This is a genomic window from Streptomyces sp. NPDC015171, assembly GCF_043079545.1.
Taxonomy (GTDB): Bacteria; Actinomycetota; Actinomycetes; order Streptomycetales; family Streptomycetaceae; genus Streptomyces.
Window position 1 is genome coordinate 1 of sequence record NZ_JBIBUO010000027.1, and the last position, 57177, is coordinate 57177.

The following is a 57177-nucleotide window of genomic DNA, read 5'->3' on the forward strand; positions in this document are numbered from 1 at the left end:
CTACCAGGTACGACAAGACCACTGAGTCTTACGAAGCAGCCGTCACCCTCGCCTCACTCCTGATGTGGGCGTGACATTTGACGACAGAACCTAGGACCCGCGGCGGGGCGGGGCCCAGGCCGGCGGTGTCCTCAGACGCCCCAGCGCAGGGCGATCGTGTCACCGACGCTCACGACCTTGCCCCGCGTCGCGGAGGCGAAGGAGGAACCGTCGACACTGACCTTCCAGGTGTTGGAGCCGCTGTTCGCCTTGCCGTTCACGGCCGTGATGACACCGGCACCGGACGACGGCGTCAGCGAGGTGACACAGCCCGACGGGGCCGCGGCGGTCTTGGCCGCGTCGAGCACGGCACCGAGCGTGGTCGTCGTACCGGTCGGGGTGAGGGTGACGGCACACACCTTCGGCGTGCCGGAGCCGTCGTCCACGGTGAGCGCCAGCTTCGTCGCCGTACCCGAGGCGAGGGAGGACTGGGCCACCCACTGCGGGGCCCCGGGCGTCGTCGGGACCGGCGGCGCGGCGGTGAAGCCGCCGCCCGCCACGGCCCGCAGCCCGTCGATCGACGCGTACGCCGACGGCGAGGTGTCGGTGGGCAGGTACTTGAAGCCGCCGCCCGGGTTGAACTGCTGCGCGATGAGGAAGTCCACCGGCGTCTTGCTGTCCGCGGTGAGGAAGTCACCGGTCTGCGGGTCGATGCCGCAGGCGTTCAGTCCGGAGACGGCCCAGCCGTTGGAGTCGGTGTTGACACCGAACATGGCGTCGAAGGCACCCGTGCCGGACACCAGCTTGCCCTTGAGGAAGTCCTTGGCCTGCACGACGTCGGTGTCGGTGTTCGGCACGCCGGACACGCAGAGCGCGGCCATCGCGGCGCCCGTCATGTCGATGTCGCTGGCCGCGCCGAGCTGGCCCGGATTGCCCTCGGCCTTGCCGTAGTTCCAGCCGCCGTCGTTGTGCTGGTTGGCGCGGATGCGGGTGATCATCGAGTTGCGCAGCGCCTGCGGGACGCGGATCTGGCCGGACTGGGTCTTGGCGCCGTTCAGGGCGAGCGCCGCGAAGACGGTGCCGTTGAAGTTGGCCGACGGGCCGAAGTAGCCCGGCTCGGCGGTCTGCCAGTAGCTGTAGATGTTGGCGATCAGGTTGCGGGAGGCGGAGACACGGGACGGGTCGATGCCCGCGGCGTAGGCGTTGAGCGTGGCCCGCTCGTAGTCGGTGACCACCGGGCTGGCGGAGGGCCAGCTGCTCGTGGACAGCAGATCGCGGTAGACGGTTCTCGCGTTCTTGCTCGTGTCACCGCCGGGCGTCACGTCCACCGCGGCGGTCCCGGCCGAGGCGAGGGCGCTGAACGCCCACTCGTTGGACAGCCCGGAACCGGCGTACGAACCGTCGGCGGCCTGGAGCGACTTGAGGTAGGCGACACCGTTCGTCTTCGACGTGGCGATCTGCGCCGGGGTGGAGGTGGCCGCGGCGGGCAGCGTGGTCAGCGCGAAGGCGCCGAGGGCGGCGGAGGCGACGAGGACGGAACGACGGGACAGATGGCGGGACATGGCCTGCTCCTGGGATGAGGGGCGTCGGCCTGGCCCATGTCCGCCGGCTCCGGGGCACGGCGAGGCGTGGCCGCCGCCCGGAACGCGTGGACCGGCTTCCAGAGTGCTGCGCCGTCTGGGCATTCGGGCTCGGTCCGGCCCCCTGCCGTCCCACACCGCTGCGCGTCAGCCCCGGACTCCCACCGGGTTCCCCCACTCGGCAGTCCGGGACGGTACCTGACGTGCGGCCGGGCCGCCAGCGCTCCCGGAGGCCGTCCGTCACGGCACGCCGGGCCCGTCTTGACGCCTCCTGTGAACCGTGCTCAAATCCCGCTGATAAGCAACGAGTTCCAGGGGAAGCCGGTCGAAGTCCGGCGCTGACCCGCAACCGTGGGCCCGGCCTTCCGCCGGGCGAGCCGGAATGCCTGGGGCGTGATCACGAGCAACAGACGCCGTCGTGGACTGCGGCGTGGTGCGACCAGCTTCCGGACACAGGGATTCCCCGTTCCCCGGAGGCCCTCTGCCACGTCCGCGCACGCGCCGGCCGGCACGAGGGGGCCGTGGTGGGGACCGAGAGACGAAGAAGCGCGGGGGCGGGCAGAGTGCCGCGGCGTCCGACGGCGCTGGTGGCGGCCTGGCTCATGGCGCTGGCGGCCGGTGTGGCGTTCCTCACGACGCCGGCGACCGCCGCCGGACCGGTCGGCGGGTGCACGGCCGCCGAGGGCGCCGTCGTCGCCGTCGACTTCGGACCGTTCGCCGGCAAGGTCGAGCGGGGCTGCGACACCACCCCGACCACGGGCTTCGATCTCCTGCACGACGCCGGCTTCACCACCGCCGGCACCGTGCACGACGGCGACGGGTTCATCTGCCGCATCGGCCTCCCCTCGTTCAAGTCGGGCAAGCAGTTCCCGACCCGGGACAAGGAGCGCTGTGACGCCACCCCCCAGGCCACCGCGTACTGGTCCTACTGGATCGCCTCGCCCGGCGACGACGACTGGACCTACAGCCCGTACGGGGCGAAGATGCGCACGCTGAAGCCCGGCGACGTGGACGCCTGGGTGTACGGCGGCACCGACCTGGGCGGCGCCGGCGGCGAGCCCCGGTTCACGCCCGACGACGTGCGGATCGGCAGGGTCTCCCTGACCGCCGCCGCGAGCTGGCTCTCCGGCCGGCTCACGGACGGTGAGCGGATCGTCCAGGACGGCTCCACCACCACCGACTACGCGCTGACCGCCGACGCGGCCTACGCGCTGGCGGCCGTCCGCGGGCAGGGCACCGCCCTGTACAAGGTCACCGACTTCCTCTCCCGCAACGCCGACGACTACGTCTACGCGGCCGGCAAGGACCAGGGACCCGACACCGGGGCCAGCGCCCGGCTCGCGCTGCTCGCCGAGATCACCAGGACCGACCCGCGCAAGTTCGGCGGCCGGGACCTCCTCGCCGACCTGACCGACAACGTCTGCCCCGCGGACTCCGACCCCGACAAGAACCCGGGCTGCACCGCGGAGGGCGACTTCAAGAACGCCGCCGTCACCGAGCAGCAGGCGCTGGCCGTGCTCGCCCTGCTGCGCGCGGGAGCGATCCCGCCGGCCGCCACCGTCGACCGGCTGGTCAAGCTCCGCTGCGAGGACGGCGGCGTCTCCAGCGTCCTCACCCCGCCCGGCGAGGAGTGCGCCGGCGAGACCGTCCCGACCGCGCTGGTCGCCCTCGTGCTGCACAAGGCTGGCGGGCATGACGACGCCGTCGCCGCGGCGCGGGCCTTCCTGACGAAGGAACAGCACAAGGACGGCTGGTTCCCCGCCGACCCCAGCGCCACCAGCGGCAGCGTCGAGGCGACCGCGTACGCCGCCCAGCTGCTGCGCGCGCTCGGCGACAAGGACCGAGCGGAGGCCGCCGTCGGATGGCTCTCCGGGCAGCAGCTGGCGGGCGGCGGCTTCGGCTACGAGGGCGGTGACACCGAGCCGGCCCTCTCGCCGGTCCCGCGGGTCGTCCTGGCCGGCGCCGGCACCAGCCTGGCCGCCCTGACCGCGAAGGACGACCGCTCCACCACACCGCCGACCGACCCCACGGACCCGACCGACCCCACGGACCCGACGGACCCGACGGACCCGACCGATCCGCCGGGCACCGGCCCCGACCTGAAGAAGGGTGTCGCCTACCTCACTAAGGCGGCCAACCTCAAGGGCGGCACGTACTACGACGACGGATTCGGCTCCGGCCGCGCCGACTTCGGCCTCACCATCGACGGCGCCTACGCCCTCGCCGCCACCGGGCTGAACGACGCCAGGCTGCGAAGCGTCGTCGACTTCCTCGACCACGCCGGCCGGGACGGCGCCGGCCGCACCGTCAACGACTGGACCGGTATCGGCACCGCCTACGCGGGCGGCGGCTCCATCGGCAAGACGGCACTGCTCGCCGAGGCCGTCGGCCGCGACCCGCGCGACTTCGCCGGACACGACCTCATCGCCGCGCTGGACAAGGCCGTCTGCGCCAAGCCCAGCACCGCACCGGACCGTTCCTGCGCCGGCAAGGGCGCCTACACCTACGCCCCGTCCGTGTTCTCCCAGGCGCTGGCCGTGATGGCTCAGCTGCGGGCGGGCGAGAAGACCTCGGCGGAGCGGCCGGTCGCCTACCTGAAGGGGCTCCAGCACTCCAACGGCGCCTGGCCGAGCCTGATCCCGCCCACGGACGACTCCGACGTCGACTCCACCGCCATCGCCGCCATGGCCCTCGACCTCGCGGGCGGCCCCGACGCGGACAAGGCCGTGGACAAGGCGCTCGCCTGGATCGCGTCCGAGCAGCTGCCCGACGGAGGGTTCCCGGGAGCGGCCGGTGACTCCGTCAACTCGGCCGCGCTCGCCGTGCAGGGCCTCTCCCTCGACGCGGGCAAGTACGCCGCCCAGATCGCCGATGCCCGCGAGTTCCTCGCCTCCCAGCAGAACACCGACGGCGGGTTCCGGGTGGCCAAGGAGGGACAGGACGGCTCCGACCTGCGCGCCTCCACCCAGGCCGTCGGCGGCGCCACCGGCATCTCCTTCGCCACGCTGGAGCGCAGTCTCACCGGCACTTCTCCGCAGCCCGCGCCCAGCCCCAGCCCCAGCTCCAGTGCCCCCGACATCATCACCACCGGCGACAGCGGCGGCGCGGGCGACGGCGGGACCACCGCGAACGGCGGCGGAGGCGGCGGCGTGCTCGCCTCCACCGGTGCCCAGGTGGGCACCCTCGCCGCGCTCGCCGCGCTGCTGGTCCTCGCCGGCTGGCGCACGGTCGCCGTCGCCCGCCGCCGTACGAACAAGGGGAGCGGACGATGATCCCCGCCCTCTCCCGCCGGATCTCCGCGCGCTCCCGCCGGACCCCCGCGGCCTCCCGCGGGGCGGCGGCAGCGCGCCTGCTGCGCGTGCCGGCCGCGCTCGGCCTGACGGTCGCCGCGGTCGCCGCGACCGGTACGCCGGCCGCCGCCGACCCCCAGCCGATGGGGCGCTGCACCACCACCTCCGGCGCGGTGCTCGCCGTCGACTTCAGCCACTGGGGCGGCCCCGTCCTGCGCTCCTGCGGCACGACCCCGACCACCGGGTACGAACTGCTCAACCAGGGCGGCTGGCGCACCACCGGCACCGGGCACGACGGCCCGGCGTTCATCTGCCGCATCGGCTACAGCGGCTACAAGGGCGGCAAGCAGTACCCCACGCCCGCCCAGGACGACTGCGTGCTCACGCCGCCCGCCACCGCCTACTGGTCGTACTGGCACGCCGACCCGGGGGCCACGGACTGGAGCTACAGCCAGCTCGGCGCGATGCTGTACAAGCCCAAGCCGGGCAGCGTCGACCTGTGGATCTTCGGCGGCACGAACATCGAGGGGACCCAGGGACGGCCCAGGATCACACCGGACCAGCTGCGCGCCCACAACACCAAGCCGCAGGGCGGCGCGGGCAAGCCGGCCTCCGGTGACAAGGCACCCCCGCTGCCGCCGGACGTGGACACCGGCCCGGCACCCGAGCGGCACACCACCGCGCCGGCCGGGCCGGCCGAGGCCGCACCGGGCAAGAAGGCGAAGGAGAAGCCGAAGAAGGAGCCGAAGCCCAGCGAGACCGCGAGCCCGGCACCGTCCCCCACCCCCAGTGCCACCGCGGGCGCCCCGGCCGCACCCTCGCCGAGCACCGGCACCCGGGTGGTCGACGCCGCCCCGGCCGCCGACGCCCAGCACGACTCCGGTTCGATCGTCCCCGTGGCCACGGGCGCCGGACTGGTCGTACTCATCGGCGGCGCGGCGGCGTTCGTCGCCCGCCGGCGCCGTCGCGCCGAGTGACCGCGGTGGCCCGTACGACCGTCGAGGCGTCCCCGGCCGCCGCGGTGCCCGACCGCGGCGGCCGGCGCCTGCCGCGCACCCTGCACCCCGTCGCCTGGTGGGTGTGGGCCCTCGCCCTCGCCACCGCCGTCAGCCGCACCGACAACCCGCTGCTGCTGTTCCTCGTGCTCGCCGTCCTCGGCTACGTCGTCACCGCACGCCGTACCGAGGCCCCCTGGGCGCGGGGCTTCAAGTACTACCTCTACCTGGCCCTCACGGTCGTCGCGATCCGGGTCGCCTTCCGTGCCGTGTTCGCCACCGGCATCACCCCGCACGACCACTTCCTCTTCTCCCTGCCGCACATCCCCACCCCCGACTGGTACGCGGGCATCAAGATCGGCGGCCCGGTGTCGCTTGAGGCACTGCTGTCCTCGGCCACGGACGGACTGCGGCTGGCCTGCATGCTGTGCTGCATCGGCGCCGCCAACACCCTCGCCAACCCCAAACGCGCCCTGCGCGTGCTGCCCGGCGCCCTGTACGAACTGGGAGTGGCCGTCACCGTCGCGATCAGCGTGGCCCCGCAGCTCGTGCAGAGCGTGCAGCGCGTCGCCCGGGCGAAGAAGCTGCGGGCCGGGCGCACCCAGGGGATGAAGGCGCTGCGCGGCATCGTGGTCCCGGTCCTCGAGGACGCCCTCGAACGGTCCCTGCGGCTGGCCGCCGCCATGGACTCGCGCGGCTACGGCCGGGCGGGCACCGCGACGCGCCGCTCCCGTCGGGTCACCGGCGCGCTGATGCTGCTGGGCATGTGCGGGCTGTGCGCCGGCGCGTACGGGCTGCTCGACGCCACGGCGCCCGCCTTCCTGGGCCTGCCGGCGATGGCCTGCGGGGCCGCGCTGTGCGTCGCGGGCCTGCGCCTCGGCGGCCGACGCGTCACCCGCACCACCTACCGCCCCGACCCCTGGCGGCTGGCCGAATGGGCCGTGGCCGGCAGCGGGGTGCTGTCCGCCGTGCTGCTCTTCGGCAACCTCGGCTACGACCCCGCCCAGCTCAACCCCACCTTCTACCCGCTGACCTGGCCCGGTCTGCCGCTGGTGCCGACCCTTGCCATCCTCCTCGCCGGCACCGCGGGTCTGCTCGCACCGCCGCCAAGCCCCGTCCGGAGAGCCGACGCCCCGTGATCACCTTCGACCAGGTCACCGTCCAGTACGACGACACGCCCGAGCCTGCCCTGCGCGACATCGACCTCACGGTGGAGGAGGGCGAACTCTGCCTCGTCGTCGGACACACGGGTGTCGGCAAGTCGACCCTGCTCGGCGCCGTGAACGGGCTGGTTCCGCACTTCACGGGCGGCACGCTGTACGGCCGCGTCATCGTCGACGGCCGCGACACCGCCGACCATCCGCCGCGCGAACTGGCCGATGTCGTCGGCGTGGTGGGCCAGGACCCGATCGACGGCTTCGTCACCGACACCGTCGAGGAGGAGCTGGCCTACGCCATGGAGCAGCTGGCGATCCCGCCGGCCACCATGCGCAAGCGTGTCGAGGAGACCCTGGACCTGCTCGGCCTCGCCGACCTGCGCCACCGCGCCCTGCACGAACTCTCCGGCGGCCAGCAGCAGCGGGTCGCCATCGGCTCCGTGCTCACCGCCCACCCCCGCGTCCTGGTCCTGGACGAACCCACTTCCGCGCTCGACCCGACCGCGGCCGAGGAGGTCCTCGCCGCCGTCACCCGGCTCGTCCACGACCTCGGCGTCACCGTCCTGATGGCCGAGCACCGCCTGGAACGGGTCGTCCAGTACGCGGACCGCGTGATCCATCTGCCCGGTGACGGCCGCGCCCGCATCGGCGAGCCCGCCGAGATCCTGCGTACGTCGACGATCGCGCCGCCCATCGTGGAACTGGGCCGGACCGCGGGCTGGTCCCCGCTGCCGCTGTCGGTCCGCGACGCGCGCCGGGCCGCCGCACCCCTGCGGGCCCGCCTCGCCGACCGGACCCCGGACCCGGTACGCCCGCGGCCCGCCGACGATCCGCCCCGCCTGCTGAGCGCACGCGGCATCACCGTCGCCTACCGGGGCGTTCCCGCCGTCCGGGAGGCGGACCTCGAACTGCGTGCGGGTGAGGTCACGGCGCTCATGGGCCGCAACGGCTCGGGGAAGTCGTCCCTGCTGTGGGCCCTGCAGGGCTCAGGACCGCGAAGGGCCGGGCGCGTCGAGGTGCGCGACGGGCACGGCGGCACCGATCCGCACGCCGTGCGGGCGGCGCAGGCCCGCCGGCTGGTCGGCCTGGTCCCGCAGACCCCCTCCGACCTGCTGTACCTGGAGAGCGTCAAGGCGGAACTCGACCAGGCGGACGCCGAGTCGGGGCAGGAGGCGGGCACCGGGCCGACGGCCCGTGCGGTCCTGGACCGGCTCGCGCCCGGCATCGGCGACGCCACCCATCCCCGGGACCTGTCGGAGGGGCAGAAACTCGCGCTGGTCCTCGCCGTCCAGCTCTCCGCAGCACCCCGGGTCGTCCTGCTGGACGAACCGACCCGTGGCCTGGACTACCGGGCCAAGACGGCCCTGACCGGCATCGTGGACGCCCTGGCGGCCGAGGGCCGTGCGGTCGTCATCTCCACCCATGACGTCGAGTTCGCCGCCCGCGCCGCCGACCGCGTGGTCGTCATGGCCGAGGGGGACATCGTCGCCGACGGACCGGCCGCCGAAGTCATCGTCTCCTCACCGGTGTTCGCCCCGCAGACCGCGAAGATCCTGGCGCCCCTGCCGTTCGTGACGGTCGCCCAGGTCGCGCGGGCGGTTGCGGAGGACGCGACATGACGGCGGCCATCCGGCTCACCCCGCGCGTCGGTGTCGTCGTCGCGCTGGCCGCCTTCCTCGGCGCGGTCGCCTTCTTCTGGCCGTTCGTGGTGGCGCCCGGCACGTTCGGCTCGAACTACGCGCCGCCGCTGATCTTCGGCGTCCTGCTGGTCCTCGTCCTGTGCGTCGTGCTGTCGGAGATCGCCGAGGGCGGCATCGACTCCAAGGCGCTCGCCATGCTGGGCGTCCTGTCCGCCGTCAACGCGGCCCTGCGACCCCTGGGCGCGGGAACGGCCGGCATCGAGACCGTCTTCTTCGTCCTGGTCCTCGCGGGGCGGGTGTACGGTCCCGGCTTCGGCTTCGTCCTCGGCTGCACCTCGCTGTTCGCCTCCGCGCTCATCACCGGCGGGGTCGGGCCGTGGATGCCGTACCAGATGTTCGGCTGCGCGTTCGTCGGGATGCTCGCCGGGTTCCTGCCCCGTGCCACGGGCCGGCGCGAGGTGCTGCTGCTCGCCGGCTACGGATCGGTCTCCGGCTATCTCTTCGGCTTCCTGCTCAACCTCTCCTTCTGGCCGTTCTCGCTGGACCCGAACAGCTCCATCGCCTACCTGCCCGGCCTGCCCTTCACCGAGCAGTGGCACCGGTACATCGCCTTCGACCTGGCGACGTCGCTGGGCTGGGACACCGGGCGCGCGGTCACCAACTTCGTCTGCGTGCTGCTGGCGGGCCCTGCGGTGCTGACGACGTTCCGCCGTGCGGCGCGCAGGGCCAGGTTCCGGGCGCCCGTGCGCTTCGCGGCACCGCGGCCGGCCGAGTCCGACCCCGGCTGACCGGCCGCCCGGCGCGCGGCGCGCGGCCGGCCGCGACGCTCCCGCGTACGACCGGAAGAAGCGGCCGGGGTGGATTTACTAGGACGTCCAACTATATAGTCGCGAGTGAAGGCCCGCGGTGCAGGGAAGCCGGTGTGATTCCGGCACGGTCCCGCCACTGTGACCGGGGAGTACGCCGTCGAGCAGCACGCCACCGACGAGTGGGATGTCGGGAAGGCGGACGGCGCGCGCTGATCCGGGAGTCAGGATACCGGCCGCGGGATGTTCCGTGTTGTCCACGAGGATGGAGCTGACACGCATGGCACCGGTGCGCATCCACGACCCCGGCGGACCTCGCCCCATACGTCGACGTCCGCACGCGACCCCCGTAGCCGTCGGCTGACGGTCCACGCCGTACGCGTTCTCACGCCACCCCCGCACGCCCGCGCACGCCACCGCGTCCGCGCGTGCCGGACCGGCGTGCCATCCCGGATCACCCTCACCTGACGAGAGCAGGAGCCCATGATCCGTCCGAACGACCCCGCCGGCATCCGCGAGTTGACCCACTTCGTCGGCGGCAAGCACACCCCGGGCACATCGGGGTCCTACGGCGACGTGTACGACCCCAACACCGGTGCGGTCCAGGCCCGCGTGCCGCTCGCGAACCGGGCCGAGACCGAGGCGGCGATCGAGGTCGCGGCGGAGGCCCAGCGCGAGTGGGGCGAGTGGAACCCGCAGCGCCGCGCCCGTGTCCTGCTGCGCTTCCTGCACCTCGTCGAAGAGGAGAAGGACGCACTGGCACGGCTGCTCTCCGCCGAGCACGGCAAGACCATCGCCGACGCCCACGGCGACATCCAGCGCGGCCTGGAGGTCGTGGAGTTCGCGGCCGGCATCCCGCATCTGCTCAAGGGCGAGTTCACCGACAACGCCGGCACCGGCATCGACGTCCACTCGCTGCGCGCGCCCCTCGGTGTCGTCGCCGGCATCACGCCGTTCAACTTCCCCGCGATGATCCCCCTCTGGAAGGCCGCGTCGGCGCTGGCCTGCGGCAACGCATTCATCCTCAAACCCTCCGAGCGCGACCCCTCGGTGCCCCTCAGGCTCGCCGAACTCTTCCTGGAGGCGGGCCTGCCGCCCGGCGTCCTCAACGTCGTCAACGGCGACCGGGAAGCCGTCGACACCCTCCTCCAGGACCCGCGGGTCGCCGCCCTCGGCTTCGTCGGCTCCACGCCCGTCGCCGCGCACGTCTATGCCACCGCCGCCGCCCACGGCAAGCGCGCCCAGTGCTTCGGCGGCGCCAAGAACCACCTGATCGTGATGCCGGACGCCGACCTCGACCAGGCGGTGGACGCCCTGATCGGCGCCGGGTACGGCTCGGCGGGCGAGCGCTGCATGGCCGTCTCGGTCGCCGTCCCCGTCGGCGAGGAGACCGCCGACGCGCTGGTCGCCCGACTGAAGGAACGCATCGCGGGACTGCGCATCGGCCGCAGCGACGACCCCGAGGCCGACTTCGGCCCGCTGGTCGGCCGGGACGCGCTGGACCGGGTCCGCTCCTATGTTGGCCTCGGCGTCGAGGAGGGCGCCGAACTCGTCGTCGACGGACGCGACTTCGTCCTGCCCGGGCACGAGAACGGCTTCTTCGCCGGTGCCTCCCTCTTCGACCGGGTCACCCCGGCGATGCGCATCTACCAGGAGGAGATCTTCGGCCCCGTCCTGTCGGTCGTACGCGCCGCCGACTACGCCGAGGCCCTGCGCCTGCCCAGCGAGCACACCTTCGGCAACGGCGTCGCGATCTTCACCCGTGACGGAGACACCGCCCGCGACTTCACCCGGCGCGTGAACACCGGCATGGTCGGCGTCAACGTACCCATCCCGGTGCCGGTCGCCTACCACACCTTCGGCGGCTGGAAGCGCTCCGGCTTCGGCGACCTGAACCAGCACGGTCCCGACGCCATCCGCTTCTACACCCGCACCAAGACCGTCACCTCCCGCTGGCCGGCCGGTCTGCGGGAGGGCGCCAGCTTCACGATCCCCACGATGGGCTGACCGCCGTATGACCACCACCCTGCTCACCGAGGACCAGCAGGCCCTCGTCGAGACCACCCTCGACTTCGCCCAGGACCACCTCGCGCCGCACGCCCTGGACTGGGACCGCGACAAGCACTTCCCCGTGGACGTGCTGCGCAAGGCGGCCGGGCTCGGCCTCGGCGGTGTCTACGTCCGCGAGGAGTCCGGCGGCTCCGGCCTCAGCCGGACCGACGGCGTGCTCGTCTTCGAGATCCTCGCCACCGGCTGCCCCTGCATCGCCGCCTACCTCTCCATCCACAACATGGTCGCCTGGATGATCGACCGCTTCGGCGACGACGCCCAGCGCGAGCGGTGGCTGCCCCGGCTGTGCGCGATGGACGACCTCGCCGGCTACTGCCTGACCGAGCCGGGCGCCGGCTCGGACGCGGCGGCCCTGACCACCCGGGCCGTCCGCGACGGCGACGACTACGTGCTCACCGGCGTCAAACAGTTCATCTCCGGCGCGGGCACCGCCCAGCTGTACGTCGTCATGGCCCGTACCGGCGGCTCCGGCGCCGGCGGCGTCTCGGCGTTCGTGGTCGACAAGGACGACCCGGGCGTCACCTTCGGTCCGAACGAACGCAAGATGGGCTGGAACGCCCAGCCCACCCGCCAGGTCGTCCTGGACGGTGTACGGCTGCCCGCCGACCGGCTCCTCGGCCGGGAGGGCGACGGCTTCCGCATCGCGATGCGGGGCCTGAACGGCGGGCGCCTCGGCATCGCCGCCTGCTCGCTCGGCGGCGCCCGCAGCGCCCTCGACCGCAGCCTGGCCCACCTCGCCGACCGGGAGGCCTTCGGCGCCCGCCTGCTCGACTCCCAGGCGCTGCGCTTCCGCCTCGCCGACATGGCGACCGAACTCGCCGCCGCCCGGGCCCTGGTGCAGCAGGCCGCCCAGGCCCTCGACCGGGCCGACCCGCAGGCCCCCTACCTGTGCGCGATGGCGAAGAGGTTCGCCACCGACACCGGGTACTCGGTGGCCGACCGGGCACTCCAGCTGCACGGCGGCTACGGCTACCTGAGCGAGTACGGCATCGAGAAGATCGTCCGTGACCTGCGGGTGCACCAGATCCTGGAAGGAACCAACGAGATCATGCGCGTCATCGTGGCCCGCGGCCTGACGGAGGCATTCGGATGAGCGGCACCGAGGACCCCGTCCTCTTCCACACCTGCGGACGGGCCGCCGTCATCACCCTCAACCGGCCCAGGGCGCTGAACGCCCTGAACCACGACATGGTCCGCCGCGTCGACGAGGCGCTGACCGCGTGGGAGCACGACCCGGACGTGCGCACGGTGGTCATCACCGGGGCCGGGGAGCGCGGCCTGTGCGCGGGCGGCGACATCCGCGCCGTCCACGACGACGCCCGCGACGGCGACGGCAGCGCCTCCGCCGCCTTCTGGCGCGACGAGTACCACCTCAACGCCCGCATCGCCCGCTACCCCAAGCCGTACGTCGCCCTCATGGACGGCATCGTCATGGGCGGCGGTGTCGGCGTCTCCGCGCACGGCAGCGTCCGCATCGTCACCGAACGCTCCCGGATCGCCATGCCGGAGACCGGCATCGGCTTCGTCCCCGACGTCGGCGGCACTTACCTGCTCGCCCTCGCCCCGGGCGAACTGGGCACCCACCTCGCGCTGACCGGCGCCCAGATCGGCGCGGGCGACGCCCTGCTGTGCGGCCTCGCCGACCACTACGTGCCCTCCGAGGCGCTCGGGCACCTCGTCGACGACCTCGCCGATCTGCCCGTGCACGACGCTCTGGCCCGGCACGTCCGGCCGGCGCCGCCGGCGCGGCTCGCGGCCCGGCGGGAGTGGATCGACGCCTGCTACGCAGGGGGCACGGTCGAGGAGATCCTGCGCCGACTGCTCGCCCAGGGCGGCCCGGACGCCAAGGAGGCCGCCGAGACCCTGCTCGCCAAGTCGCCCACCGCTCTCAAGGTCACCCTCGCCGCCCTGCGCCGCGCCCGGCACCTCGGCCCGCTGGAGCGGGTCCTCGACCAGGAGTACCGCGTCTCCTGCGCCGCCCTCGGCACCTCCGACCTGCTGGAGGGCATCCGCGCCCAGGTCATCGACAAGGACCGCGATCCGCACTGGTCCCCGGCCACCCTCGCCGAGGTCACCGACGCCGACGTCGGCCGCTTCTTCGCCCCGCTCGGCGACCGCGAACTCGGCCTCGCCGGATCCGACACCACCCCGGAGGCGGCCTGGTGAGCAGGACCGTCGCGTTCATCGGACTCGGGCACATGGGTGCCCCCATGGCCGCCAACCTGGTCAAGGCCGGGCACCGGGTGCGCGGCCACGACCTCGCGGCCGACGCCGTGGACGGCGCCGCACGGACGGGTGTCGAGGCCGCCGCCACAGCGGCCGAGGCGGTGGCCGGCGCCGACCTGGTCATCACCATGCTGCCCGCCGGACGGCACGTCCTGGACCTCTACGACACCCTGCTCCCGGCGGCCCGGCTCGGCACCCTCTTCGTCGACTGCTCCACCATCGACGTCGCCGACGCCCGCGCCGCCCACGAACGCGCCGCCGCCGCCGGGATGCGCGCCCTGGACGCACCCGTCTCCGGCGGCGTGGTCGGCGCCGAGGCCGCCACGCTCACCTTCATGGCCGGCGGGGGAGGGGCGGAGTTCGCCGAGGCACGGCCACTGCTGGAGGCCATGGGCAAGAAGGCCGTCCACTGCGGTGACGCCGGGGCCGGACAGGCCGCCAAGATCTGCAACAACATGATCCTCGGCATCTCCATGATCGCCGTCAGCGAGGCGTTCGTCCTCGGCGAGAGCCTGGGCCTGTCCCACCAGGCGCTGTACGACGTCGCCTCCACGGCGTCCGGGCAGTGCTGGGCCCTCAGCGTCAACTGCCCCGTCCCGGGCCCGGTCCCGGCGAGCCCGGCCAACCGGGACTACCGTCCCGGGTTCGCGGCCTCCCTCATGGCCAAGGACCTGGGCCTCGCGGCCAACGCGGTACGGGAGGGCGGGGTGCACGCCGAACTCGGGCTGCGCGCCGCCGAGGTGTACGCGGCCTATGCCGAACGGGTCGGCGCCGAGGAGGACTTCTCCGGCATCGTACGCACCATCAGGGAACAGAGCGGAGAGCACGCATGACCACGGAAGTACCCGTCGAGTACGAGACGATCCTCGTCGAACGCAGGGGCCGCACCGCCCTGCTCACCCTGAACCGGCCCAAGGCCCTCAACGCCCTCGACCTCCAGGTCATGCACGAGATGGCGGCCGCCACCGAGGCCCTGGACCGGGACCCGGACTGCGGCTGCATCGTGATCACCGGGTCGGCGAAGGCGTTCGCGGCCGGCGCCGACATCAAGGAGATGCAGCCGCAGGGCTACCTGGACATGTACCTCGCCGACTGGTTCGCCGCCTGGGACCGGCTCGGCCGGCTGCGCACCCCGACCGTGGCCGCCGTCGCCGGGTACGCCCTCGGCGGCGGCTGCGAACTCGCCATGCTCTGCGACATCCTGCTCGCCGCCGACACGGCCGTCTTCGGCCAGCCCGAGATCAAACTCGGCGTGATCCCCGGCATCGGCGGCTCCCAGCGGCTGACCCGGGCGGTCGGCAAGGCCAAGGCCATGGAGCTGTGCCTGACCGGGCGCACCATGGACGCGGCCGAGGCCGAGCGCGCCGGGCTCGTCTCCCGGGTCGTGCCCGCCGACGAACTGCTCAGCGAGGCCATGGCCGTGGCCGAGACCGTCGCGGGCATGTCGCTGCCGGTGGCGATGATGGCGAAGGAGGCGGTCGGACGGGCCTTCGAGACCACGCTCGCCGAAGGCGTCCGCTTCGAACGGCGGCTGTTCCACGCGGTGTTCGCGACCGCCGACCAGAAGGAGGGCATGGCCGCCTTCGCGGCCAAGCGCCCGCCGGAGTTCCGCCACCGCTGACCCACCCGGCACAGGACGGTGTCCGCCGGTGCGAGAGAAAGATCCCATCGAGCGGACACGGTCTTGGCCATGGTCCTGACACGCGGTACGGTCTGTGCGATATCGACGACGGTACTGCGGAAGCCGGTGGAAATCCGGCACGGTCGCGCCACTGTGTGCGAGAACCCCGGTGGGTGCTCGTGAGTCAGACCCGCGGCCGTCGTCCTGTGCACCACCGAGATGGGACGCGAGCTCCCAGAGGAGGTTCTGCCATGGCGCAGACCGTCGCCCAGCCGACAGCCACCACTCCCGCCAAGCTGCCGCTGAAGGCGATAGCTCCCTGGGCGGTCTTCTTCGGCATTCTCATGCTGGTCCTGCTGTACTTCGTCGGCGCCGAGCAGGGCGCCACGTCCGTGTTCAACGGCACGGACGTCCACGAGTGGGTCCACGACGCCCGCCACCTGCTCGGCTTCCCCTGCCACTGACGCGAGGGGACTCCGCACAGCCATGAACTCCGCAACCGTACGCAACCTCCTTGTGCGGGGCATGCTCGCCGGCCTCGCCGCCGGCGTGCTCGCCCTGATCGTGGCCTATCTCCTCGGTGAGCCGAGCGTGGACAAGGCGATCAGCTTCGAGGACGCCCACTCCCACGAGCACGAGATGGAGGTCGTCTCCCGCTCCCTGCAGTCCACCGCGGGCCTCGCCACCGGCGTCCTGGTCTACGGTGTCGCCTTCGGCGGCATCGCGGCGCTCGCCTTCTGCTTCGCGCTGGGCCGTGTCGGCCGCTTCGGCCCGCGTGCCACCGCGCTCCTGCTGTCGGGCTGCGCGCTGCTCGCCGTGTACGTCGTGCCGTTCCTGAAGTACCCGGCCAACCCGCCGTCGGTCGGCGAGCCCGACACCATCGGCAAGCGGACCACCCTGTACTTCCTGATGATGGTGCTCAGCGTCCTGCTGGCGGTCGGCGCCACCATCCTGGGCAAGCGCCTGGCGCCCAGCCTCGGTACCTGGTGGGCGACCGTCGCGGCGGTCGTCGCCTTCGCCGTGGTGATCGGCCTGGCCTACGAGTTCCTGCCGGTCGTCAACGAGGTCCCGGCGGACTTCCCGGCCGCCCTGCTGTGGCGGTTCCGGCTGTCCGCGCTGGCCATCCAGACGGCGCTGTGGGGCGGCTTCGGCCTCGCCTTCGGCGAGCTGGCCGAGCGGGTGCTGAACCCGGCCCCGGCGAGGGCCGCGAGCGAGCGGGCGGTTCCGGCCGCGCACTGATTCCATCCGGACAGCAGAGGGCCCTTGGGAACCATCCGAGGGCCCTCTCGCGTTCCCCGGACACCGAACAGAAGCACCGGACCGGCGGCTCGCGGAGCACTCAGGCGAGGAGCGGAGGAACCGAGTGGCCAGAACCCCCCAGCCGCGCCGCATCACCCTCGGTGGCCGCGAGGCGGTCGCCCTCACCGTGGCGGAGTACGAGCAACTGGTCGCCAGCCGACGGCAGATCGGCGGCCAGAGCGCCCGGGTCCGGGTGCTGGCGCAGCAGGCGAAGCGCACCGAACAGCTCCTGCACGACCTGGAGACACTGATCGGCACCCCCGGCGAGACCTGCCGGGGGCAGGCACAGCCCGCGCCCGCGAGGTGCCCGGACGTCGAGAGCACGCGCGGCGCCGACGCCGGCTGCCTGCGCTGCGCGGTGGCGGCGCTGCTGCGCCGCCACCGAGGCCCCGCGTCCTGAGCCGACGCCCCCCGGCACGCGGTGCGCGGGGGCGAGGGCCCGGCACACCCGCGTCAGCGGAAGAAGACCACCGACCGGAGCTTCAGCCGCTCGCTCCCGTACCCGGTGTACGGGCGCATGGTGAACGAAGCACCGGTGCAGCCCGGCTCGGTGAACGCGATCGCGTACTCGTCGGTGCGGTTGCGCGGGGAGTGGGCCGGAGTGCTGGCCCCGGGGTCCGCCACCTCGGGCAGGGTGATGCACAGACCGCTGTCCGGATCCTGCAGCACCGCGATCCGCGGGGAGCCGTCCAGACCGGAGTAGGTGTACTGGAACTCTCCTGACGCGGCGGAGGCGGAGCCGGGGGCGGCCAGGAGCAGGGCGAGGGCGCCGAGGGCGGTGACCGCGGCATTGCGCAGACGCATGGACGGGGTGTCCCTTCACGAGGAGTGACGACGTGCGGCATCACCCTTTCCAAGATCATGTCGTCCCGTGCGCACCCCGGCTGCTGAATCGATCCACCGTCACCCGAAGGGGTCACCACGCGGCGCCGCCGGCCCGGATCGCCGGGGAGCCGGGCCCTGGTGACGGCCGGTCAGCCGGCTTCCCCGGCGGCCGGCGGACGCCCCAGCCGCAGATTCCAGCGCCCGGCCCGGCCGCTGAGTTCGGTCACGGTCAAAGGCGGCACGTCCAGACGCCAGAACAGCACGTCGGGCAGGTCCAGCGCGCCGACGACAGCCGCCCGGACGACCTCCGGCTCGACCACCGCGAGCGTACGGCCCTCCGGTTCCCGCACGTCGGCCAGCCAGCGCGCCACCCGTCCGCACAGGTCCCGCACCGACTCGCCGCCGTGCGGCGCGCAGCCGGGATCCGTCAGCCAGCGGCCCACCGCCTCCGGTTCGGCGGCGCCCACCTCCTCCAGCGTGCGGCCCCGCCAGCGGCCAACGTCGAGACCCGCGAGCTCCGGCACCGGCACGCCGTCCAGGCCCAGCGCCGCCGCCGTCTGACGGCAGCGCTCGCTCGGCGAGGCGAGTACCCGGGCCGCAGCGGGCAGCGCCCCGGCCATCGACCGGGCCGCGGCGGCGCCGCCCTCGTCGAGGCCGCCGCCGTCGTCGAAGCGGGCCCGGCGCAGCGACGCGCTCATCGCGGGGGAGACGAGGAGGACTCGGCTGGTCACGCGGAAACTCCTGCGGGTGTCGTCAGGGGGTACGGGACTCGACCGGGTACGGCACGTACGTCCGCCGGTCGGGGTCGATGGCCAGCCGTCCGCCGGCCGGCGGACGGGCCCGCTGCGCGCAGTCGCGGCGCTCGCAGATCCGGCAGCCGAGACCGATGGGCGTCGCGGCCCGCGGGTCGTCGAGGGCGACCCCTTCGGTGTAGACGAGCCGGTGCGCGTGGCGCAGCTCGCAGCCCAGCGCGACGGCGAACTCGGCGCGCGGGGCGTGATGCCCGAAGCCGCCCCGGGTGAGCGTGCGCGCGATCCAGAAGTACCGTTTGCCGTCCGGCATCTCGGCCACCTGGGTGAGGATCCGGCCCGGCGCGGAGAACGCCTCGTACACCGTCCACAGCGGGCAGGTGCCGCCGAGCCGGGAGAAGTGGAAGTCGGTCGCCGACTGCCGCTTGGAGATGTTGCCCGCCCGGTCCACCCGCAGGAAGGAGAAGGGCACTCCGCGCCGCCCGGTGCGCTGCAGGGTGCTCAGGCGGTGGCAGACCGTCTCGAAGCCGACGCCGAAGCGGGCGGACAGCAGCTCGATGTCGTAGCGCACCTCCTCGGCGGTGGAGTGGAAGAGCGCGTACGGCATCAGCAGGGCACCGGCGAAGTAGTTGGCGAGGCCGATGCGGCCAGCGCCGTCGACTCAGGGGATGTCAGCTCCGGTCCTGCGCGGGTGAGCAGGTCCAGCAGCGGGCCGTGCTCCAGCAGCGCCAGCTGGGTGGCGAGCTGGAAGGCGCGCTGGCCGTCGCTCAGCCAGGGGGAGAGGAACAGCAGCCCGGTGTCCGGGTCGTAGCGGCGGGCGTCGGCGGTGCGGCCCGGTGCGGCCTGGACCACCTGGACGCCGTGCCGCTCGGCGAGCCGTGCGGTGAGCGGGTCGGCGCCGCGGCCCGGCCGCAGCCCGAGTGCGTCGGCCGCCCGTTCCCCCTCGCTGTCCAGGGGCTCGAAGTGGTTGTGATGGGCGTAGAAGAAGTCCCGCACCTCGTCGTGCGGCTCGGCAGGGGGCAGCAGTCCCGCGCCTGCCGTACCGGGGGCGCCGAGGGCGGCGGCCTGCTCGGCGGTGTCGCGGTAGCGGCGGTGCAGGGCGACCAGGGCGCGGGCCACCTCGGGGTGGTCGCGGGCGGCCTCGGCGACCTCCTCCGCGGCGGGCACGGGCACCCCGCACGCCTCGTCGGCGAGGGCGGCACGCAGATCGGCGGCGAGCCGGTCCTCCTCGGCCTCCGAGAAGAACTCGGCGTCGACACCGAACACCTCCGCGATCCGCAGCAGCACGGGCGCGGTCAGCGGGCGCCGGCTCTGTTCGATCTGGTTCGCGTAGCTGGTGGAGATGCCGAGGGCGCGGGCCATGGCGACCTGGTTCATGCCGTGCTCGCGGCGCAGCCGGCGGAGCTTGGCGTGGGCGTAGACCTTGCGGTCCGCGGGGCGCGGGGACATGCGCACCTCCTTCTCGCAGGGCCGCTTGCCACGGTCCCGAGCGGCGGCACTGCCTGCGAACATAGCATCCGCAGGATTCGCAACATTCGCGGATTCGCAGCTGAGCGCTGTACGGATTCCGCAGATTGGAGCGGTGGACCGGCGGGCGCCGCGTGGGCAGCATCGATCACACCAGCACCGTCCCCGGCTCCCACGAGGAGTCCCGTGATCGAGCACCGCGTCCGAGTCCACCCCAGCGCCGGCCGGCTCGCCCGCGAGGACCAGCTCGCGTGGCGGCTCGCGGCCGTGGCCACCGGCACCGAGGAACTGGACGCCGACAGTGTCGCCATGGCCGTCAACCGGGTGATCGACAACGCCTCGGTCGCCGTCGCCTCCCTCACACGCCGCCCGGTCGCCGTCGCCCGCGCCCAGGCCACCGCCCACGGGAGCACCGCACCCGGCGCCTCCGTCCTCGGCACCCCCGTCCGGGTCTCCCCGGAATGGGCCGCCTGGGCCAACGGCACCGCCGTACGCGAACTGGACTTCCACGACACGTACCTGGCCGCCGACTACTCCCACCCGGGCGACAACATCCCGCCGCTGCTCGCCGTCGCCCAGCACACCGGCCGCACCGGCGCCGACCTGCTGCGCGGCATCGTCGCCGCCTACGAGATCCATGTCGCCCTGGTCAAGGGCATCTGCCTGCACGAACACCGCATCGACCACGTCGCGCACCTGAGCGCCGCCACCGCCTGCGGCCTCGGCGCCCTGCTGCGGCTGCCCACCGAGACGGTGTACCAGGCGGTCCAGCAGGCCGTGCACACCACCACCGCGACCCGCCAGTCCCGCAAGGGCGAGATCTCCAGCTGGAAGGCGTACGTACCCGCCTTCGCCGGCAAGGCGGCGATCGAGGCCGTCGACCGGGCGATGCGCGGCGAGACCTCGCCCTCCCCGGTCTACGAGGGCGAGGACGGCTTCCTCGCCTGGATGCTCGACGGCCCGCGGTCCGACTACACCGTCCGGCTCCCCGGGCCGGGCGAGCCGCGCCGCGCGATCCTCGACACGTACACCAAGGAGCACTCCGCCGAGTACCAGGCGCAGGCGATCATCGACCTCGCCCGCCGCCTGCGCGAGCGGACCGGCCCGCTCGACCGGGTCCGCTCCGTCGTCCTGCACACCAGCCACCCGGGCTCGCCTACCACCTGATGGGATTCGACACCCCCGCCTTCACGCCGGTCTTCGTGATGAGCCGCATCACCGGCTGGACCGCGCACATCACCGAACAGCTCGCCCACAACGCGCTGATCCCGGCCCCTCGCTTCCTACGCGGGACCGGATCAGCGGGCGGTGCCGAAGGCGGGATGACCCCCAGCCGGCCGCCGGGGAGGGAAGCACTCCCTCCCCGGGCGGCCGGTCGTGGATCAGGCCGTGGGGAGTTCCGCACGGACCGTGCGGGCCGCGTCGACCAGGTTCTCCAGCGCGGCCCGGGTCTCCGGCCAGCCGCGGGTCTTCAGACCGCAGTCAGGGTTGACCCACAGCCGCTCCGCCGGGATGGCCCTCAGCCCGGTCCGCAGCAGCTCGGCCGCCTCGCCGGCACTCGGGACGCGCGGGGAGTGGATGTCGTACACACCCGGACCGGCCTCGCGCGGATAGCCGTGCGCGGCCAGTTCGCGGGCGACCTGCATGTGCGAGCGGGCCGCCTCCAGGCTGATGACGTCGGCGTCGAGGTCGTCGATGGCCTGGACGATGTCGCCGAACTCGGCGTAGCACATGTGGGTGTGGATCTGGGTGTCCGGACGCACCCCGCTGGTGCTCAGCCGGAACGCCCGCGTCGCCCAGTCCAGGTACGCGGGCCGGTCGGCGGCGCGCAGCGGCAGGGTCTCGCGCAGCGCGGGCTCGTCGACCTGGATCACCGAGGTGCCGGCGGACTCCAGGTCGTTCACCTCGTCGCGCAGGGCGAGGGCGACCTGGAAGGCGGTGTCGGCGAGCGGCTGGTCGTCGCGGACGAAGGACCAGGCGAGCATGGTGACCGGCCCGGTGAGCATGCCTTTGACCGGGCGGTCCGTGAGCGACTGGGCGTACGTCGTCCAGCGCACCGTCATCGGCTCGGGGCGGGAGATGTCGCCGGCCAGGATCGGCGGACGGACGTAGCGGGTGCCGTACGACTGGACCCAGCCGTGCTGGGTGGCGAGGTACCCGGTCAGCTGCTCGGCGAAGTACTGGACCATGTCATTGCGTTCGGCCTCGCCGTGCACCAGGACGTCGAGGCCGGTCTTCTCCTGGAAGCCGATGACTTCCTGGATCTCGGCCTTGATGCGCTCCTCGTAGCCGGCCGTGTCGATCCGGCCCGAGCGCAGGTCGGCGCGGGCGGTGCGCAGTTCGCCGGTCTGCGGGAAGGAGCCGATGGTCGTGGTCGGCAGCAGCGGCAGGCCCAGGTGGGCGCGCTGGGCCGCGGCCCGCTCGCCGTACGGCTGACAGCGCCGGGCGTCCGCCTCGGTGACGGCCGCGGTACGGGCCCGGACACCCGGGTCGCGGGTGATGGGGGAGCCGGCCCGGGAGGCGAGGTCGGCGCGGTTGGCGGCCAGTTCGGCGGCGATGGTGTCGGTGCCCTGGGCGAGGCCCTTGGCCAGCGTCGCGATCTCGCGCGTCTTCTGCTTGGCGAAGGCGAGCCAGCGCAGGATCTGCGGCGCGATGTCGCGTTCGGCGGCGGCGTCGAACGGCACGTGCAGCAGCGAGCAGGAGGCGGCGACGTCCACCCGGTCCGCGAGCCCCAGCAGCGTGCCGAGCGTGGCGAGGGACTTCTCCAGGTCGTTGACCCAGATGTTGCGGCCGTTGACGACACCGGCGACCAGCCGCTTGCCGGGCAGCCCGCCCACGGCGGCGAGGTCGTCCAGATGGGCCGCGGCGGCCTCGGTGAAGTCCAGGGCGAGTCCCTCGACGGGCGCCTTGGCCAGCACGGGCAGCGCCTCGCCGAGCCGGTCGAAGTACGAGGCGACGAGCAGCTTGGGCCGGTCGGTGAGCGCGCCGAGGTCGCGGTAGGCGCGGGCGGCGGCGTTCAGCTCGGCCGGGGTGCGGTCCTGGACCAGCGCGGGCTCGTCCAGCTGGATCCACTCGGCGCCGGCCGCGCGCAGGTCGGCGAGGACCTCGGCGTACACCGGGAGCAGGCGGTCGAGCAGGGTGAGCGGGTCGAAGTCCGCGGCCACGCCCGGTGCGGGTTTGGCGAGCAGCAGATAGGTGACCGGGCCGACCAGGACGGGCCGGGCCGTCAGATCCAGGGCGAGGGCTTCCTTCAGCTCGGCGACCTGCTTGGCGGAGTCGGCGGTGAACTGCGTGTCGGGGCCGAGCTCCGGGACCAGGTAGTGGTAGTTGGTGTCGAACCACTTGGTCATCTCCAGCGGCGCCACGTCCTGGGTGCCGCGGGCCATGGCGAAGTAGCCGTCCAGGGCGTCGGCCGCGACGGCCGGGCGGTGGCGTGCGGGGATCGCGCCGACCATGACGGTGGTGTCGAGCACGTGGTCGTAGTACGAGAAGTCACCGGTCGGCACCTCGTGGACGCCGGCCTCGGCGAGCTGCTTCCAGTGGGTCCGGCGCAGTTCGGCGGCGGTGGACCGGAGGGCGTCGGCGGTGACGCGGCCCTTCCAGTAGCCCTCGACGGCCTTCTTCAGTTCCCGGTTCTGACCCTGGCGGGGGTAGCCGTACACGGTGGCCCGTGCTGCCGCGGCTGCGGACTTGCTGGTCACGGAGATCTCCTTCGCGAGATGAATCCCTGAGATCCCGGAGACGGGACGAGAGCGCGAAGGGGTGACGAACCGGACGGACACGACCTCGCGCGGCCTGCGCGGTCGTCCGCCTGATGTGTACGCCGACCCGCCCACGAGGTCACCGGGATGTCCGCGCACGGAATCGTCCGCGCGCGGGCAGCTGGCAGGTCTTCGGACTCGCGGGCACGTCCTCCGAGGAGGACACCTAATGGCCGTCGCTTCCCAGGCCCGGTACGTCGGGCCCAGTGCGTACTGACGGCGGTCGTTCCCGCTCACCGCTGCGGGGCAGTCCCGGATTCCCACCGGGTTCCCTCTTGCGACGCATCCCGCCTGGCGGACGGGGCGAACCAGTTGCAGGGGCCACCCTACGGGGTCGGCGTGCGGGAAGGGAGGGTGAGTTCCGTCATCCGGACGCGTCGCCGGACACATCGCACCGGGTACACCACAGGGCGGGAAGCGCCGCACACGCGCTTCCCGCCCTTTCCCCGCGGCGCCGCGCGGGGACCCTCACCCCCGGCGGCACGGGCCCCTCGGCCCGCGTCGGACCAGGCCCTCAGCCCTGGTCGTGGACATGGAACCCGCGACCGGTCTTCCGGCCGAGGAGTCCCGCCTCCACCATCCGCTGGAGCAGCGGCGGCGGGGCGTAGAGCGGTTCGCGGAACTCGTCGTAGAGCGACTCCGCGATGGAGGCGACGGTGTCGAGGCCGATCAGGTCCGCGAGCCGCAGCGGTCCCATGGGGTGGGCGCAGCCCAGCTCCATCCCGGTGTCGATGTCGGCGGCGGTGGCGAAGCCGGATTCCGCCATCCGGACCGCGGCGAGGATGTACGGGACGAGCAGCGCGTTGACGACGAAGCCGGCGCGGTCCCTGGAGCGGATCACCGTCTTGCCGAGCGTGCCGGCCGCGAAGTCCTGGACAGTGGCGACCGTCCGCGCCGACGTGTGCAGCGAGGTGACGACCTCCACCAGGGGCAGCACGGGCACGGGGTTGAAGAAGTGCAGGCCCACGACCCGGTCCGCCCGGCCGGTCGCCATCCCCAGCCGCATGACCGGGAGGGAGGAGGTGTTGCTCGCCAGCACCGCTGCCGGATCCTCGACGATCTTGTCCAGGGCGGCGAAGACCTCGGTCTTGGCGTCCGGGTGCTCCACGACCGCCTCGACGACCAGCTGCCGGTCGGCCAGGTCGTCGAGACTGCCGGTGAACACCAGGCGGGCGAGCGCGTCCGCCGCGGCGTCCTGCGCCAGCCTCCCGCGCCGCACGGCGCGTTCGAGCGATGCCGCCACCCGGTCCCGGGCGGCGCGGGCGGCGACCGCGTCGACCTCGCACACGACGGTGTCCAGACCCGCCCGCGCGCACACCTCGGCGATGCCCGCGCCCATCTGCCCGCCGCCGACCACGCCGACGCGCCGGATGCCCGTGCTCATGCCATGGCCTCCGTGCGCCGCACCAGGTGCCGCGCGTAGGCGTCCGGGGTGAAGAACAGCGGCAGCTCGCCCGCCAGCGTGGTCCGTTCGAAGAGCGCGCGGATGTCGTCCACCGGCGCCCACGGGTACTCGGCGCCCAGCGCGGCGACCTCGTCGTCCAGCAGCCGCAGGACCGTCTCCCGGTCGATCACCCGGTGCCGCAGCCACTGCCAGACCTGCACCCGGGCGATCTCGGCGGTGGCCGCGTCCTCCATGAGGCCGTAGAGGGCGACCGCGCCCTGTCCGCGCAGCCAGGCGGCGAAGTAGCGCAGCGCCACGGCGATGTTGGTGCGCACGCCCTCCGCGCTGGGCGGCCCGCTGACCCGGCGCACGGACAGCAGGTCGGCGGGTGTCACGTCCACGTCCTGCCGGGTCCGGTCGAGCTGGTGCGGCCAGTCGCCGAGGACGCCGTCGAACACCTCGCGGCACACCGGCACCAGGGCCGGATGGGCGACCCAGGAGCCGTCGAAACCGTCCTCCGCCTCCCGCTCCTTGTCCAGGCGGACCGTGGCCAGCGCGGCCTCGTTCGCGGCCGGGTCCCCGCCGGGCACCTGCGCGGCCATGCCGCCGACGGCGTGGGCGCCGCGCCGGTGGCAGGTGCGCACCAGCAGTTCGGTGTAGGCCCGCATGAACGGGGCGGTCATGGTGACCTTGGCGCGGTCCGGGAGCAGGAAGTCGGTGCGGTGGCCGAAGGTCTTGATGATGCTGAAGAGGTAGTCCCAGCGCCCGGCGTTGAGTCCGGCGCTGTGCTCGCGCAGTTCGTAGAGGATCTCCTCCATCTCGAACGCGGCGGTGATCGTCTCGATGAGGACCGTGGCGCGGATCGTGCCGCGCGGGATGCCGAGCAGTTCCTGGGCGAGCAGGAAGACGTCGTTCCAGAGCCTGGCCTCGTAGCGGTTCTCCAGCTTCGGCAGGTAGAAGTAGGGGCCCCGACCGGCGTCGATCTGCCGCTGCGCGCAGTGGAAGAAGTACAGCCCGAAGTCGACCAGCGCGGCGGGCACCGGGCGGCCCGCGTACTCCAGGTGCTCCTCGTCCAGGTGCCAGCCGCGCGGCCGGACCATGATCGTGGCGAGCTGGTCCCCCAGCCGGTACTCCTTGCCCTCGGCGGTGGTGAAGTCGATGCGCCGCTCGATGGCGTCGAGCAGGTTGAGCTGGCCGCCGACGACATTGCTCCAGAGCGGGGCGGTGGCGTCCTCGAAGTCCGCCATCCACACCCGGGCACCCGAGTCGAGCGCGTTGACGGCCATCCGGCGCTCCGGCGGCCCGGTGATCTCCACGCGCCGGTCCTCAAGGCCCGGGGCGGGCGGCGCCACCCGCCAGACCGGGTCGGCGCGGACGGCGGAGGTCACCATCGGGAAGTCGAGCGGGGAGCCCGAGGCCAGCCGCAGCACCTGCCTGCGGCGCTCTTTCAGCAGTTCCACGCGGCGGTCCCCGAACGCGGCGGCCAGCCGGCCGACGAAGTCCAGGGCGGCGGGGGTGAGGATCTCGTCGTGCCGGTGGCCTTCGGGGGCGAGGACACGAACCTGATGGGGCGGGGCGAGGGTGGTCATCGGGTTCTCCTGAGGGACGGGGAGCGGAGGGGGACGGGGACGGTCGTCCGCCCTCCGCTCGGTCAAGCGGGCGGCCGGAGGCAGGGCGCCCGGCCCGGCGGCCTAGTGGAACTGCTCCTCCTCCGTGGACCCGGCCAGGGCGGTGGTCGAGGAGGCTGGGTTCACGGCGGTGGACACCAGGTCGAAGTAGCCGGTGCCGACCTCGCGCTGGTGCTTCACGGCGGTGAAGCCCTGGGCCTGGGCGGCGAACTCCTTCTCCTGGAGGTCCACGTAGGCGGTCATGCCGTGCTCGGCGTAGCCGCGGGCCAGGTCGAACATGCCGTGGTTGAGGGAGTGGAAGCCGGCCAGGGTGATGAACTGGAACTTGTAGCCCATCGCGCCCAGCTCGCGCTGGAACTTGGCGATCTGGTCGTCGTCCAGGGCGGCCTTCCAGTTGAAGGAGGGCGAGCAGTTGTAGGCGAGCATCTGGTCGGGGTGGCGCGCGTGGATCGCCTCGGCGAACTCGCGGGCCTGGGCGAGGTCGGGAGTGCCGGTCTCCACCCAGATCAGGTCGGCGTACGGGGCGTAGGCCAGGCCGCGCGCGATGACGGGCGCCATGCCGTTGCGGACCCGGTAGAAGCCCTCCGCCGTGCGCTCGCCGGTCGCGAACTCGGCGTCACGCTCGTCGACGTCGCTGGTCAGCAGGTTGGCGGCGAGTGCGTCGGTGCGGGCGACGATCACGGTGGGGGTGTCCGCGATGTCGGCCGCGAGGCGGGCCGCGTTCAGGGTGCGGACGTGCTGCGAGGTCGGCACCAGCACCTTGCCGCCGAGGTGGCCGCACTTCTTCTCCGAGGCGAGCTGGTCCTCGTAGTGGATGCCGGCCGCGCCGGCCGCGATCATCGCCTTGGTCAGCTCGAAGGCGTTCAGCGGCCCGCCGAAACCGGCCTCCGCGTCGGCGACGATCGGCGCCAGCCAGTCCGTGGGGTCACCCGCGTCCTCGGCGGTGGCGATCTGGTCGGCGCGCAGCAGCGCGTTGTTGATCCTGCGGACCACCTGGGGAACGGAGTTGGCGGGGTAGAGGCTCTGGTCCGGGTAGGTGTGGCCGGCCAGGTTGGCGTCCGCCGCGACCTGCCAGCCGGACAGGTAGATGGCCTGGAGGCCGGCCTTGACCTGCTGGACGGCCTGGCCGCCGGTCAGCGCGCCGAGGGCGTGGACGTAGTCCAGCTCGTGCAGCTGCCGCCACAGCCGCTCGGCGCCGCGCCGGGCCAGAGTGTGCTCCTCGCGGACGCTGCCGGAGAGCCGGACCACGTCCTCGGCGCTGTAGGTGCGCTCGATGCCCTGCCACCTGGGGTCGGTGGCCCAGCGTCGCGCGAGTTCCCCGGCCGCCTGCGTCCTCGACTCTGCCATGACTGTCACCGTCTCCTTGGTCTGTGCGTGCTGCCAATCTCCCTGCCCGGGCGGACAGGTGTGGCACTCTGTGTCGCTGTGCTGGGTGCGGCCCGCCATCACGCCGTGAAACGGAGGTGAGCAACGCTGCCGGTGCACGACCCCCGCCGTCGCCGGGATCTCCGACGTCAGGGCATGAAATCGCGCCCCGGTTCCGAACGGTGGCCGCCGGTCTCCGGCGGGCCGCGGGAAAACTCTGACACTGGCACTGAGTGCCAACAACCGTGGACGTTTGCCAACTTGTGCGAATCTTCCCGCCCTTGTTTGCCAAGTTTGCGAAGGGTCCTCGGGCGGTCTGATCGCCTACGCTGACCGGGAGCCGGACACGGAGGACGATCGGGTGGGCAAGACATACGCCGGGGCGCGGCTGCGCCGCCTGCGCGAAGAGCGCCGGATGAGCCAGGCCGAGCTGGCCCGGGTGCTGGCGATCTCGCCCAGCTATCTGAACCAGATGGAGCACGACTCCCGGCCGCTCACCGTCCCGGTCCTGCTGCGCCTGACCGAGGCGTTCGGCGTCGACCCCGGCTTCTTCTCCGAGCGCGACACGACACGTCTGGTGGCGGACCTCCGGGAGGCCCTGGCCGGTCAACTCGCGGACGCCAGCGTCTCCGCCGCCGATCTGACGGAACTCGCCGCCCGCACACCCGCCGTCGCCCGGGTCCTGCTCGACCTCGGCCGCCGCAACCAGCTGCTCGCCGAGCGCCTCGCCGAAGCCGCGGACGGCCGCGGCCACACCCCCGAGCAGCCCCGCTCACCCCATGAGGAGATCCGCGACTTCTTCTACCGCCGCCAGAACTACCTCCACGCCACCGACCTCGCCGCGGAGGAACTCGCCCGGGACATCGGCATCCGGCCCGGCGAGGTCGTCCGGGCGCTGACCGCCTGCCTCACCGACCGGCACGGCGTCCGCCTCGCCGACGAGCCCGGCGGACATCTGCACCACTACGACGCGCCGACCCGCACCCTCCACCTCTCCACCCGGCTGCGCCCCGGCCAGCGCGCGTTCCGCATGGCGACACAGCTCGCCCTGCTCGCCTACGAGGACGAACTCGACCGCCAGGCCGCCGAGGACTTCGCCCCCGGCTCACCGGCCCACGCCCTGGCCCGCATCGGCATCGCCAACTACTTCGCCGCGGCCCTGATCCTGCCGTACGGCGCGTTCCTCGCGGCGGCCGAGGAGATGCGCTACGACATCGAGCGCCTCACCGACCTCTACGGCCTCGGCTACGAGACGGTCTGCCACCGGCTGAGCACCCTTCAGCGTCCGCGGCTGCGCGGGGTGCCGTTCTCCTTCGTTCGCGTCGACCGGGCCGGCAACATGTCGAAGCGCCAGTCCGCCACCGGCTTCCACTTCTCCCGCTCCGGCGGCACCTGCCCCCTGTGGAACGTCTACGAGGCGTTCACCGCGCCCGGCCGGATCCACGTCCAGATCGCCGAAATGCCGGACGGGCAGCGCTACTTGTGGACCGCGCGGGCCGTCACCCGGCACCGCGGCGGCTGGGGCGAACCCGGCAAGACCTTCGCCATCGGGCTGGGCTGCGAGATCCGGCACGCCCACCGGCTCGTCTACTCCGACGGCCTCGACCTCTCCAACGCCTCCGCTGCCACCCCCATCGGCATGGGGTGCCGCGTCTGCGAGCGCCTCGACTGCCCGCAACGCGCCGCGCCGCCGCTCGGGCACGCGCTGCGGATCGACCAGAACGCCAGCACGTTCGTGCCGTACCCCGTGGCCGACGGCGGTGCGGGAGGTCAGGACCCCGGCGGGTCCGGCCCGCCCGCGGCTCAGGCCGGATACGGGTCGTAGCAGTCCGGAGCCGGATGGTAGAGGACGTGCCAGGTGCGTCCCTCGATGACGCCGCTCGGCGGCAGGCCGTGGCAGCCCTGGATCCACTCGATCTTCTTCAGCATCACCGAGCCGAAGACCCCGTCGAGGGCCAGCTTGGGCGGCTGGCCGCCCCACTTGTTGCTCAGGCACTGTGCCTGTCTGACCGTGCTGCCCGTGTCACCGTAGGTGAGGGTGGGCCTGAGCTGCGACGCCGCGTAGGAACAGGACTCGGGGGCGGCCACGGCCACCCGTGGCGTTCCCAGGCCGAGTGCCGCGGCGGTGCACAGCGAGGCCCCCAGGGTGACCAAGGTTCTGTGTCTCATGCCGCTCCTTCCGGCCCGGCCGCTCGCTGCGGCGGCTCGGCGTTCGGGGCGCTGGATCTCCCCATAATCTCGCAGGTACCGTACCCCTCGCGAGTTGTGCCCCGGCCGCACCGGACCGCGGGAAAGCGCCGGAAAAACCGCGAGGGGGGAACGGTGGCGGCCGTTCCCCCCTCGCTCGCGCGGCTCAGCGCACGCGCAGCGCCTCGCGGATCGTGGTGAACAGGTCCGTCTGGTTGGTGACACCGAGGACGCGGTACGCCTGCGGACCCTGGGCCGCGATGCGGACCTGGGTGCCGGTGTGCTCCTGGGACTGGCCCGGGGCGTTGGTCGAGTAGTTGACCTTCAGCTGCTGGCCCTCGTTGGTCACGAGCGTGGAGGACAGGCCGGGCGGGGTGGCCTCCAGCGGGACGATCTGGCTGGTGTGGCCGTGGTCGGCGGTGGTGACGACCAGGGTGTCGGGGTGCTTGGCCGCGTAGTCGCGAGCGAGCTTCACCGCGCGGTCGAAGGCGGCCGTCTCGCCGATCTGGCCGCAGGGGTCGGCGGCGTGGTCCTGCTTGTCGATCGAGGCGCCCTCGATCTGCAGGAAGAAGCCCTGCTTGGAGTGGGTCCGCCGCTGCTTCGCCTCCAGCAGCTGGATCGCCTTGGCGGCGGAGTCGGCGAGGCTCGGCGTCGCCGACGGACGGGCCGGGTTGGAGGTCACGCACCGCTGCGGGTCCGTGCCGCCGACCGCGGCCGGCTTGCCGGTCCACTCGACGGGCACGTTGCCGGGGGCGAACAGGCCCAGCACCGGCTTGCCCGACTTCACGTTCTTCAGGCCCGCCTTGTCGGTGACGACCTGGTAGCCGAGCTTCTTGGCCTGGTCGGTGACGGTGAGGCCCTTGTACGCGCCGTCGGTGACCTTCTGGTCGAAGCGCTGCTTGCCGCCGCCGATCAGGACGTCCACCTTGTGGTTGACGGACTGCTCGGCGATCGAGCCCTGTCCGCCCTTGACGAGCGTGTCGGCGGGGCACTTGGCCATGTCGGCCGGGCCCTGGCAGGAGCGGTCGGTGACGTGCGAGGCGAGCACGGCCGGGGTGGCGTCGGTGAGTTCGGCGGTGGTGACGCTGCCGGTGGCGTAGCCGTTCTTCTGGGCCAGCTCCAGGATGGTGCGCACGGACTTGTTGGTGCCCGGCGTCTTGGAGATGCGCCCGTTGACCGTCTTCACGCCGGTGGCCCAGCCGGAACCGCTGGCGGCGGAGTCGGTGACGTAGTCCGGGGTGCCGTCGGCGTGGACCGCGTACGTGGTGTAGGCGCCGGTCAGCGGGAACTTGTCCATGTTCAGGCGGCCGTTGGCGCCGACGGTGTAGTCGCGGGCGAGGGTGATCTCCGAGTCGCCCATGCCGTCACCGATGAGCAGGATGACGTTCTTGGCCTTCCCGCCCTTGATCGCGTCCTTCGCCTTCTGCTCGTTGTCGAAGGCGCCGGCGGCCGTGGTCACGGCCACGGCGGCCGTGGTGGCGGCGACCAGGGCGGTGGCGACCGTGAGGTGACGACGCGTAGGTCTGAACATGAATACGACTCCTTGAAGCGTCCGGCGTCCGGCGTGCGGACGCGGTGACCGACGGGCAACAGACGATCATGCACTGGCAAAGGAGAGGTAAACGGTTGGCAGTGCCGATGCATCCGGGACATGACACCCGGGCGGGCCCGAACCGGGCGAGTGCGGCGCATCCCGGCCGCCGCTGCCGCAAGGGGCCGCCGGTGAACAGACCGGACAGCCCCTCGGCCGGTCGGCCGCGCGGACGTTACGCGGCCTGGGCCTTGTCGTACAGCGCCTTGATCACGTCACCGAAGTAGGGGCCGAACATCAGGTTCGGCAGGAACGTGTAGCCGAAGCTGTTCACCGATACCTGCAGACCGGTGCCGGCCGCCTCGGTGAAGCCGGTGAACCAGGGGCCGCCGCTGGATCCGCCCGTCATGTTGCACCCGAGGCCGTGGTCCTGCGAGAAGAGGAAGTCCTTCGAGCTGTTGCCGCTGCAGTAGATGAGTTTCGTGCCGTCGTACGGCGCGGCGGCGGGGAAGCCGAAGGAGTACATCGGCTTGTTGTAGCCGCCGTTGAACTGGATGCCCTGTGCGCCGACGACCGACGTGAGCGTCCTGCCGTTCAGCGGGGCCACGACCGCGGCGCCGACGTCGTAGTTGATGTCCTCGCTCGCTTCCCACTGCGGGGTCGTGAGCGTCCTGGCCGCGCTCCACTGGCCGTACGGCGCGTTGCCGTCGGCGTAGGCCGGCACGAAGACCCAGTTGGTGTGCCAGCTGCCCTGGTACTTCACACAGTGCCCGGCCGTGATGACCGTGCTGGCGTTCTGGCTGGTGACGGCGTTGCCGGTGCAGGAGGCCGTACGCCCCTGGAAGGTGAAGAACACCCGGCCCGAGGTGGTGGCCACGGCGCCGCCGCCGGTCCAGGGGCCGCCCGCCTGCGGGAAGGAGGCGAGGGCCGGGGCCGGGGTCGGTGCCACCGTGGTCGGGCTCCCGTGCGCCTTCGGCGCCTTGAGGTGTGTGGCGGCCCGCTCGGACAGCAGCAGGTCGAGAGGGGTGGCGCCGCGCATGCGCGCGGCGGTCCAGAAGGTGCGGGCCTTGTGCTGTGCGGCCGCCGAGGCGGTGTGGGCCGCGGCCGACGGCCCCGAGGCGGTCGCCACCGGGGCGGCGTCGGCGGCTCCGGCTTGGACGAGGCCGCCGGTGAACAGGGTTCCGACGGCCAACAGAATGCCCGCGGCGGTGCGATGGCGTCTCACGCAGGTCTCCTTCTGCCGTGCCAGGACTGGTCGGGTCCGGGCAGGGTGGGGGAACGAAGAACGGTGCGGACGGACGTGCGTGAGGCAGGGTGCCATGGAATCGCTGAGTTGTCAGGAGCATGTAAACACGATCGCGCCGGGGGACGCGCCCGGGGCGGTTCAGTGCCCGCGGCGGCGCAGCAGGAGGTCCGCGACCACCGGGCGGTGGTCGGAGGCCGCGGTCCCGGACTCGTGCGCGCCGCTCACGGCGACGTCCCGGGAGACCGTCACGAGATCGATGCGCTTGACCGGATCGACCGCCGGGAAGGTCTTGCCGCCGTGCGGCGCCGCATCGGCCAACGGTCCCCAGAGCCTTCCCAGTTCGGGAGCGTCCGGCTCGGCGTTGAAGTCGCCGAGCAGGACCTTCGGGCCGGAGTCGGCGGCCAGTACGTGCAGCATGTCCTCGACCTGGGCCCGCCGGACCGAGGGGTCCGTGCGGTAGTCCAGATGGGTCGCGTACACATGCACCCGGACGCCCCGGACCCGGAGCGTCACCTCGGCGAATCCCGGCGCGGGCGCCGGCACCGGGTCCGGGGTCTGCGTGGACAGCCTGGTGATCTCGTGGTTCTGCGCGTCGTGCACCGGGTGGCGGCTCAGCACCGCGACGCCGTACCGCCGCCGTTCACCGCCCGCCGTGTCCGGGGGGAGGTCGTAGATCGGCGCGAAGAAGACCCGCATGTTCAGCCGGCCGGCCAGTTCCCGGGCCTCGTCGGTGTAGCCGCTCCGGGCGCCCCAGTGCACGTCGACCTCCTCCAGGCCGACCACGTCGGCGTCGAGGGCCCGGATCGCCGCCGCGGTGCGGTCGAGGTCGAAGACGCCGTCCTGGCCTGCTCCGGCGTGGATGTTGTACGTCGCCACGCGCAGGGGCACGCGGGACGCCGCCGGTCCGGTGCCGGCCGGGCGGTCCGCCGCCGCGGCACCGGGCGAGGCCGCGCCGAGCACGGCGGTGACGGCGAGCGCGACTGCGGCCGGCGTGCGGAGCACGGGCCGTCGGGTCCTGCGGTCCACTGGAACCTCCGGATCGTGGGGGAGGCGTGCGGGAGCGGCCGTCCGGGCCGGAGCCGAACTCCGGCGGGAACCGGCGGGGTTGACGCGGGTGAACCGTAAGTCAGGCGTGCCGCGTCCGCAATGGTCCCCGGGCGGCCCGTCCTGGGGTGCGGCCCGGGGTGCCGCCCGCCGTCCACGTCGGCACCGCATCGCGTACGGGCTGCTGTGACCTGCGATAATCGCCGGATGAGCAGCACCGTCCCGTCCGACGCCGAGGACGCCTTCCTGCTGAACGCGACCGAGTCGGACATCCTCCCCGCGGTCCGGTTCGACCTGGCGGAACCCCTGGCGTCCGCGCCGGCCGAAGACCTGGCGGCCATCCTGCTCCCCCTCGTCGACCGCGGATCGATCGTGGTCTGCCGGTACATCCCCTGGACCGCACCGGACGGCGCCGCCGGCCACCAGCCGGGACCCGCGATCCCGCGCCAGGAGCTGCCCGCCGTGCTCGCCGCACCCGAGGAGTGGGAGTACCCGGACGACTTCACCTGGATGGGCAGGCTCACCCTGGTGCTCGCCGAGCGCTACCGGCGGCATGTCACACCGCCGGGCTGCCCTGGTGGGTGAAGGCGGCCCAGTGGTGGACGCGGTGCAGATCGGGGCGGGCGGCCTCCCGGCCGAGGGGCCCGGCCACGGCGAACGGGAGCCTGCGGCGGGGGTTGAGCATCCACAGCTGGGCGGCCCGCAGCGCATCGGGCGGGGCCAGCCCGCCCGCCGTGAGGTGATGGTGGAAGACCGCCATCATCACCGCCGTCGCACCGTCACGCACCGCCCAGCGCGACCCCACGACATCCGCGGCACCACGCGTGATCAGCGCGGTGGTGAGGGTCAGCGCCTCGTCGTGGTGGCCCGTGCTGAGGTCGGTCTCGCAGGCGCTCAGCACCACCAGCGGCCCGGCGGCGCCCGGCCGCGGCCCGGTGGCACCGTCCAGGATGCCGGCCACCGTGAGCCGGCCGGAGTCCCGGTCCGCACCGGGCAGTGCGGCCAGCGACAGCGCCGAATCCGTCGGGCGCGGCGCGGCCATGGCGTGACACGCCAGATGGATCACGGATGCCGCAACGGTGCCGCCGGGCAGCGCCGCGAGCAGCTCCGCCGGCGTGCCGGCCGCGTCCGGCACCTCGCCCGCGCCGAGGTACTCGCCGTACCGCAGCGCGTCGGGGTAGCAGGAAGCGCGCACCGCCGAAGCCTCCAACTCGGCCCAGGGCAAAGTCAGTCCGGGATCGGCGACGAGCACCTGGGGCCCGTCGGCCGGGGGTATCCGCCGCCGGCCCGCCGCACCGAGGAACTGCGTGCCGGACGGTGCGTAGCTGAGAACGGCCTCCTGGCAGGCGTACCGGTGGCCGTGCCCGGTGACGCCCCGGATGCGCGCGGCGTGCCACGGTACGACGCCGAGCCGGCCGCAGGGCACCAGCACGATCCGCGGCGGCCGGGCGAGCGGCCACTGCGCGGCCGACAGCGGGCGTACCTCCGAGAGCACGGGGCCCATCGCCGCCGGCCAGGCCCAGTCGCACAGCTGGTCGAGCACGGCCTGCCAGTGCCCCTCGTAGGCGGCCCGCCACGAGGCGTGCGTCGTCGGGTCGGCCAGCGCCTTGGAACGCTCCGCCGCCGCCTCCAGGTAGCGGTCCAGCGGTGAGCCGCCGGCTGCCGTCAGCTTCGGCAGCGGAAGCATGACGGGGCCCGCTCCCGGGCGCAGGACCAGCGCGTAGCCGGGGTACGAGCGGCTGGGCAGGGACACGCCGGGCACCAGATAGACCAAGGCGTCCGCGCCCGAGGGGGCGAGGCCGGCGGTGAGCGCCGGCACGTCGGCGGGGCCGGCGAGCCGCCGGCTGCCCGGTCCCCGCCCGGGAAGGGGACGCACCCCCAGGGCGGCCAGTGCGCCGTGCCGCAGGGCACCGGGGACCGGCGGGCTCCCGGCCGGCGGGGCCGCCCCGTCGCCGGGCGCTCGGCGCAGCGGGTCCGCGAGGGCCTGGGCCCGCCACCGCCTGGCCAGTTCCGGGTGCCCGGCGGCTTCGAGGAGTTCCGGAATGCTCCGGGACGCGGCGGCGGCCTGATGCACCAGGGCACGCCCCCTCTCCAGATCCGCCACCGCGTCGGCGGGGCGCCGGGTGAGAAGGCCGACGAACGCCAGCCGCCGGGACAGCTCGGCACCGTGCAGGGCGGCCGTCAGACCGTGATCGGCACCGGCCTGGAGCAGGACGTCGGCGGCCAGCTCGTCCAGTGCCTCACGGGTGACCTCCGCGAACGCCAGGGTGTCCGCGCCGGCACCCGGGCCGCGCCGGGCCGCACGCATGATGTGCGCCTCGGCCAGACTCTTCAGGACCTCCACGGGCTGTGTCCTGGCACGCCCCTCGGCGATCAGCTCGCGGGCGCGGGTCAGTTCGGCGATGGTGTCGTCCAGCAGCCCGGGTTCGGCCAGGCCGCGCAGGACGGAGAGGAACATCCGCAGGCCGGTGGCCGCACGCAGTTCGTACTCCTGCTGGAAGTACATCTCCCGCCCGCCCAGCGTCCGGTGGGACTCGGCGATCGCGCGTGCCAGATCCTCCCGTTCGGCGGCGAGATCCACCGGCCCGGCGGACGCGGCCTCCCCCGCTCCCGGGGCCGGCCGCCGGCCGGCCGTGCACAGCGCGCGGAGCCGCTCCAGCCGCTCCGCCACCTCGCCGCGCCTGCCGCTGTCCGGCGGGAGGACGGCGTGCCGGGCGCCCAGCTCCTCGATGAGGCCGGGCAGCGCCTCATGGTCTCCGGTGCGCTCCGCGTGCCGCAGTTCACGGTCCGCGGTGGAGAGCAGCAGGTCGAGCGAGAAGGGCGCGTCGAGCGGCAACGAGCCCTCGTGGCGCAGCGTCGCGTCCAGTTCGCGCACCGCGGCCAGGGAGAGGTTCGCGTCGTGGAGGCTGCCGTACGCGGCGGCCTGGTCCAGCAGTTCGGCCAGCTCGGTCCGGAGCACCGTGACCCACCAGGAGTCCGGCGGGCTCAGGCCGACCGCCTCGGAGAGGAGCGTGGCCGCGTCGTCCAGGTAGCCGGGATCGCCGGTCCGGTAGGCCAGCAGCCGGTCGAGGCGGGCCGCGTAGCGCCGCTCCCGTATGCCGGACTGGAGGGCGAAGTTCCGTACCGCGTCGTCGAGATGGGGGAGGAGACCCGGCTCAAGGGTGAGACCGGCGGGCCAGTCGGCCGGCCGGCTTCCGTCCTCGCCGTCCCTCGGCGCGGGCCGCTCCACCGTACGGAAGTCGACCGATCCGGGGGCCCCGACCTCCACGAGGACCAGCAGATAGGCGTGCAGCCGCGCCACCCGGGCCCGCTCGGGCGCCTCCGGTGGCAGTGCGCGCACCGCCGTGCGCACCAGGTCGGCGGCGCGGCGGATGCCGTCGACGCCCGCTGCCCGGCCGGCGGCGGCCCGGTCCAGCAACGCCACGGCCTGCGGGTCCAGCTCCAGCTCCGTGCCGGCCCCCGAGGCTTCGGACGAGGACCCCAGCGTCACGGTCAGCCACACCAGCACGCGGGTGAAACGAGCCGTGCTGCACGCACCGGCCAGGGCCACCAGGCCGCGCACGGCGTCGAACAGGGCGCTCTCGGGATCCTCCGTCCCGTCACCCGTCCCGGTGCCGTCCGGGACGCCGGTCCGCGGCTCATCGCCGGGCGCTCCCGTCTCGGGCGGCCGGCCGGAGCCGGGTGCGCCGGTGGCGCCAGGGGCGAGCATCCGCTCGATCACCCGCCGGACCCGCGCGGTCTGTCGCGCGAACCCCTCGTCGACCCGGGCCTGAGCCAGCCGGCCGACGACCTCCAGGGCCTCGGTGAGGTCCTGACGCATCGACTCGGTCAGCACCGTGTCGTCGCCGACGGTCAACAGGGCGTCCTGAAGGACGGTGCGGCTGCCGTCGGGGCGCGGCAGCGACCAGGGGGCGAGCAGGAAGACGATCATCATCCGGGCCTGCACGAACAGCGGACCGGTCGACGGTCCGTGGCGGTCCGCCCAGCGCAGGCGCCGCAACGCCTCCGCCCGGTCCTGGGAGGCGGAGGCGGACGGCATGTCGTCGCCCCTGCTCCGGCAGCGCGTGCCGAACATGAGACCGAGGACGATGAAGACCCCGGAGAAGTCCTCCTCGTTCACGGCCAGCGCCGTCTCCGCGGCGACCAGCCGGTCGATCACCGTGTCCAGCTCCGCGACGGGCGGCCAGCCCTCCGAGGAGTCGAGCAGCCGCCGGGACTCCTGGACGGCGCGGCCGGCCTCCTCCTGCCGCCGCGCCGGCCCGTCGTCGTCCCGGCGTACCTCGCTGACCATCGGCTCCCCCCGCTGTGCGCCTGCCACGTCTCCGCATGATGCCCGTCCGCCGGGCCGGTTCACCCACGGATCCCGCCGACTCCTCGGTCACCGGGGGTGATGTTTCGGCCATCCGAGACCGGCCGGGTTCCGTTGCCGGGCAAGGATCAATGCACCCGGCATGTTCCGGGAACCGCTTCGTACGGCGGTTAGCAGGCCGTCCGAAATACGTGTGTTCGAAAGGGCGGCCCGGTCGTTGGAACCGACGACGGAACCGGACGACCGCGGAGGGGGCCATGGTGACCTGGGCCGCACCACGCCACCGGGAACCCGGGAGGACCGCATGACGAGCCGCTACCGCACCATCGTCGACGTCCATGTGCTCCTTCGCAGAGCCGACGGGCGCGTCCTGCTCATGGAACGGGCCGGCACCGGTTACGCGGACGGTCAGCTCTGCCCGCCCAGCGGGCATCTCGAAGCGGGCGAATCGGTGGTGGCCGGAGCGATCCGCGAGACCGCCGAGGAAGTCGGTGTCGAACTCGGCGCGGCCGAACTCGACTTCGTCCATGTCGTGCACCACCGCAACGGCGACGGAGAGGCACGCGTCGGCTTCTTCTTCCTCGCCGACAGCTGGCGCGGCAGCCCGGTCAACCGTGAGCCGCACAAATGCGCGGGGCTGCTGTGGGCGGACCCCGCGGACCCGCCGGCCCACACCGTGCCCTACACGGCCGCCGCCCTGGCGGGGATCGCGGAACGCCGGCCGTTCTCCCTCCACGGCTGGGAACGGAGCCCGGCCGCCGAACCCGCCGATGACCGCCGCCGATGAGTCGGCTCCCGGACCGGAGCCGGGCGAGAAAGGAAGCGTCGTGAGCCGTGTCTGGCTGCCGCCCGAGGAGTACGCAGCGCAGCTGATGAAGGCGACCGGGTTCGCCTGTGTCCATTTCACCGACGAGCAGGACCGGCCCGTCCAGTTCCACGCCCCGTACAGCCCCTCGCATCCGTGGCAGATGGCGGGCGGCACGATGGAGCCCGGGGAGCGGCCCTGGCAGACGGCGGTGCGGGAGTGCCGGGAGGAGACCGGCATCACGGTCGCCGGTCCGCCACGGCTGCTGGCCGCCGTCTACGGCCTGCCCGGCGTCGAGTGGCCGTACAGCACGATGGGGCTGGTCTTCGACGGGGGCCGGCTCAGCGAGGCGCAGCTCCGGGCGATCACCCTGGACCCGGAGGAACACGACGAGATCCGCGTCCTGCCCCTGGAGGCATGGCGGTCGCTGATGCCGGCACAGGACTTCGCCCGGCTGCGCGCCGTGACGGAGGCCCGCCGTACGGGCCTGGCCGCGTACTTCGACACCTGGGACTGGGACACGATGTGAGCCGGGAGCCGGACCGGACCGTAGCCGAGCGGAGGAAGCCGTGACACTCAGCCTGCTCGCCGTCTTCGCGCACCCGGACGACGAGGCCCTGCTCGCCGGCGGCGTCCTCGCGCAGCACGCCGCAGCGGGCGCCCGTACGGCCGTGGTCACGGCCACCTGGGCACCCGGCAGCCCGCGCGCCGGCGAACTCGCCGACTCCCTCGCCTGCTTGGGCGTCGGCGAGCCACCGCGCCTGCTCGGCTACGCCGACCACCGGATCCCGGAGTCCGCACCCGGGCGGCCACGCTGGTGCGAAGTGCCGGTCGATGAGGCTGTCGGCCGTATCGTCGCCCACATCAGGGAGGTCAGACCCGAGATCGTCGTCACCCACGACGCCTACGGACAGCTGACCGGGCATCCCGATCACCGGCACACCCATCGGATGACCCTGCTCGCGGTGACCGCCGCCGGGCTCGGGCAGCTGTATCCCGAGGCGGGTGAGCCCTGGCGGCCCGGCGCCCTCCACCTGGCCACACACCCCCATTCGGGCGCCGTCGAGCTGGGCGAACTCCTCGGCCGGGCCGGCAAGTCCGTGCTGAGCGTGCCTGACTCGCACATCACCGCCACGGTGGACGTCAGGCCGTGGCTCCCCCGGAAGTGGGCCGCGATCCGGGCGCACCGGAGCGAGGCGGCGCGGGAGCGGTCGTTGCCGGGGATCCTCGCCCGCCTCCCGGCAAAGACCCGTGACCGCGTCCTCGGCACGGAGTACTACACGCGTGTCGGCTTCACCACCGGTGACCCCGAAGCTCCGGGCGGCCTACGGCAGTTGACTGTCTGAGGCAGGTGATCGTCCGGGCAGCTGATCGTCCGGGACAGTTGTCCGTCCGGGGCGGCTGGCGGTCTGACGCCGGGTGCCCGGCTGGTACGTCAGCCGGCGAGCAGGGCGGTGAAGCGGTCCACGGCGATATTGCCCCCGGACGCGATGACGCCGATCCGCCGCGGGGGGTCGGTGACGCGGCCGGCGAGGAGGGCGGCCAGGGGGGTGGCGCCGCTGGGCTCCAGGACGATCTTCAGGCGTTCGAAGGCGAACCGCATCGCGGTGACGATCTCGGCGTCGCTGACCAGCGCGATGCCGTCGACCAGACGCTGGTTGAGGGGGAACGTGATCTCGCCGGGGGTGTCCAGGGCCTGGCCGTCGGCGATGGTCCGGGGGACCGGGATCGTCACGCGTGTGCCGCTCTCCAGCGAGCGCTTGGTGTCGTCGCCCGCCTCCGGCTCGACGCCGATGACACGGATGCCCGGGTGCAGGGCCGTCGCAGCGGTGGCACTGCCGGCGATGAGGCCGCCGCCTCCCACGGGCACGACAAGGGCGTCCAGCGGACCGGTCTCCTGGAGGAGTTCGAGGGCGGCGGTGCCCTGGCCGGCGATGACGTGCGGATGGTCGTAGGGCGGGATCAGGGCCAGGCCGCGCTCCTCGGCCAAGGCGTGGCCGAGGGCGGTGCGGTCCTGGGTGTAGCGGTCGTAGGTGACGACCTCGGCCCCGTAGCCCGCGGTCGCCTCCAGTTTGGAACGGGGAGCGTCCTCGGGCATCAGGATGACGGCGCTGGTGCCCAGTTCGCGGGCGGCCAGTGCGGTGGCCTGGGCGTGGTTGCCGGACGAGTAGGCCGCGACGCCCTTGGCCAGCTGGTCCGGGGACAGTTGGGCGATGGCGTTGTAGGCGCCGCGGAACTTGAAGGCCCCGATCCGCTGGAAGTTCTCGGCCTTGATGAACACTTCCGCCCCGACCAGCGAGTTCAGGGTGCGGGAGGTGAGCACGGGAGTGCGGTGGGCGATGCCCTGGAGGCGGGCGGCGGCCTCGCGGACGTCGGCGAGCGAAATGGTCGGTTCGGCGGCCATGCGGGTGTGTCCTCCGGGTGGTGGGTGGGCGACGGCTGAGGGGCCGGGGCGACGGGCGGGGGGTCACCAACCGGTGACGCGGGGCCAGTACGCCTCGATCGCGGGTGCGGGTGCGGGTGCGGGTGCGGGTGCGGGTGCGGGTGCGGCCGGGCCGTGGGCGCCGTCGACGACGTGGTAGCCGTGGTGCTGGGCGGCGGTGGCGCAGGCATGGTTGGGCAGGACGCGCAGCCTGGTGCCGATGGCCAGCTCGGGCAGGGCGGCGCCGTCGCGGGCGGTGAGGGTGCCGTGCTCCTGGCTGGCACCGGTCATGACCAGATCCGGGATCAGCGTGCCGGCCAGGTCGGTGACCAGGCCATACCCCTGGTCCCGCGGCTGGGCGGCGGTGCCGCGGTCGCGGGACATGGCCATCCAGCCGCCGTCGGTGACGATCCAGCCGTACTCGGGGCGGTGACCGATGACGGTGACCACGACCGAGAGGGCGAGGTCCGCCAGGTCGCACACGCCGAGGCCGGCCATCACCAGGTCGAAGAAGACGTAGTTGCCGGCGCGGAGCTCGGTGACTCCGGTGAGGTCGTCGGCGGCGTGCGCGGTGGGGGTGGAGCCCACGCTGACGACGGGCACGGGCAGGCCGGCTGCCCGGAGCCGCTCGGCGGCGGCGACCGCCGCGTCGCGCTCGTTCCGCGCCGCCTCGCGGCGCTCCCCGGCGGTGTGGGCGAAGTACGACTCGCCCGCGTGGGTCAGGACGCCGTCGAGACAGCCCGCGTCGTGCAGGACGCGGCCGATCCCGGGAAGTCCGGGCGCGTCGGGCCTGAGGCCCCCGCGGTGGCCGTCGCAGTCGATCTCGATCAGGGCGGGAAGGGCGACACGGGCCTCCCGGGCGGCGTCGGCGACGAACATCGCCTGCTCGGTGCTGTCCAGCAGGACGCGCAGGGTGACGCCGCCGCGCACCAGGGCGATGACCCGCGGGAGTTTGTGCGGCGCGATGCCGACGGCATAGGTGATGTCGCGGTAGCCGGCGGCGGCGAACGCCTCGGCCTCGGCGAGGGTGGAGACGGTGACGGGGCCAGGGGCGCCGTCGTGCAGCAGGGCGGCGGCATCGAGGCTCTTGGCCGTCTTCACGTGCGGGCGCAGGACGACCCCGAGGCGGTCCGCCCTCGCCCGCAGGCGCGCGATGTTGCGCCGCGCCCGGTGCGCGTCGACGACGGCGAACGGGGTGTCGGGCTCCGCGAGGGTCCGGCCGGCCGGGGAGAGGGGGGTGGGCATGAGCGGGTGACCCTTCACTTCGCGTAGTTGTAGACCGTCGCCCGGGAGACGCCGAGCAGGTCGGCGATGGCCTGTGCGGCGTCGCGCGAGTCGAAGTAGCCGTCGCGCTGCAGCTGTCGCACGAGTGCCTTCTTGTCCTCCCGGCTCAGCGAGCGGGGGGTGGCGGCGCACTCGGCGGCTCGGGCCTCCACCGCCGCGCGCAGCTCGCGCGCGTTGCGGTCCCGCAGGGTCTCCAGCGGCTGGTCGCGGGGGTCGGTGTCCGTGGCCACGAGGTTCGACAGCGCGAGGGTCACCGGGGACAGCACGGACACGTCGAGGTTCAGGCACAGTGCCGCGACGTACTCGCCGGAGGCGTTCTTGATGCCGATGGACGTGCTCTTCGCCGGGCGGCCGTCGGGGAAGCGGTTGGGGTAGTTCTGGATGACGCCGGGGTACTCCGGGTCGGCGATGCGGGCCAGGCCCAACTCGGTTGCGGAGTCGCCGACCTGACGGCCAGACAGGTTGTTCTCGATCGCGCGGATCGAGTGGTCCGGATCGCGCAGGTCGTGCAGCACCACCTCGCACAGGCCGGGGAACATGCGGCCCAGCGCGACGGCGATCTTCTCGGCCTCGCGGATCAGGTGCTCGTCCACCCGGGCCGCATCCGCACCGGCCGCATCCGCACCGGCCGCATCCGCGCCGGCCGTGTCCGCGCCGGCCGTGTCCGCGCCGGCCGTGTCCGCGCCGGCCGCATCCGCGCCGGCCGCATCCGCGCCGCCGTGGGCCGTGTCCTCCGCGATCTGATCCATGACGCCCGCCCCCTCGGATCTCGACGTACTGTCCATCTCTGGATTGTGAGTCTAAAACTGTGCCGGTCTCCTGTCCAGGGTGTGGGTGTCCCGTCCAGAGGGGCTCCTGGCGCTGCCCGGTGGGCTCCGCCGCGGGCCCGGCCGCCCCGCGGCCCGGTGGCGTCAACTACCTTTCGTACGAGCACACAGCACGTTCCACCGAGGGGGACACATGACCGACCGGTCCAGCGCGGAGAGCCAGGCGTGGCTGCGCCGTTTCCACCAGCCGACGCCGGGGGCGCCGCGGCTGCTCTGCCTGCCGCACGCCGGCGGCTCCGCGAGCTTCTACTTCCCCTTCTCCAAGGCGCTGTCGCCCGCGGTGGACGTGCTCGGGGCGCAGTACCCCGGCCGCCAGGACCGGCACCACGAATCCCCCGCACGCTCCATCCAGGAACTCGCGCAGGGCGTGTTCCGGGCGCTGGACGGCACTGACGAGAGGCCCCTCGCCCTGTTCGGGCACAGCATGGGCGCCGTGGTCGGTTTCGAGCTGGCCCGGCTCCTGGAGGACGCCGGACGGCCTCCCGTGGTGCTCTTCGTCTCCGGCCGCCGGGGCCCGGCCGTCCAGCGGGTCGACACCGTCCACCTGGGCGGCGACGCACGGCTGATCGAGGAGGTCACCAAGCTCGACGGCACCGACGCGGAGCTGTTCCAGGACGAGGAACTGCTGCGGATGATCCTGCCCCCGCTGCGCGCCGACTACTACGCCATCGAGACCTACCAGCGCACCCCCGGGCCGCGGCTGAGCTGCCCCTTCGTCGCGCTGACGGGCGATGTGGACCCCCGGGTGACCCCGGACGAGGCCAGGATCTGGTCCGAGGAGACCGAGGGCGTGTTCGAACTGGAGGTGCTCCCCGGAGGCCACTTCTACCTGATGGACCAGCAGCAGGCCGTACTGGCCCGGATCGAGGCCACGCTGCGGCGGCTCGGCATCCGGGCGGCGGCCTGAGCGGGCGGTGGCCGTGGTGCGACCGGTCCCCTGCCGGAAGGGCCGTTGCCGGACCCGCACGCCGGGTCGAGCGGATGACGGACCGCGCGTTCCGCACGCCCGGTCCGGTCGGGGTGTGACGCGGGCGGCACCGGTGGACCGGTGCCGCCCCGGCGCCGTGCGTCAGGCGAGAACCGTGGCGGACTCGATGACCACCTGCTCGGCGGGCACGTCCTGGTGGCCACCGCGGCTGCCCGTCTTGACGGCCTTGATGGCGTCGACGACGTCCTGACCCTCGGTGACCTTGCCGAACACGGCGTAGCCCCAGCCGGTCGGGCTCTTCGCCGAGAAGTCGAGGAAGGCGTTGTCCGAAACGTTGATGAAGAACTGGGCCGTAGCCGAGTGCGGGTCGTTCGTCCGCGCCATCGCGACGGTGTAGTTGTGGTTCTTCAGCCCGTTGTCGGCCTCATTCTGGATCGGCGCCTGGGTGGGCTTCTGGGACATGTCCTGGGTGAAACCGCCGCCCTGGACCATAAAGCCATTGATAACCCGGTGGAAAATCGTGCCGTCGTAGTGGCCGCTGCGCACATACGACAGGAAGTTCTCGACGGTCTTGGGCGCCTCGGCGTCGTTGAGCTCCAGCACGATCCGGCCGAAGTTGGTCTTCAGCTCGACTGTCGACATCAAAATCTCCTCAATACCAGTGGGGCTCGCCCCACGCTACGTTACGGCCCTGACGGCCGTTCTCCGGTGCGATCCAGGACCACACCGAACGGACGGCTCAGGCGCACCATGGAATATACGACCACAACGGACGGGAGGACTGCCGCAGCACCCCGGGGTTCGAACGGCCATCCGGGTCACGGCCGCTCGATCGGACGGCCCGGCGGACCTTCTCCACCGGCATTTCCGGGCGCCTTCCGCGGCGCCTCGGCCGCAGACATGACGGCCGGTCAGGGGGCGCGGAGCAACGGGGCGGACCTCGCGGGGGAGCAGGCGCCGCGTCGGTTCGCGGGACCCGACCTCAGGGCAGCTGGGGGGTGCCGTCGGGGGCCCGGGGCAGCGCCAGGTGGGCCAGGTCGCCCGGCGGCGGTGTGGACACCGGCCACAGCGGGACGGCCTCGCCGTCGGCGATCGCGGCGGGGGCGTCGGTGAGGTTCATGCGCTCCCGAAGCCTGCCGTAGAAGTCCATCGGACCGAGCCGGACCGCCTTCAGCCGGCGCGGGGCGGCGTACACGCCGATCCAGTCCCCGGGACCCAGCACCCCGCGCAGCTGGCCGTCGATGCTGACGGCGGCCTGGCCCGACCGTTCGAGCACCCGCAGCGCGATGGGCTCGTCCGGCGCGGCCACCACCGAGCGGTTGAACACCATGTGCGGCGCGACCGGCGTGAACACCAGGCCCTCCGCACGGGGCGAGACCACCGGGCCACCCGCGGCGAAGCTGTACGCCGTGGACCCCGTGGGCGTGGCGACCAGCAGCGCGTCGGCCGAATAGGAAGCCAGGAGCCGGCCCGCCAGATAGACCCCGACCGACACCTGCCGGTCCCGGGCCAGCTTCTCCACGACCACGTCGTTCAGCGCGGTGACATTCAGGGCGACGCCCCAGTCGCTGCCCGTCTCGCACTCGGCGCGCACCTGGGGCGGGGGCAGCATCGGCCCGCGGCCGTAGCGCAGCAGCGTCTCCATCTGCGCGGGCACCTCCAGCCGGCAGGACGCCCGCATGGTGAGCAGCATCCGGCTCTCGACGTCGATCCGGTCCTCGCGTACGGCGTCCAGCGCCGCCCGCACCGCCGTGGCGGGCACCTCCGTGAGGAATCCCACCCGGCCGAGGTCGACGCCGAGCACCATGGCGTCGTTCTCGGCCGCCAGCCGGGCACCGCGCAGGAAGGTGCCGTCGCCGCCCAGGGTGACGATGAGGTCCGGGTCGCCCGCGCTGTCGACCTCCTCGCGGGCGCTGTGCCGCGCGCCCTCCTGCCACACGTCGATGTCCGCGCATCCCACGGCGTGCTCGGCGCACCACGCGCGCACGTCCCGCGCGGCGGCCACCGCCTCCGCACGCCCGCCGTGCACGACCAGGCCGACACGGTTCACTGCCATACCCGTCACCTGCTTCCCAGCCGGCTCGTACCGAGCGCCATCCTCGCCGCGGGCGCACCGCCCGGGTGCGCGCCACGCCGCCGGAGGCCGCGGCGCGGGACCCGCTCCCCGGTGCGGCCCCCTACGTGCCCGCGCGGCCCTGACCTCGTCACCAGCGTGTCACAGCACACGCGCCGGGGAACCCGGTGCCGCGGCGCCCTGTCTGTGCCGGTGAGCGCCGGTGCGGCGCCACGCGTCCGGAGCCCGCGAGCCGAGGACGCCGTCCTGACCACACGCGCCTGACCACACGCGCCGAACAACTACACGGGGGTTCCCATGCACGAACGACACATCCGCCGCGCCACCGCGGTGGCTCTGGCCGCGATGGCCGCCACCCTGTCGCTGACCGCCTGCCAGGCCGGAAGCGGCACCCCGGGGGCGAAGACGCCGGCGACCGGGACCGCCTCGGCCGCCTCCTCGGCCCCGGCGGCACCTTCCGCGAGCCCCCGGCCCGCGGGCGCCACCCGGTCCGCCCCGGCCGCGCCCGTGTCGCCCGCGGCCGTCTCCCCGGTCGCCGCCACCCCGTCCCGCGCCACCCCCGCCACCACCTCCGGCAGCGCGCCAGCCTGTACGGCGAAGGCTCTGGAGGCTACGGCCTACCAGGCCGCCGACCGGCCGCGCGGTACCGGCACCGGGGCGGCGATCGTGGAGTTCGAGAACGTCTCGGCGACGGCGTGCGCGCTGCGGGGCCACCCGACGGTGGCCGGGGCGGGCAACGGCTCTCCCGACCACGCGGTCCCGCTGAAGGTGACCCGCGCGGGCACCGCGTCCGCCGTACGGCTCGCGCCGGGCGGCAGGGCCTGGGTGAAGCTGACCTTCGTACAGGTGCAGGGTGAGGCGGACGGGTACTGCGTGTCCGGCGCGACGCCCGCCGGCTATCCGACGCTGGTGGTCGGTCTGCCCGGCGCGGGATCCCATCAAGTCGCCCTGAACGACGGGGTGTTCGCCGAATGCGACGGCAAGGTGACCGTGACGGCGGTGTCGTCGGCGAAGCCCTCCTGACCGCACCGCACCGCACTGCACCGCACCGCACTGCACCACCGCCCCGCGTCGGCGTCAGCCCCGGCCCTCGGGCGCGAGGAACGGCTCCAGCTGGTCCAGCAGCGCGTCCGGGCGGTCCAAGGGGATGAGGTGACCGCAGTCCGGGATCAGCCGGCCGGTCAACCGGTCGGCGTGCGGCCGCAGCTGGTGTTCCAGCGACCGGCCCACCGGGTGGGCGCCGAGGGTGAGGGCGGGGACGGTGAGGCGGCCCCCGCGCACGGCCTCCCGGATCTGCCGGGCCGTGGCGGACAGCGCCCGGTACGGCCCGAACGCGGCGCGCAGGGCCTCGCTCCCGGTGTGGGCGCGGACGAACGCGGCCCGGATGTCCGGCCGGACACCGCGGCCGAGCGTGCCCCGCTCGAGGAACCAGCCGATGTACTCCTCCTCGTGGCCCGTGAGCACGGTCTGCGCCAGACCGGGTTCGGCGTGGAAGCCGAACCACCACGGCGGCCCGCCGGCGAGGAACTCCTCGGCGCCCGGCAGATCCCCCAGCAGCGACTCCATCAGCACCAGCCGCCGCACCAGACCGGGCCGGCGCATGGCCAGCAGGAACGCGGGCGGGGTGCCGGCGTCGATGCCGACCACGGCGGCGGGTCCGGCGTCGAGCGCCGTCAGCAGCCCCTCGGCGTCGGCGGCGAGCGTACCGGCGTCGTACCCGTCGGCCGGGCGGTCACTGTCGCCGAACCCCCGCAGATCCGGCGCGATCACCCGGTACCGGCGGGCCAGCGGGCCGATGACGTCGGACCACAGCCGCCAGGTGTGCGGGAAGCCGTGCAGCAGCAGGACGGCCGGCCCCTGACCGGCGGTGGCGACGTTGAGCCCGACGCCGTCGACGGTGACCCGGCGCAGCCGCACGCCGGGTACGGCGGTGGCGGTCATGTGTGACCCCTTTGCTAACCAATAGTGACAAGGGAACGCTAGGTAACTACCGTCGGCCCCACCAGACCGCACTTTCCCGTCAGAAGGTGACCTTCAGGTGACCTCCCAGGCCAAGGGCGTGCCCGCAGCGCGCGGCGACCTGTTCGACCCCGCGTGCCCGACCCGGCGGCTGCTCGACCGGATCGGCACGAAATGGACGTCGATGGCGGTGAAGGTGCTGGCGGAGGCGGCCCCGGGCGAGGTGCGCTTCGCCGAACTGCTGCGCCGGATGCCCGGCGTCTCGCAGAAGATGCTGTCGGTGACCCTGCGGAACCTGGTGCGGGACGGCCTTGTCGCGCGCCGCGTGGAGCCCTCCGTACCGCCCGGGGTGCACTACCGGCTCACCGGACTCGGCCAGTCGCTCGACACCGTGCTGGCCGCCGTCCGGAACTGGGCCGAGGAGCACATGGCCGAGGTGGACCGGGCGAACGAGCTGAGCGACGGTCAGGGCGGGTAACCGCGAGCCGAGTCGGCGCCCGGTTCCGCCCCGGTGTGATCCCTCCCATTGCGGCCGGCGTGCCGTTGCTGTGAGCTTCGCGTCGAACGATTTTCCGAAGAACTGTTATCGGCACCGCACGGAGCGGTCTCCCAGGTGACGGACAGGACCGTTCGGCGTCGAGGACAGGGAAGTTCTGATGAGGACACAGCACACGGTGGACACGGCGGCTCTGGTCAACGCCGCCCGAGCGGGGGACCAGGCGGCCCAGGACGCCCTGGTCAGCGCGTACCTCCCGCTGGTGTACAACATCGTGGGGCGGGCCCTGAACGGTTCGGTGGACGTCGACGACGTGGTCCAGGAGACCATGCTCCGGGCCCTCGGCTCACTCGGCGACCTGCGGACCCCGGAGAGCTTCCGCTCCTGGCTCGTGGCCATCGCGATGAACCGGGTCCGGGCGCACTGGCAGGACCGGCAACTCGCCACGGGCGCCGTGGAGGAGGCCGCCGACGTCCCCGACCCGGGCGCCGACTTCGTGGACCTGACCATCGTCCGGCTCCAGCTGTCCGGCCAGCGCCAGGAGACCGCGCGCGCCACCCGCTGGCTGGAGCCGGAGGACCGGGAGGTGCTGTCGCTGTGGTGGCTGGAGTGCGCCGGTGAGCTGACCCGGGCCGAGGTCGCCGCGGCCCTCGCGGTGTCGCCGCAGCACACCGCGGTGCGGGTGCAGCGGATGAAGGCGCGGCTCGAGTCGGCCCGCGTGGTGGTACGGGCCCTCGACACCCGGCCCCCCTGCCCGGAACTGCACGGGGTGCTGGCCTCCTGGAACGGAGTGCCCTCCGCGCTCTGGCGCAAGCGAATAGCCCGGCACGCCCGTGACTGCGGGCGCTGCGGCGGTCTGTGGAACGGTCTGCTGCCCGCCGAGGGGCTGCTGGCCGGGCTGGCGCTGGTCGGGGTGTCATCGGCGGTGCTCGCGGCGACGCGGTCCGCCACGGCCGCGCCGGCCGCGGCCGGCCCGGCGGCACCGGTCGCGCCGGCCGCCGAGACCGCCCGCCTGGCCGCCTACTCGGGCCCTGCCGGACCGGACACCGCCGGACCGGACACCGGCGGCGACTCAGGCACCCGGGTCGGACTGCGCGCGGCGCGGCGCCGGGGCACGGCCCGTGAGGAGGCGCGGCGCCGTCGGCGGACCCGGCGCCGGGCCGTCGGCGGCGCCGTGGTGGCGGCCTGTGTGGCGGGCGGCGGCCTCTGGTACTTCGGCGGCTCCGGTCCTGAGACCAAGGAGCCGGCCGCGGCGCGGAGCGCAGGCGCCCCCGTGGTGGACCTCGCCGCGCCCAGCCCCGTCGCGACCTCGTCGTCGGCCTCGCCCTCGGCGTCCGCGTCGCCCTCGCCGTCGCACTCGAAGAAGCCGAGCCCGTCCAAGAGCCCGCGCCCCGCGAAGAAGACCGGCACGCCCACCGCGAAGCGGACCGCGCGCGTCACACCGAGCGCCACCACCCGCGCGCCGCAGGCGCAGTCGGCGCCCACGGGCACGGTGGCGCAGGTGGTCGCGCTGGTGAACAAGGAGCGGGCGAAGGCCGGCTGCGGTCCGGTCACCGAGGACGCGCAGCTGGACAGGGCCGCCCAGGGCCACTCGGACGACATGGCGGCCCGTCACTTCTTCGACCACACGAACCCGGACGGCAAGGGCCCCGGCGACCGCATCACCGCTGCGGACTACCGCTGGTCCACGTTCGGCGAGAACATCGCCCAGGGCCAGCAGACCCCGGAGGCGGTGATGGACGCCTGGATGCACAGCTCCGGCCACCGCGCCAACATCCTGAACTGCTCGTTCAAGAACCTCGGGGTGGGCGTCCACAACGGTTCCGGCGGCCCCTGGTGGACCCAGGACTTCGGCGCCAAGCTCTGACCTGCGCCCCGGCCGGCTGGCGGACCCGCCGGCCGGTGACGGTCAGCGGGCGGAGCCGAAGTCCTGGGTCCAGTAGCTGCCGGGCTGGGCGAGACCGATACCGATCTCCTTGAATCCGCAGTTGAGGATGTTGGCGCGGTGGCCCGGGCTGGACATCCAGCCCGCCATCACCTGGTCCGCCGTGGTGTAGCCGTAGGCGACGTTCTCGCCGTAGCTGCTCCAGGCGTATCCGGCGCCCGTGATGCGGTCGCCCGGGGACGATCCGTCGGAGCCGGTGTGCGACATGTTCCGGTGGGAGGCCATGTCCGCGCTGTGCGCCTGTGCGGCCTGGGACAGCTTCCCGTTCAGGGTCAGGGGCTGACAGCCCGCCTTGGACCGCTCGTCGTTCACGAGGCGCAGGATCTGGCCGGTGACCCCGGACGCCGCCGAGGCGGACTTCGGGGTGCTCGGCGCGGCGGGCGCGGAGGCGGCGGTGGTGGCGGCCGGCTTGGGGGTGCTGGGCCGGGGAGCGCCGGGGGCGATGGCGGCGGTGGTCCGCCGGGGCCGGTCGGCCGTCGGCTTCTTCTTGGCGGTCGGATGCGCCGTGGCCGGGGGCGTGGCCGGCGCGCTGCTGGGCGTGCTGCTCGGCGCCGTGCCGGTGCCGGGAACGCTGTGCCGGGCCTGCCGGTATATCTGCTGCCACTGCTCGACCGGCGCGCTCGGGAGCGCCAGGGGCGCGCTCGCCGCGGCGGCCTGTGACGGGTTCTCCGTGCCGTACGGCCAGTCGGAACAGGCCAGGGCGACGGAGGGCACGCCCACGGCGCCTATGGCGACGGCGGTGATGACTATCCGCCTGTAGTGCTTCGTCTTGCGGTGCTGGCCCATTCGTTCAACCTCACTCGGTGATCGCCGGGCGCTCATTCTCAGGACGGCTTCATATCGAGTGCAAAGGCTCTTCCTACTAGCCCGCCTCGTAGGTTCGGACGGCCCTTGCCAGGCCGTCCGAGAGATGCCGAATTCGCGACTGCGATGTTTGCGTCAGTCTGCCGTCCCGTCAGTTGCGCGCACTGTGCCCTGGATGCGGCGCGGCGCCGAGCGGCCCACGCGCCACCACTCGCACCACGGTCCGCACTCACGGCAAGCCGGACAAATCCCATATGTCGTAGGAGCGAGATCTACTATGGGGCACGCTTAGTAGCAGACGCCACTGTGACGGATGTCACCTCACGCTCGGGTTCGCGTGTTGTACAGACCGCGAAACGGCGGCTGCAATACCGCGGCACGGACCTTCCCCGCACCGCCCCGGGCCGTCCGGACACCGGGCAGTGACGAGGGAAGAGCCGTGACGGAGATCGCCGACAACCGGGCGCCACCGGCCCCGGCCGGTAGCCGCACGTACAGCGACTGGGCGAGGAACGGCACGCTCGAGGACTACTCGCTGCACCGCGCGCCCAAGTCCATCCGCCGCTGGACGCCGTACGCCGTGGCCACCACGGCCCTCGGCGGCATCGCTGTCCGGCGGACCGCGCCATCGGCGTCTCGATCGCCGCTCGCACGGCTTCGCCGGCGCCCTCGAAGGCTCCATCGACCGACACCGGTCTCGCGGGCCGTGTCCCGGACGCCACCGCCTTCGGCGGGTGGACCCCGGAACCCCGCCGTCCGGGCCGGCGCGGACGGCGGCCCGGCGCGGACGGCCGCCCGGTGCGGACGGCGACTCCCACCCCTAGGCCCTGTAGATCATGGACCCGTACTCGGCCGGGGATCCGGGTGCGGCCGGCCTCGCCGGCCCGCCCGCCGGGGCCGGCCGTACCCGGTGATCAGGTCGTGTCCGCCGTGGGGCCGCCGGGCGGCCCGCCGCCCCGCCTGCCGATCGCACGCATGCCCCGGACCGCACCGGGTACGCGAGGCGGGAGCCCGCCCGGACGTCAGTCCGTCCGGACGGCCCGTACGACAGCCGCTACCTGGGGACCAGCCATGGAGACACCCGCACACCCCGCACACGACGCCCAGCCGACGCCCGCCCAGCAGGCGCTGGACGCGTTGGTCGTGAACGCCGAGGACCAGACAGCCCTGGAGACCCTCGCCCACAGTGACGTGCTCGTCCCGGTGCCGGACGACGCGGTGGACGGCGAGGGCGCCGATGCCGGCACGGTGGCCCTGCCGGTCCTGGAGCAGCCCGGGGGAGAACCGGTCGTCCCGGTGTTCACCACCGAGGGTGAGATGGCCGAGCTGCTGCCGTTCATCTCGCGCTACCGCTTGATCCCGCTGGGCGCGCTCGCCGCCCAGTGGCCGGACGAGGACCTCTCCCTCGCCATAGACGGCAGCTCCGCCCACGCGCTGACGCTCACGTCCCAGGGGGTGCGCACGCTGCTGGCCCGCTGACCCGGCACCGCTGAGAACGGCGCGGGGCACCGCCGAAGGGTGCGCGGGCCCGGCGCGAGCGGTCACCACGCCTCCGCGCCCGCCCGCGCGACCGATCATCCCGGCGCCCCGAGCGACAGAATGGGCCCATGGAATACATCGCCGGCGCGGCAGGCATCCTGGTCCTCGGCCTTGTCCTGACCAGCATCCTCCGCACCCTGGTGGTGCCCAGGGGCCTCTACTCCGTGCTGGTGTTCCGGCTCTGGTGGCTGCTGCGCCGAGCGCTCCGGCTCACCGTCCTGCGCGGCGGCTACGACGCCATCGACCGCGCCCAGACCTGGCTCGCCCCGCTGATGCTGATCGGCATGCTCGCCAGCTGGCTGGCCGGCGCCCTGCTCGGCTTCGGGCTGCTGCTGTACGCGCTGTCGCCGCTGTCCTGGACCACCGCGTTCCGGGAGGCCGGCTCCAGCCTCTTCACACTCGGCTTCGCCAGCGGCGCCCGGCTGAAACTGTCGGTGCTCGACTTCATGGCGGCGGCCACCGGACCGGTCCTGATCGCCCTCCAGATCGCCTACCTGCCCACCCTCTACGCCGCCTACAACCGCCGGGAGGTGGAGGTCACCCTGCTCCAGGCGCGGGCCGGCGAGCCCTCCTGGGGGCCGGAGATCCTCGCCCGGCAGTGGCTGGTGGACACCGAGACCGCGCTGCCCGAGCTGTACCGGGCCTGGGAGCGGCTCGCCGCGGACATGGGCGAGAGCCACTCCACCTACCCGATCCTGCTGACCTTCCGCTCCCCGCGCCCGTACCGCAGCTGGCTGGTCGGCATCATCGCGGTGATGGACGCCGCGGCCCTCCAGCTCGCCCTCGACCCGCGGCTCACGCCGCCCGAGGCCCGGCTGGCGCTGCGCGCCGGATTCACCGCGCTGCGGGACATCGCACGGGCCCTGCGCATCCCCTTCGACACCGACCCCTCCCCGGAGGCGTCCATCCGGCTGACCTTCGCCGAGTTCGACGCCGCGGTGAGCATGCTGGAGGCGGCGGGATTCCGGGCCGGACGCACCGCGAAGGAGGCATGGCCGCACTTCCGCGGCTGGCGGGTCAACTACGAGGCGATCGCCTACGAGCTGTGCCGCCGCTGTGACGCCGTACCCGCCCTGTGGACGGGGCCCCGCGACTTCCCGGGCGCCCCCATTCCACCGCGGCGCCCGGTGGACCGGCGGCCCGACGAAGGACGGCCGGGACTTCCTCCCGCCGCCGGATAGCCCGGCCCCGGGAAGGGAAGATCCCGGCGAGGGACCGCACCGGTCGAGGCGGTCGAGTGCGAAGGAGCCGATGGTCGTGAGGGTCGTCCTGCTGGGCACCGCCGCCGGAGGCGGCTTCCCGCAGTGGAACTGCGCGTGCGCGCTGTGCGCCGCCGCCCGGGACGGCAAGCTGCCCTCCCGGACCGGGGAGTGCGCCGCCGTGACCGGCAACGGCCGGGACTGGTGGCTGCTCAACGCCTCGCCCGACCTGCGGACCCGGCTCGCCGCCACCCCGGCCCTGTGGCCGGGACCCGGGCCGCGGGAGACCCTGCTGCGCGGAGTGCTGCTCACGGACGCCGAGGCCGGCCATGTGACCGGCCTGGCCGAATTGCGCGGGACGGCGGACCTGAAGGTCTACGCGGCCCCGCCGGTACGCGCCGTCCTCGCCCCCGTCCGCGCCGCACTCGACCGCTACGCGCACTGGGAGTGGGCCGAGGGCCTGGCCGAGGGCGGCTTCGTGCTGGCCGGCGGACTCGTCGTGACCCCTCATCCGGTGGGCGCGAAGATCCCGAGGTACGTGCCGGCCCAGGCACCAGTGCCCCCGCGGCCCTGGGTGACGGCGTACCGCATCGAGGACCTGGCCACCGGGGGAGTGCTGGTGTACGCGCCCTGCGTCGGCGCCTGGAGCCCCGTCCTCGACGAGCTGTGCGCCGAGGCCGACTGCGTGCTGCTGGACGGCACCTTCTTCGCGGCCGACGAGACGGGCGCATCGGTGGGCTCCGGCGCCGGGCAGGCCGCCACGGGCCATCTGCCGGTCACCGGTCCTGACGGCTCCCTCGCCCGGCTGGCCCGGCAGCTCGGCGTACGCCGGATCTACACCCACCTCGACCACACGAACCCGCTGCTGGACCCCGCCTCGCCCGCCCGCGCACGCGTGGCCGGGTACGGCGCCGAGATCCTGCCGGACGGGGCCGAGCTGATCCTCTAGCGCCAGGGCGTGCGGCGGCGAATCCGGCGGCGAGCCGTTCAGCGGCTGGGCCGGAGCTACGCGGCCGGGTCGGTGCCGCGGCCCTGTTCGGCCAGCATGCGCCCGAGCACGGCCCGCTGCAGCGGCAGCACCTCCGCGTGCACCGCGTGGCCCTTGGGGGTCAGCGCGACCCACACCCCGCGCCGGTCCTCCGCGCACACCGAGCGCTGCACCAGGCCGTCCTTCTCCAGCCGGCCGATCAGCCGGGACAGCGCGCTCTGGCTGAGGTGGACGCGGCCGACCAGGTTCTGCACCCGGCACTGCTCGCCCTGCTCGGGCCGCTCGGTCGCCAGGATGTCCAGCACCTCGAAGTCGCTGGCACCGAGACCGTACGGGTGCAGGACGCGGTCGATCTCGCACATCGTGCGCGCGTGCACCGTGAGGATGTCCCGCCAGCGTTCCTCGAGCCGGGTCTCGGCCGTCATGACTGCCATACCCGAACGGTAGCACCGATCCGGCCAATTGTTGCGCGTGCAACTAGTGTGGGGTGCAGGTGGTCCCGCGGGGGCTCAGGCGGCCGGGTCCTGGAGCAGTCCGACGAGGTTGCCGTCGGCGTCCTTGACGGAGGCGATCAGCCGTCCGTTGCCGACGTCCCGCACGTCCTGGACCACTTCGGCGCCGGCCGCCAGCAGGGCCGCGAGCCGCTCCCGCAGGTCGGTGACGTGCCAGAACGGCACGGGCCCCGTCAGGCCCTGTGCGTGCCCGTTCGGGTCGAGGCCGACGTCCTGGCCGGCGGCCTTGAAACCGATGTAGTACGGCTCGTCGGCGTACGGCTCCACCCCCAGCAGGGCGGTGAACAGGGCCTTGGCCCGCTCCGGGTCCTTGACGGGGTAGATGATCGTGTGCAGGCCGGTGGTCATGGGAATCGCTCCTCAGGGACGCGGGATCCGACGGGGTTCCTCGCCGGTGTTCTCACGCTAGGGCCCGGCGGCCCGCGACGGCTTCTCCGATCCTGACCGCTTGCCGCCGTCACTCCAGCCCAGTAATGGCCGGCACGGAGATCATCACCAGCCAGACGCTCAGCTTCCGTCTCCGCTGAACCGCCCGCAACGGTCCCCGGCCGCTTCGAGCGGACGGGTCCTCGCCGCTTTCCCCGATGGCAGGACCCTCCTCGGTCGCACTGCCGTTCGGTACCGGACAACGGCCGCCGAGTCCCGGACGCGGCGGCGTCGCCGGGGCCACAGTGGGAATACTGCGTACGAGGAGGCCGGGACGGGAGGCGCAAGGATGAGGGGAACGCCCTCGGGCCGGATGCGGCAGACCATCCTGGAGTGGCTCAAGGACCCGGTGGCGCACTTCCCGGCAGTGCGCCGCCCCGACCCCGCCGAGACCGGCGTCACGGCCCGGGCCGTCGCCGTCAAGCTGGGCGTCCCCCGCCGGACCGCCCTCGCCCACCTGGACTTCCTCACCCGCCTCGGCGTTCTGCGCACCCGCCGGATCCGCTGCCGCACCTACTACCGGCGCGACGAGATCCGTATCGCCGAGGTGGCCCGGATGTTCGAGAAGGGCTGGTGACGAAGGGGAGGCGCGGGGTGGGGCGGGCGGCGGGCGGCTGTCAGTATGGGCCGACCCGATCGAGGAGGGGACCGCACATGGAACGGACCACGGCACTCGTGCCGCTGCACTACGTCTCCCTGGGCGCCCGTGGGCCCGAGGACGTCGTCGCCGATCCGCACGGGCGCGTGCTGACAGGAGTCTCGGACGGACGCATCCTCCGCCTCCACCACCCGGGCGACCCGCGTGCGGCC

Annotated in this window: 48 protein-coding genes, 3 pseudogenes and 4 riboswitches (1 of these 55 only partly in view); of the genes and pseudogenes, 29 read left to right on the top strand and 22 right to left on the bottom strand. The window is 73.5% G+C overall.

The window, feature by feature from the left end:
- Positions 1-131: 131 nt before the first annotated feature.
- A complete protein-coding gene (locus tag ACF073_RS38585; RefSeq protein WP_392076179.1) occupies positions 132-1541 on the bottom strand; it encodes a hypothetical protein in 1410 nt (469 codons plus the stop codon).
- A gap of 279 nt (positions 1542-1820) precedes the next feature.
- Positions 1821-1968, top strand: a riboswitch (cobalamin riboswitch).
- A gap of 115 nt (positions 1969-2083) precedes the next feature.
- On the opposite strand from ACF073_RS38585, the gene ACF073_RS38590 reads away from it, so the two are divergent.
- The 13 genes from ACF073_RS38590 (at position 2084) to ACF073_RS38650 (ending at position 17063) form a co-directional block, all read left to right on the top strand.
- Positions 2084-4831: a prenyltransferase/squalene oxidase repeat-containing protein gene (locus ACF073_RS38590; RefSeq protein ID WP_392076180.1), complete on the top strand. Its 2748-nt coding sequence runs from the start codon at positions 2084-2086 to the stop codon at positions 4829-4831.
- The gene (locus tag ACF073_RS38595) at positions 4828-5826 is read left to right on the top strand and encodes a hypothetical protein (RefSeq protein WP_392076181.1); all 999 of its coding nucleotides are present in this window, start codon (positions 4828-4830) and stop codon (positions 5824-5826) included. The genes ACF073_RS38590 and ACF073_RS38595 overlap by 4 nt, the downstream gene beginning before the upstream one ends.
- Complete coding sequence (locus tag ACF073_RS38600) at positions 5823-6983, top strand: energy-coupling factor transporter transmembrane component T (protein ID WP_392076182.1); 1161 nt, start codon at positions 5823-5825, stop codon at positions 6981-6983. Before ACF073_RS38595 ends, ACF073_RS38600 begins: the two co-directional genes overlap by 4 nt.
- Positions 6980-8620: an ABC transporter ATP-binding protein gene (locus ACF073_RS38605; protein ID WP_392076183.1), complete on the top strand. Its 1641-nt coding sequence runs from the start codon at positions 6980-6982 to the stop codon at positions 8618-8620. The genes ACF073_RS38600 and ACF073_RS38605 overlap by 4 nt, the downstream gene beginning before the upstream one ends.
- The gene (locus ACF073_RS38610; protein WP_392076184.1) at positions 8617-9429 is read left to right on the top strand and encodes an ECF transporter S component; all 813 of its coding nucleotides are present in this window, start codon (positions 8617-8619) and stop codon (positions 9427-9429) included. Before ACF073_RS38605 ends, ACF073_RS38610 begins: the two co-directional genes overlap by 4 nt.
- Before the next feature lie 79 nt (positions 9430-9508).
- Positions 9509-9703, top strand: a riboswitch (cobalamin riboswitch).
- A 227-nt stretch (positions 9704-9930) separates the two neighbouring features.
- Complete coding sequence (locus ACF073_RS38615; protein WP_392076185.1) at positions 9931-11454, top strand: CoA-acylating methylmalonate-semialdehyde dehydrogenase; 1524 nt, start codon at positions 9931-9933, stop codon at positions 11452-11454.
- Between the two features lie 7 nt (positions 11455-11461).
- On the top strand, positions 11462-12610 hold the full coding sequence (locus ACF073_RS38620; RefSeq protein ID WP_392076186.1) for an acyl-CoA dehydrogenase family protein: 1149 nt from the start codon (positions 11462-11464) through the stop codon (positions 12608-12610).
- Complete coding sequence (locus ACF073_RS38625) at positions 12607-13683, top strand: enoyl-CoA hydratase/isomerase family protein (RefSeq protein ID WP_392076187.1); 1077 nt, start codon at positions 12607-12609, stop codon at positions 13681-13683. The genes ACF073_RS38620 and ACF073_RS38625 overlap by 4 nt, the downstream gene beginning before the upstream one ends.
- A complete protein-coding gene (gene mmsB, locus ACF073_RS38630; RefSeq protein ID WP_392076188.1) occupies positions 13680-14576 on the top strand; it encodes a 3-hydroxyisobutyrate dehydrogenase in 897 nt (298 codons plus the stop codon). The genes ACF073_RS38625 and mmsB overlap by 4 nt, the downstream gene beginning before the upstream one ends.
- Positions 14573-15364 carry an enoyl-CoA hydratase gene (locus tag ACF073_RS38635; RefSeq protein ID WP_392076189.1) on the top strand — a complete coding sequence of 264 codons (792 nt, stop codon included), beginning with the start codon at positions 14573-14575 and terminating at the stop codon, positions 15362-15364. The genes mmsB and ACF073_RS38635 overlap by 4 nt, the downstream gene beginning before the upstream one ends.
- 75 nt (positions 15365-15439) lie before the next feature.
- A riboswitch (cobalamin riboswitch) is annotated at positions 15440-15577 on the top strand.
- 38 nt (positions 15578-15615) lie between these two features.
- Positions 15616-15828, top strand: a complete 213-nt coding sequence (locus ACF073_RS38640) for a CbtB-domain containing protein (protein ID WP_392076190.1) — start codon at positions 15616-15618, stop codon at positions 15826-15828.
- A 22-nt stretch (positions 15829-15850) separates the two neighbouring features.
- Positions 15851-16603, top strand: coding sequence for a CbtA family protein (locus ACF073_RS38645; protein ID WP_392076191.1), 753 nt, complete (start codon positions 15851-15853; stop codon positions 16601-16603).
- 124 nt (positions 16604-16727) lie between these two features.
- Positions 16728-17063: a hypothetical protein gene (locus tag ACF073_RS38650; protein WP_392076192.1), complete on the top strand. Its 336-nt coding sequence runs from the start codon at positions 16728-16730 to the stop codon at positions 17061-17063.
- Positions 17064-17116: 53 nt separating this feature from the next.
- Here ACF073_RS38650 and ACF073_RS38655 read toward each other — a convergent pair whose 3' ends face one another.
- The 3 genes and pseudogenes from ACF073_RS38655 to ACF073_RS38665 all read right to left on the bottom strand — a co-directional run bounded on the left by ACF073_RS38655 (position 17117) and on the right by ACF073_RS38665 (position 19686).
- Complete coding sequence (locus ACF073_RS38655; RefSeq protein WP_392076193.1) at positions 17117-17467, bottom strand: hypothetical protein; 351 nt, start codon at positions 17465-17467, stop codon at positions 17117-17119.
- Between the two features lie 170 nt (positions 17468-17637).
- Positions 17638-18219: a histidine phosphatase family protein gene (locus tag ACF073_RS38660; RefSeq protein ID WP_392076194.1), complete on the bottom strand. Its 582-nt coding sequence runs from the start codon at positions 18217-18219 to the stop codon at positions 17638-17640.
- A 22-nt stretch (positions 18220-18241) separates the two neighbouring features.
- Positions 18242-19686: pseudogene (locus tag ACF073_RS38665) on the bottom strand (short-chain fatty acyl-CoA regulator family protein).
- A gap of 204 nt (positions 19687-19890) precedes the next feature.
- Between ACF073_RS38665 and ACF073_RS38670 the strand changes: the two are divergent.
- A pseudogene (locus ACF073_RS38670) lies at positions 19891-20850 on the top strand (MmgE/PrpD family protein); the annotation flags it as partial.
- Positions 20847-21030, top strand: a pseudogene (locus ACF073_RS38675) (citrate/2-methylcitrate synthase); the annotation flags it as partial. The pseudogenes ACF073_RS38670 and ACF073_RS38675, both read left to right, overlap by 4 nt.
- Before the next feature lie 56 nt (positions 21031-21086).
- Here the strand turns inward: ACF073_RS38675 and metE are convergent.
- From metE to aceA, 4 genes are all read right to left on the bottom strand, one after another.
- The gene (gene metE / locus ACF073_RS38680; RefSeq protein ID WP_392076195.1) at positions 21087-23405 is read right to left on the bottom strand and encodes a 5-methyltetrahydropteroyltriglutamate--homocysteine S-methyltransferase; all 2319 of its coding nucleotides are present in this window, start codon (positions 23403-23405) and stop codon (positions 21087-21089) included.
- A gap of 181 nt (positions 23406-23586) precedes the next feature.
- A riboswitch (cobalamin riboswitch) is annotated at positions 23587-23777 on the bottom strand.
- Positions 23778-23979: 202 nt separating this feature from the next.
- Complete coding sequence (locus ACF073_RS38685; RefSeq protein ID WP_392076196.1) at positions 23980-24849, bottom strand: 3-hydroxybutyryl-CoA dehydrogenase; 870 nt, start codon at positions 24847-24849, stop codon at positions 23980-23982.
- Positions 24846-26438, bottom strand: a complete 1593-nt coding sequence (aceB, locus tag ACF073_RS38690) for a malate synthase A (protein WP_392076197.1) — start codon at positions 26436-26438, stop codon at positions 24846-24848. The genes ACF073_RS38685 and aceB overlap by 4 nt, the downstream gene beginning before the upstream one ends.
- Positions 26439-26540: 102 nt before the next feature.
- A complete protein-coding gene (gene aceA / locus ACF073_RS38695; RefSeq protein WP_392076198.1) occupies positions 26541-27824 on the bottom strand; it encodes an isocitrate lyase in 1284 nt (427 codons plus the stop codon).
- Between the two features lie 379 nt (positions 27825-28203).
- Here aceA and ACF073_RS38700 point away from each other — a divergent pair, with 379 nt between their 5' ends.
- Positions 28204-29667, top strand: coding sequence for a short-chain fatty acyl-CoA regulator family protein (locus ACF073_RS38700; protein WP_392076199.1), 1464 nt, complete (start codon positions 28204-28206; stop codon positions 29665-29667).
- On the opposite strand, the gene ACF073_RS38705 is transcribed toward ACF073_RS38700, so the two are convergent.
- The 4 genes from ACF073_RS38705 to ACF073_RS38720 all read right to left on the bottom strand — a co-directional run bounded on the left by ACF073_RS38705 (position 29646) and on the right by ACF073_RS38720 (position 33832).
- Positions 29646-30011 carry a peptidoglycan-binding protein gene (locus ACF073_RS38705; protein WP_392076200.1) on the bottom strand — a complete coding sequence of 122 codons (366 nt, stop codon included), beginning with the start codon at positions 30009-30011 and terminating at the stop codon, positions 29646-29648. The two genes, ACF073_RS38700 and ACF073_RS38705, sit on opposite strands and share 22 nt — an antisense overlap.
- Before the next feature lie 184 nt (positions 30012-30195).
- On the bottom strand, positions 30196-31560 hold the full coding sequence (locus ACF073_RS38710; RefSeq protein ID WP_392076201.1) for an alkaline phosphatase: 1365 nt from the start codon (positions 31558-31560) through the stop codon (positions 30196-30198).
- Positions 31561-31795: 235 nt separating this feature from the next.
- Positions 31796-32785 (bottom strand): trypsin-like serine peptidase, encoded by a 990-nt coding sequence (locus tag ACF073_RS38715; RefSeq protein ID WP_392076202.1) that lies wholly within the window; start codon positions 32783-32785, stop codon positions 31796-31798.
- A 159-nt stretch (positions 32786-32944) separates the two neighbouring features.
- A complete protein-coding gene (locus ACF073_RS38720; protein WP_392076203.1) occupies positions 32945-33832 on the bottom strand; it encodes an endonuclease/exonuclease/phosphatase family protein in 888 nt (295 codons plus the stop codon).
- A gap of 225 nt (positions 33833-34057) precedes the next feature.
- Here ACF073_RS38720 and ACF073_RS38725 point away from each other — a divergent pair, with 225 nt between their 5' ends.
- Positions 34058-34435: a hypothetical protein gene (locus tag ACF073_RS38725; RefSeq protein ID WP_392076204.1), complete on the top strand. Its 378-nt coding sequence runs from the start codon at positions 34058-34060 to the stop codon at positions 34433-34435.
- Here ACF073_RS38725 and ACF073_RS38730 read toward each other — a convergent pair.
- A complete protein-coding gene (locus tag ACF073_RS38730) occupies positions 34407-38168 on the bottom strand; it encodes a CHAT domain-containing protein (protein WP_392076205.1) in 3762 nt (1253 codons plus the stop codon). The two genes, ACF073_RS38725 and ACF073_RS38730, sit on opposite strands and share 29 nt — an antisense overlap.
- Positions 38169-38463: 295 nt before the next feature.
- Here ACF073_RS38730 and ACF073_RS38735 point away from each other — a divergent pair, with 295 nt between their 5' ends.
- From ACF073_RS38735 to ACF073_RS38745, 3 genes are read left to right on the top strand one after another with little or no spacing between them, the layout of a single operon-like run.
- Entirely contained in the window at positions 38464-38946 is a 483-nt protein-coding gene (locus ACF073_RS38735; RefSeq protein ID WP_392076206.1) for an NUDIX domain-containing protein, read from the top strand.
- 40 nt (positions 38947-38986) lie between these two features.
- Positions 38987-39493: an NUDIX domain-containing protein gene (locus ACF073_RS38740; RefSeq protein WP_392076207.1), complete on the top strand. Its 507-nt coding sequence runs from the start codon at positions 38987-38989 to the stop codon at positions 39491-39493.
- A 40-nt stretch (positions 39494-39533) separates the two neighbouring features.
- Positions 39534-40310: a PIG-L deacetylase family protein gene (locus ACF073_RS38745; protein WP_392076208.1), complete on the top strand. Its 777-nt coding sequence runs from the start codon at positions 39534-39536 to the stop codon at positions 40308-40310.
- An 89-nt stretch (positions 40311-40399) separates the two neighbouring features.
- Here the strand turns inward: ACF073_RS38745 and ACF073_RS38750 are convergent, their stop codons facing one another.
- From ACF073_RS38750 to ACF073_RS38760, 3 genes are all read right to left on the bottom strand, one after another.
- Positions 40400-41368, bottom strand: a complete 969-nt coding sequence (locus tag ACF073_RS38750; protein WP_392076209.1) for a threo-3-hydroxy-L-aspartate ammonia-lyase — start codon at positions 41366-41368, stop codon at positions 40400-40402.
- Positions 41369-41431: 63 nt separating this feature from the next.
- Positions 41432-42631 (bottom strand): alanine racemase, encoded by a 1200-nt coding sequence (locus tag ACF073_RS38755; RefSeq protein WP_392076210.1) that lies wholly within the window; start codon positions 42629-42631, stop codon positions 41432-41434.
- 14 nt (positions 42632-42645) lie between these two features.
- Entirely contained in the window at positions 42646-43263 is a 618-nt protein-coding gene (locus ACF073_RS38760; protein ID WP_392076249.1) for a transcriptional regulator, read from the bottom strand.
- 367 nt (positions 43264-43630) lie between these two features.
- Between ACF073_RS38760 and ACF073_RS38765 the strand changes: the two genes are divergently transcribed.
- Complete coding sequence (locus tag ACF073_RS38765) at positions 43631-44404, top strand: thioesterase II family protein (protein WP_392076211.1); 774 nt, start codon at positions 43631-43633, stop codon at positions 44402-44404.
- A gap of 162 nt (positions 44405-44566) precedes the next feature.
- Here ACF073_RS38765 and ACF073_RS38770 read toward each other — a convergent pair whose 3' ends face one another.
- On the bottom strand, positions 44567-45067 hold the full coding sequence (locus ACF073_RS38770; protein ID WP_392076212.1) for a peptidylprolyl isomerase: 501 nt from the start codon (positions 45065-45067) through the stop codon (positions 44567-44569).
- A gap of 340 nt (positions 45068-45407) precedes the next feature.
- Positions 45408-46481: an NAD(+)/NADH kinase gene (locus ACF073_RS38775; RefSeq protein ID WP_392076213.1), complete on the bottom strand. Its 1074-nt coding sequence runs from the start codon at positions 46479-46481 to the stop codon at positions 45408-45410.
- Between the two features lie 315 nt (positions 46482-46796).
- On the opposite strand from ACF073_RS38775, the gene ACF073_RS38780 reads away from it, so the two are divergent.
- Complete coding sequence (locus tag ACF073_RS38780; RefSeq protein WP_392076214.1) at positions 46797-47522, top strand: DUF4232 domain-containing protein; 726 nt, start codon at positions 46797-46799, stop codon at positions 47520-47522.
- 54 nt (positions 47523-47576) lie between these two features.
- Here the strand turns inward: ACF073_RS38780 and ACF073_RS38785 are convergent, their stop codons facing one another.
- Positions 47577-48440 (bottom strand): alpha/beta fold hydrolase, encoded by an 864-nt coding sequence (locus ACF073_RS38785; RefSeq protein ID WP_392076215.1) that lies wholly within the window; start codon positions 48438-48440, stop codon positions 47577-47579.
- 97 nt (positions 48441-48537) lie between these two features.
- On the opposite strand from ACF073_RS38785, the gene ACF073_RS38790 reads away from it, so the two are divergent.
- Together ACF073_RS38790 and ACF073_RS38795 are read left to right on the top strand one after the other, a co-directional pair.
- On the top strand, positions 48538-48936 hold the full coding sequence (locus ACF073_RS38790) for a winged helix-turn-helix transcriptional regulator (protein ID WP_392076216.1): 399 nt from the start codon (positions 48538-48540) through the stop codon (positions 48934-48936).
- A 178-nt stretch (positions 48937-49114) separates the two neighbouring features.
- A complete protein-coding gene (locus ACF073_RS38795) occupies positions 49115-50821 on the top strand; it encodes a sigma-70 family RNA polymerase sigma factor (RefSeq protein ID WP_392076217.1) in 1707 nt (568 codons plus the stop codon).
- 42 nt (positions 50822-50863) lie between these two features.
- On the opposite strand, the gene ACF073_RS38800 is transcribed toward ACF073_RS38795, so the two are convergent.
- Positions 50864-51685 (bottom strand): CAP domain-containing protein, encoded by an 822-nt coding sequence (locus ACF073_RS38800; protein WP_392076218.1) that lies wholly within the window; start codon positions 51683-51685, stop codon positions 50864-50866.
- Positions 51686-52774: 1089 nt separating this feature from the next.
- Between ACF073_RS38800 and ACF073_RS38805 the strand changes: the two genes are divergently transcribed.
- The 3 genes from ACF073_RS38805 to pqqB all read left to right on the top strand — a co-directional run bounded on the left by ACF073_RS38805 (position 52775) and on the right by pqqB (position 55390).
- A complete protein-coding gene (locus ACF073_RS38805) occupies positions 52775-53182 on the top strand; it encodes an SseB family protein (protein WP_392076219.1) in 408 nt (135 codons plus the stop codon).
- Positions 53183-53310: 128 nt separating this feature from the next.
- Complete coding sequence (locus ACF073_RS38810; RefSeq protein ID WP_392076220.1) at positions 53311-54423, top strand: hypothetical protein; 1113 nt, start codon at positions 53311-53313, stop codon at positions 54421-54423.
- Positions 54424-54493: 70 nt separating this feature from the next.
- Entirely contained in the window at positions 54494-55390 is an 897-nt protein-coding gene (gene pqqB / locus ACF073_RS38815) for a pyrroloquinoline quinone biosynthesis protein PqqB (RefSeq protein WP_392076221.1), read from the top strand.
- 56 nt (positions 55391-55446) lie between these two features.
- Here the strand turns inward: pqqB and ACF073_RS38820 are convergent, their stop codons facing one another.
- Both ACF073_RS38820 and ACF073_RS38825 read right to left on the bottom strand, forming a co-directional pair.
- Positions 55447-55863, bottom strand: a complete 417-nt coding sequence (locus tag ACF073_RS38820; protein WP_392076222.1) for a MarR family winged helix-turn-helix transcriptional regulator — start codon at positions 55861-55863, stop codon at positions 55447-55449.
- A gap of 75 nt (positions 55864-55938) precedes the next feature.
- Positions 55939-56289: a VOC family protein gene (locus ACF073_RS38825; RefSeq protein WP_392076223.1), complete on the bottom strand. Its 351-nt coding sequence runs from the start codon at positions 56287-56289 to the stop codon at positions 55939-55941.
- A 367-nt stretch (positions 56290-56656) separates the two neighbouring features.
- On the opposite strand from ACF073_RS38825, the gene ACF073_RS38830 reads away from it, so the two are divergent.
- Entirely contained in the window at positions 56657-56944 is a 288-nt protein-coding gene (locus ACF073_RS38830) for an ArsR family transcriptional regulator (protein WP_392076224.1), read from the top strand.
- A gap of 77 nt (positions 56945-57021) precedes the next feature.
- On the top strand, positions 57022-57177 hold the start of the coding sequence (locus ACF073_RS38835) for an SMP-30/gluconolactonase/LRE family protein (RefSeq protein ID WP_392076225.1). The gene runs 804 nt beyond the window's last position; 156 of the gene's 960 nt are visible here — the first part of the coding sequence; it begins with the start codon at positions 57022-57024; its stop codon lies off the right edge, out of view.

What these genes read in the sequence shown, in the direction of transcription:
- ACF073_RS38585 (WP_392076179.1), bottom strand. Translation starts at nt 1,541, where the DNA reads ATGTCCCGCCATCTGTCCCGTCGTTCCGTCCTCGTCGCCTCCGCCGCC.
- ACF073_RS38595 (WP_392076181.1), top strand. Translation starts at nt 4,828, where the DNA reads ATGATCCCCGCCCTCTCCCGCCGGATCTCCGCGCGCTCCCGCCGGACC.
- ACF073_RS38610 (WP_392076184.1), top strand. Translation starts at nt 8,617, where the DNA reads ATGACGGCGGCCATCCGGCTCACCCCGCGCGTCGGTGTCGTCGTCGCG.
- ACF073_RS38615 (WP_392076185.1), top strand. Translation starts at nt 9,931, where the DNA reads ATGATCCGTCCGAACGACCCCGCCGGCATCCGCGAGTTGACCCACTTC.
- ACF073_RS38620 (WP_392076186.1), top strand. Translation starts at nt 11,462, where the DNA reads ATGACCACCACCCTGCTCACCGAGGACCAGCAGGCCCTCGTCGAGACC.
- ACF073_RS38625 (WP_392076187.1), top strand. Translation starts at nt 12,607, where the DNA reads ATGAGCGGCACCGAGGACCCCGTCCTCTTCCACACCTGCGGACGGGCC.
- ACF073_RS38635 (WP_392076189.1), top strand. Translation starts at nt 14,573, where the DNA reads ATGACCACGGAAGTACCCGTCGAGTACGAGACGATCCTCGTCGAACGC.
- ACF073_RS38640 (WP_392076190.1), top strand. Translation starts at nt 15,616, where the DNA reads ATGGCGCAGACCGTCGCCCAGCCGACAGCCACCACTCCCGCCAAGCTG.
- ACF073_RS38645 (WP_392076191.1), top strand. Translation starts at nt 15,851, where the DNA reads ATGAACTCCGCAACCGTACGCAACCTCCTTGTGCGGGGCATGCTCGCC.
- ACF073_RS38655 (WP_392076193.1), bottom strand. Translation starts at nt 17,467, where the DNA reads ATGCGTCTGCGCAATGCCGCGGTCACCGCCCTCGGCGCCCTCGCCCTG.
- ACF073_RS38685 (WP_392076196.1), bottom strand. Translation starts at nt 24,849, where the DNA reads ATGAGCACGGGCATCCGGCGCGTCGGCGTGGTCGGCGGCGGGCAGATG.
- aceB (WP_392076197.1), bottom strand. Translation starts at nt 26,438, where the DNA reads ATGACCACCCTCGCCCCGCCCCATCAGGTTCGTGTCCTCGCCCCCGAA.
- aceA (WP_392076198.1), bottom strand. Translation starts at nt 27,824, where the DNA reads ATGGCAGAGTCGAGGACGCAGGCGGCCGGGGAACTCGCGCGACGCTGG.
- ACF073_RS38705 (WP_392076200.1), bottom strand. Translation starts at nt 30,011, where the DNA reads ATGAGACACAGAACCTTGGTCACCCTGGGGGCCTCGCTGTGCACCGCC.
- ACF073_RS38710 (WP_392076201.1), bottom strand. Translation starts at nt 31,560, where the DNA reads ATGTTCAGACCTACGCGTCGTCACCTCACGGTCGCCACCGCCCTGGTC.
- ACF073_RS38725 (WP_392076204.1), top strand. Translation starts at nt 34,058, where the DNA reads ATGAGCAGCACCGTCCCGTCCGACGCCGAGGACGCCTTCCTGCTGAAC.
- ACF073_RS38735 (WP_392076206.1), top strand. Translation starts at nt 38,464, where the DNA reads ATGACGAGCCGCTACCGCACCATCGTCGACGTCCATGTGCTCCTTCGC.
- ACF073_RS38750 (WP_392076209.1), bottom strand. Translation starts at nt 41,368, where the DNA reads ATGGCCGCCGAACCGACCATTTCGCTCGCCGACGTCCGCGAGGCCGCC.
- ACF073_RS38755 (WP_392076210.1), bottom strand. Translation starts at nt 42,631, where the DNA reads ATGCCCACCCCCCTCTCCCCGGCCGGCCGGACCCTCGCGGAGCCCGAC.
- ACF073_RS38765 (WP_392076211.1), top strand. Translation starts at nt 43,631, where the DNA reads ATGACCGACCGGTCCAGCGCGGAGAGCCAGGCGTGGCTGCGCCGTTTC.
- ACF073_RS38770 (WP_392076212.1), bottom strand. Translation starts at nt 45,067, where the DNA reads ATGTCGACAGTCGAGCTGAAGACCAACTTCGGCCGGATCGTGCTGGAG.
- ACF073_RS38775 (WP_392076213.1), bottom strand. Translation starts at nt 46,481, where the DNA reads ATGGCAGTGAACCGTGTCGGCCTGGTCGTGCACGGCGGGCGTGCGGAG.
- ACF073_RS38780 (WP_392076214.1), top strand. Translation starts at nt 46,797, where the DNA reads ATGCACGAACGACACATCCGCCGCGCCACCGCGGTGGCTCTGGCCGCG.
- ACF073_RS38785 (WP_392076215.1), bottom strand. Translation starts at nt 48,440, where the DNA reads ATGACCGCCACCGCCGTACCCGGCGTGCGGCTGCGCCGGGTCACCGTC.
- ACF073_RS38795 (WP_392076217.1), top strand. Translation starts at nt 49,115, where the DNA reads ATGAGGACACAGCACACGGTGGACACGGCGGCTCTGGTCAACGCCGCC.
- ACF073_RS38800 (WP_392076218.1), bottom strand. Translation starts at nt 51,685, where the DNA reads ATGGGCCAGCACCGCAAGACGAAGCACTACAGGCGGATAGTCATCACC.
- ACF073_RS38805 (WP_392076219.1), top strand. Translation starts at nt 52,775, where the DNA reads ATGGAGACACCCGCACACCCCGCACACGACGCCCAGCCGACGCCCGCC.
- ACF073_RS38810 (WP_392076220.1), top strand. Translation starts at nt 53,311, where the DNA reads ATGGAATACATCGCCGGCGCGGCAGGCATCCTGGTCCTCGGCCTTGTC.
- pqqB (WP_392076221.1), top strand. Translation starts at nt 54,494, where the DNA reads ATGGTCGTGAGGGTCGTCCTGCTGGGCACCGCCGCCGGAGGCGGCTTC.
- ACF073_RS38820 (WP_392076222.1), bottom strand. Translation starts at nt 55,863, where the DNA reads ATGGCAGTCATGACGGCCGAGACCCGGCTCGAGGAACGCTGGCGGGAC.
- ACF073_RS38825 (WP_392076223.1), bottom strand. Translation starts at nt 56,289, where the DNA reads ATGACCACCGGCCTGCACACGATCATCTACCCCGTCAAGGACCCGGAG.
- ACF073_RS38830 (WP_392076224.1), top strand. Translation starts at nt 56,657, where the DNA reads ATGAGGGGAACGCCCTCGGGCCGGATGCGGCAGACCATCCTGGAGTGG.